This window comes from Sphingobium sp. (assembly GCF_032153725.1).
In the GTDB taxonomy this organism is placed as follows: domain Bacteria; phylum Pseudomonadota; class Alphaproteobacteria; order Sphingomonadales; family Sphingomonadaceae; genus Sphingobium.
The window spans coordinates 1-42,304 of record NZ_JALDYQ010000045.1 but is presented as its reverse complement, the minus strand read 5'-3'; the positions used below and the strand labels follow the sequence as shown (position 1 = coordinate 42,304).

The 42,304-nt window shown below is 64.2% G+C and carries 38 protein-coding genes, 1 tRNA gene and 1 other RNA gene; 30 read left to right on the top strand and 10 right to left on the bottom strand.

Translation table 11 applies throughout. The features are described 5' to 3' along the window. Positions 1–154 precede the first annotated feature (154 nt). A complete protein-coding gene (gene ligA, locus RUH75_RS14975) occupies positions 155–2,290 on the top strand; it encodes an NAD-dependent DNA ligase LigA (protein WP_313807351.1) in 2,136 nt (711 codons plus the stop codon). Between the two features lie 126 nt (positions 2,291–2,416). On the opposite strand, the gene yghU is transcribed toward ligA, so the two are convergent. After that, the gene (yghU, locus tag RUH75_RS14970; RefSeq protein ID WP_313807349.1) at positions 2,417–3,289 is read right to left on the bottom strand and encodes a glutathione-dependent disulfide-bond oxidoreductase; all 873 of its coding nucleotides are present in this window, start codon (positions 3,287–3,289) and stop codon (positions 2,417–2,419) included. Positions 3,290–3,732: 443 nt separating this feature from the next. On the opposite strand from yghU, the gene groES reads away from it, so the two are divergent. From groES to RUH75_RS14955, 3 genes are all read left to right on the top strand, one after another. Next, on the top strand, positions 3,733–4,020 hold the full coding sequence (gene groES / locus RUH75_RS14965) for a co-chaperone GroES (RefSeq protein ID WP_066698138.1): 288 nt from the start codon (positions 3,733–3,735) through the stop codon (positions 4,018–4,020). 114 nt (positions 4,021–4,134) lie between these two features. Continuing rightward, positions 4,135–5,781, top strand: coding sequence for a chaperonin GroEL (groL, locus tag RUH75_RS14960; RefSeq protein ID WP_313807346.1), 1,647 nt, complete (start codon positions 4,135–4,137; stop codon positions 5,779–5,781). A 460-nt stretch (positions 5,782–6,241) separates the two neighbouring features. Next, on the top strand, positions 6,242–6,964 hold the full coding sequence (locus RUH75_RS14955) for a ferredoxin (RefSeq protein WP_313807344.1): 723 nt from the start codon (positions 6,242–6,244) through the stop codon (positions 6,962–6,964). Positions 6,965–7,666: 702 nt separating this feature from the next. On the opposite strand, the gene RUH75_RS14950 is transcribed toward RUH75_RS14955, so the two are convergent. Continuing rightward, entirely contained in the window at positions 7,667–10,330 is a 2,664-nt protein-coding gene (locus RUH75_RS14950; protein ID WP_313807342.1) for a hypothetical protein, read from the bottom strand. Between the two features lie 81 nt (positions 10,331–10,411). Between RUH75_RS14950 and RUH75_RS14945 the strand changes: the two genes are divergently transcribed. From RUH75_RS14945 to RUH75_RS14930, 4 genes are all read left to right on the top strand, one after another. Next, a complete protein-coding gene (locus tag RUH75_RS14945; protein ID WP_313807340.1) occupies positions 10,412–10,714 on the top strand; it encodes an Hpt domain-containing protein in 303 nt (100 codons plus the stop codon). A gap of 78 nt (positions 10,715–10,792) precedes the next feature. Beyond that, positions 10,793–11,959 (top strand): hypothetical protein, encoded by a 1,167-nt coding sequence (locus tag RUH75_RS14940; RefSeq protein WP_313807338.1) that lies wholly within the window; start codon positions 10,793–10,795, stop codon positions 11,957–11,959. 46 nt (positions 11,960–12,005) lie between these two features. Beyond that, positions 12,006–13,088 (top strand): DUF2336 domain-containing protein, encoded by a 1,083-nt coding sequence (locus tag RUH75_RS14935; RefSeq protein ID WP_313807336.1) that lies wholly within the window; start codon positions 12,006–12,008, stop codon positions 13,086–13,088. Continuing rightward, positions 13,088–14,467, top strand: a complete 1,380-nt coding sequence (locus RUH75_RS14930) for a HAMP domain-containing sensor histidine kinase (RefSeq protein ID WP_313807334.1) — start codon at positions 13,088–13,090, stop codon at positions 14,465–14,467. Before RUH75_RS14935 ends, RUH75_RS14930 begins: the two co-directional genes overlap by 1 nt. A gap of 54 nt (positions 14,468–14,521) precedes the next feature. On the opposite strand, the gene RUH75_RS14925 is transcribed toward RUH75_RS14930, so the two are convergent. Both RUH75_RS14925 and gltX read right to left on the bottom strand, forming a co-directional pair. Next, complete coding sequence (locus RUH75_RS14925; RefSeq protein ID WP_313807332.1) at positions 14,522–15,808, bottom strand: citrate synthase; 1,287 nt, start codon at positions 15,806–15,808, stop codon at positions 14,522–14,524. Between the two features lie 18 nt (positions 15,809–15,826). Next, on the bottom strand, positions 15,827–17,281 hold the full coding sequence (gene gltX / locus RUH75_RS14920) for a glutamate--tRNA ligase (protein WP_313807330.1): 1,455 nt from the start codon (positions 17,279–17,281) through the stop codon (positions 15,827–15,829). Positions 17,282–17,329: 48 nt separating this feature from the next. On the opposite strand from gltX, the gene RUH75_RS14915 reads away from it, so the two are divergent. After that, on the top strand, positions 17,330–19,438 hold the full coding sequence (locus RUH75_RS14915; protein WP_313807328.1) for a ComEC/Rec2 family competence protein: 2,109 nt from the start codon (positions 17,330–17,332) through the stop codon (positions 19,436–19,438). Positions 19,439–19,463: 25 nt separating this feature from the next. Here the strand turns inward: RUH75_RS14915 and lexA are convergent, their stop codons facing one another. Further along, positions 19,464–20,147, bottom strand: coding sequence for a transcriptional repressor LexA (gene lexA, locus RUH75_RS14910; protein ID WP_313807326.1), 684 nt, complete (start codon positions 20,145–20,147; stop codon positions 19,464–19,466). A gap of 153 nt (positions 20,148–20,300) precedes the next feature. Here lexA and RUH75_RS14905 point away from each other — a divergent pair, with 153 nt between their 5' ends. Next, a complete protein-coding gene (locus tag RUH75_RS14905; RefSeq protein WP_313807324.1) occupies positions 20,301–20,459 on the top strand; it encodes a hypothetical protein in 159 nt (52 codons plus the stop codon). A gap of 90 nt (positions 20,460–20,549) precedes the next feature. On the opposite strand, the gene RUH75_RS14900 is transcribed toward RUH75_RS14905, so the two are convergent. From RUH75_RS14900 to RUH75_RS14880, 5 genes are all read right to left on the bottom strand, one after another. After that, positions 20,550–21,731, bottom strand: coding sequence for a molybdopterin molybdotransferase MoeA (locus RUH75_RS14900; RefSeq protein ID WP_313807322.1), 1,182 nt, complete (start codon positions 21,729–21,731; stop codon positions 20,550–20,552). Beyond that, a complete protein-coding gene (moaC, locus tag RUH75_RS14895; protein ID WP_313807320.1) occupies positions 21,728–22,198 on the bottom strand; it encodes a cyclic pyranopterin monophosphate synthase MoaC in 471 nt (156 codons plus the stop codon). Before moaC ends, RUH75_RS14900 begins: the two co-directional genes overlap by 4 nt. After that, a complete protein-coding gene (gene trpC, locus RUH75_RS14890; RefSeq protein WP_313807318.1) occupies positions 22,195–22,986 on the bottom strand; it encodes an indole-3-glycerol phosphate synthase TrpC in 792 nt (263 codons plus the stop codon). Before trpC ends, moaC begins: the two co-directional genes overlap by 4 nt. Continuing rightward, on the bottom strand, positions 22,983–23,975 hold the full coding sequence (trpD, locus tag RUH75_RS14885; protein ID WP_313807316.1) for an anthranilate phosphoribosyltransferase: 993 nt from the start codon (positions 23,973–23,975) through the stop codon (positions 22,983–22,985). Before trpD ends, trpC begins: the two co-directional genes overlap by 4 nt. A gap of 195 nt (positions 23,976–24,170) precedes the next feature. Next, a complete protein-coding gene (locus RUH75_RS14880; protein ID WP_313807314.1) occupies positions 24,171–24,761 on the bottom strand; it encodes an aminodeoxychorismate/anthranilate synthase component II in 591 nt (196 codons plus the stop codon). 71 nt (positions 24,762–24,832) lie between these two features. Between RUH75_RS14880 and ssrA the strand changes: the two genes are divergently transcribed. From ssrA to RUH75_RS14780, 20 genes are all read left to right on the top strand, one after another. After that, positions 24,833–25,177, top strand: a transfer-messenger RNA (tmRNA) gene (ssrA, locus tag RUH75_RS14875). A gap of 563 nt (positions 25,178–25,740) precedes the next feature. Beyond that, positions 25,741–27,192 carry a CHAD domain-containing protein gene (locus tag RUH75_RS14870; protein WP_313807312.1) on the top strand — a complete coding sequence of 484 codons (1,452 nt, stop codon included), beginning with the start codon at positions 25,741–25,743 and terminating at the stop codon, positions 27,190–27,192. A 201-nt stretch (positions 27,193–27,393) separates the two neighbouring features. After that, complete coding sequence (locus RUH75_RS14865) at positions 27,394–28,224, top strand: type II secretion system protein N (protein WP_313807310.1); 831 nt, start codon at positions 27,394–27,396, stop codon at positions 28,222–28,224. After that, positions 28,221–30,401, top strand: a complete 2,181-nt coding sequence (gene gspD / locus RUH75_RS14860; RefSeq protein WP_313807308.1) for a type II secretion system secretin GspD — start codon at positions 28,221–28,223, stop codon at positions 30,399–30,401. Before RUH75_RS14865 ends, gspD begins: the two co-directional genes overlap by 4 nt. After that, entirely contained in the window at positions 30,398–31,945 is a 1,548-nt protein-coding gene (gene gspE, locus RUH75_RS14855; protein WP_409592373.1) for a type II secretion system ATPase GspE, read from the top strand. Before gspD ends, gspE begins: the two co-directional genes overlap by 4 nt. Next, the gene (gspF, locus tag RUH75_RS14850) at positions 31,938–33,155 is read left to right on the top strand and encodes a type II secretion system inner membrane protein GspF (RefSeq protein WP_313807306.1); all 1,218 of its coding nucleotides are present in this window, start codon (positions 31,938–31,940) and stop codon (positions 33,153–33,155) included. The genes gspE and gspF overlap by 8 nt, the downstream gene beginning before the upstream one ends. Positions 33,156–33,249: 94 nt before the next feature. Continuing rightward, the gene (gspG, locus tag RUH75_RS14845; RefSeq protein WP_313807304.1) at positions 33,250–33,696 is read left to right on the top strand and encodes a type II secretion system major pseudopilin GspG; all 447 of its coding nucleotides are present in this window, start codon (positions 33,250–33,252) and stop codon (positions 33,694–33,696) included. Next, entirely contained in the window at positions 33,668–34,138 is a 471-nt protein-coding gene (locus RUH75_RS14840; RefSeq protein ID WP_409592372.1) for a GspH/FimT family pseudopilin, read from the top strand. Before gspG ends, RUH75_RS14840 begins: the two co-directional genes overlap by 29 nt. A gap of 13 nt (positions 34,139–34,151) precedes the next feature. Further along, positions 34,152–34,547: a type II secretion system minor pseudopilin GspI gene (gene gspI / locus RUH75_RS14835; protein ID WP_313807302.1), complete on the top strand. Its 396-nt coding sequence runs from the start codon at positions 34,152–34,154 to the stop codon at positions 34,545–34,547. Further along, complete coding sequence (gene gspJ, locus RUH75_RS14830; RefSeq protein WP_313807300.1) at positions 34,544–35,182, top strand: type II secretion system minor pseudopilin GspJ; 639 nt, start codon at positions 34,544–34,546, stop codon at positions 35,180–35,182. Before gspI ends, gspJ begins: the two co-directional genes overlap by 4 nt. Beyond that, positions 35,175–36,164 (top strand): type II secretion system minor pseudopilin GspK, encoded by a 990-nt coding sequence (gene gspK / locus RUH75_RS14825; RefSeq protein WP_313807298.1) that lies wholly within the window; start codon positions 35,175–35,177, stop codon positions 36,162–36,164. The genes gspJ and gspK overlap by 8 nt, the downstream gene beginning before the upstream one ends. A gap of 20 nt (positions 36,165–36,184) precedes the next feature. Beyond that, positions 36,185–37,273 (top strand): type II secretion system protein GspL, encoded by a 1,089-nt coding sequence (gene gspL / locus RUH75_RS14820; protein WP_313807353.1) that lies wholly within the window; start codon positions 36,185–36,187, stop codon positions 37,271–37,273. Continuing rightward, a complete protein-coding gene (locus tag RUH75_RS14815) occupies positions 37,270–37,755 on the top strand; it encodes a type II secretion system protein M (RefSeq protein ID WP_313807296.1) in 486 nt (161 codons plus the stop codon). The genes gspL and RUH75_RS14815 overlap by 4 nt, the downstream gene beginning before the upstream one ends. Further along, positions 37,752–38,474: a type II secretion system protein N gene (gene gspN / locus RUH75_RS14810; protein WP_313807294.1), complete on the top strand. Its 723-nt coding sequence runs from the start codon at positions 37,752–37,754 to the stop codon at positions 38,472–38,474. The genes RUH75_RS14815 and gspN overlap by 4 nt, the downstream gene beginning before the upstream one ends. After that, positions 38,471–39,232: an A24 family peptidase gene (locus tag RUH75_RS14805; protein ID WP_313807292.1), complete on the top strand. Its 762-nt coding sequence runs from the start codon at positions 38,471–38,473 to the stop codon at positions 39,230–39,232. Before gspN ends, RUH75_RS14805 begins: the two co-directional genes overlap by 4 nt. Before the next feature lie 125 nt (positions 39,233–39,357). Beyond that, a tRNA-Met gene (locus tag RUH75_RS14800) sits at positions 39,358–39,434 on the top strand. A gap of 136 nt (positions 39,435–39,570) precedes the next feature. Beyond that, positions 39,571–39,924 (top strand): type II toxin-antitoxin system RelE/ParE family toxin, encoded by a 354-nt coding sequence (locus tag RUH75_RS14795; protein WP_313807290.1) that lies wholly within the window; start codon positions 39,571–39,573, stop codon positions 39,922–39,924. A gap of 12 nt (positions 39,925–39,936) precedes the next feature. Then, a complete protein-coding gene (locus RUH75_RS14790; protein WP_313807288.1) occupies positions 39,937–40,224 on the top strand; it encodes a HigA family addiction module antitoxin in 288 nt (95 codons plus the stop codon). A 96-nt stretch (positions 40,225–40,320) separates the two neighbouring features. Next, positions 40,321–40,968, top strand: a complete 648-nt coding sequence (locus RUH75_RS14785) for a hypothetical protein (RefSeq protein ID WP_313807286.1) — start codon at positions 40,321–40,323, stop codon at positions 40,966–40,968. A gap of 196 nt (positions 40,969–41,164) precedes the next feature. After that, positions 41,165–42,067: a hypothetical protein gene (locus tag RUH75_RS14780; protein ID WP_313807284.1), complete on the top strand. Its 903-nt coding sequence runs from the start codon at positions 41,165–41,167 to the stop codon at positions 42,065–42,067. Positions 42,068–42,304 lie beyond the last annotated feature (237 nt).

The following is a 42,304-nucleotide window of genomic DNA, read 5'->3' as shown; positions in this document are numbered from 1 at the left end:
GCCTTCGCAGGAGCACGGTGCGCTTCAGGGAAGGGTCTGTAAGCGGACCGTCCACCTTCCACCCATAACCACCAAGGCATACGCACTCCCACCAATCACCGTTCCCACGAATTGCCGCTACCCGCCGCCCCAGGCTGACGCTAAAGACTCGGCCATGACCGATCCCATGCAGATGACTGAAGCCGAAGCCGCCAACCGCCTGATGCGCCTCGCACGTGAGATTGTGCGTCACAACCGGCTCTATCATGACCAGGATCAGCCCGAGATCACGGACGCTGCCTACGACGCGCTGATCCGTGAGAATAATGCGCTGGAGGCGGCTTTCCCGCATCTCGTCCGCGGCGATTCTCCGAATGCGCAGGTCGGCGCGGCCCCCACGTCGGCGCTGAAAAAGGTCCAGCATGCCGTCCGCATGATGAGCCTGGACAATGGCTTTTCGGACGAGGACATAGCCGAGTTCGTCGCCCGCGTCCGTCGCTTCCTCGCCTTGCCCGAAGATGCCCCGGTCGCGCTGACGGCAGAGCCGAAGATTGACGGCTTGTCCTGCTCCCTGCGCTATGAAGGCGGCGAACTGGTCCTTGCCGCCACGCGCGGGGACGGCACGACCGGAGAGGATGTCACCGCCAATGTCCGCACCATCGCCGATATTCCGCAGCGCTTCAGCGGTGACAATATCCCCGATTTTTTCGAGGTTCGCGGCGAAGTCTATATGGCGAAGGGCGATTTCGTCGCACTCAACGAACGGTTGATTGCCGAAGCCGATGACCCGGAAAAGGCGCGTCAGTTTGCCAATCCGCGCAACGCCGCCGCCGGATCGCTGCGCCAGAAGGATGCCGCCGTCACCGCCAGCCGCCCGCTGCGTTTTCTCGCCCATGGCTGGGGTGAGGTCAGCGCGCTGCCCGCCGACACCCAGCTTGGGGTGATGCACGCGATTGCCAGCTGGGGCCTGCCGGTGTCGGACCAGCTTACCTGCGTCGATGCGCTCGACGCGCTGATCGCCCATTATCGCGCCATAGAGGCCGCGCGCGCCGACCTGCCCTTCGACATTGACGGCGTCGTCTACAAGGTCGACCGGCTCGACTGGCAGCAGCGTCTCGGCTTCGTCGCCAAGGCGCCGCGTTGGGCCATCGCGCATAAATTCCCCGCCGAACGCGCCCAGACCACGCTGGAAGCGATCGACATCCAGGTCGGCCGCACCGGCAAGCTGACCCCGGTGGGGCGTCTGACCCCTGTTACCGTCGGCGGGGTCGTCGTCTCCAATGTGACGCTGCACAATGCCGATGAGATTGCGCGTCTCGGCGTCCGTCCCGGCGATCGCATCGTCGTCCAGCGCGCGGGCGACGTCATCCCCCAGGTGGTCGACAATCTCACCCGCGGCGACCTGCGCGAACCCTTTATTTTCCCCGACCATTGCCCTGTTTGCCATTCGGAGGCCGTGCGCGAGGAGGGCGAAGTCGACATTCGCTGTACCGGCGGCCTGATCTGCGCCGCGCAACGTTTCGAACGACTGCGCCATTTCGTCAGCCGCGTCGCGCTGGATATCGAGGGGCTGGGCGAAAAGAGCATAGAGGAATTTCTCGACCTCGGCTGGATAGCGGAGCCCGCCGACATCTTCCGCCTGAAGTCCCACCGCCCAAGCCTGATCGGCCGCGAGGGCTGGAAGGAAAAATCGGTCGACAACCTCCTCGCCGCCATAGAGGCCAAGCGCCGGCCCGACGCGGCGCGCCTGCTCTTCGGCCTTGGCATCCGCCATGTCGGCGCGGTGACGGCGCGGGATTTGCTGAAACGCTATACGACATTGGCGGCCATTCACGCGCTTGCCTGCGAGATCATCGCCCTGCGCGATGCCGCCATGCCTGCGGAGGGGGAGGAGGAAGCCCGCTTCCGCAACCGTCTCGACAAGGCGATTGCCGAACATATCGGCGTGGAAAATGTCGGCTCGGCGGTCGGTCATGCGCTGGCCGATTTCTTCCACGAACCGCATAATGTGGAGGCCTGGAACGACCTGCTGAGCGAAGTTTCGCCGCCGGACTATGTGGTCGAAACCACCGCCAGCGCGGTGACGGGCAAGACCGTGGTGTTCACCGGCAAGCTGGAAACCATGAGCCGCGACGAGGCCAAGGCACAGGCCGAACGACTCGGCGCCAAGGCAGCCGGCTCGGTCAGCGCCAAGACCGATCTGGTGGTGGCCGGTCCCGGCGCCGGGTCGAAGCTGAAGCAGGCGGCGGCGCTCGGCATCGACGTGATAGACGAAGCCGCCTGGGCAGAGATCGTCAAGGCGGCGGGGTAGCCTGGGTTAAGCGTTCCGTGGCCGCAATTGGCCTTACCGGTCATTAAGCGATACGTGCTCCTGCGCAGGCAGGAGCACGTATCGCTTCAAGGAACGCGCAGCTAAGCGGCCCGTCCGCTTCCCACTCTAAACCGCCCCTTCCAGCTTGTCCTGCGTCCGCGTTTCGAAATCGCCGGCGTCGTGCCGTTCGTGCAACTGCCCTTCCAGCGGGCCATTCGTCTTGTTGACCATGCGACCGCGCTTCACTGCGGGGCGCGCATCGATCTGCTCCGCCCATCGCAGTACATTGCCATAGCTCCGGGCGTCGAGAAATTCCGCCGCGTCATACGCCCGGCCCAGCACCAGCCCGCCATACCAGGGCCAGATCGCCATGTCCGCGATGGTATATTCATCGCCCGCCACATAGTCATGATCCGCCAGTTGCCGGTCCAGCACGTCCAGCTGCCGCTTCACTTCCATCGCATAGCGATTGATCGGATATTCAAGCTTTTCCGGCGCATAGGCGAAGAAATGTCCAAAGCCGCCGCCCAGCAGCGGCGCGCTGCCCATCTGCCAGAACAGCCAGTTCAGCGTCTCCGTCCGCTTGGCCGGATCGGTGGGAAGGAAGGCGCCGAATTTCTCGGCCAGATAGACCAGGATCGATCCGGACTCGAACACCCGCCGGGGCGGCGAGACGCCATGATCCATCAGAGCCGGAATCTTGCTGTTGGGATTGACCTCGACAAAGCCGCTGCCGAATTGGTCGCCGTCATTGATGCGGATCAGCCAGGCGTCATATTCCGCCTCCTTTCCGGCTGCCAGCAACTCTTCCAGCAGGATCGTCACCTTCTGCCCATTGGGCGTGGCGAGGGAATAAAGTTGCAGGGGATGCTTGCCGACGGGCAGCGTCTTGTCATGGGTCGGTCCGGCGATGGGCCGGTTGATGCTGGCGAAGGCGCCGCCATTATCTTTGTCCCAGGTCCAGACGCGCGGCGGGGTATAGGCTTTCATATCGGTCATGCAGGCGATCCCTTGAAAGGCTGAATAGGGACGGCGGGTGGCAGCGGCGCCCACCGGTCAGGGCTAGGTAGGGATCGTTGCCGCCCCGCAAAAGCCGCCTTATGTCCGTAAAGGCGTATTTCCTGTCGGCATCGAAATATTCATCGTATTTCCTGCACGTAGAAGCATATTTGCAACAGTTTTACTGTCCGTGCCGCGATAGAAAGGCTATAGCCGCGCCGTCTCATCTGAGTGGGCCGGACGCCATGTATCGGGCAGGCGCAAAAAAATCCTGTGGTCGCCCCTTGACCCTCAGCCCGGCCGGTCCATATGAAACGGCGCTGGCACTCTCCGGGAGGGAGTGCTAACAGATACGGGTTCATCGGGAGAGGGGGCCGGAGTCGCCTGTTCAGGCGCTTCATCCCCATCCCATTTCAACGTTGTAAGAGGGAAAGGCACACAACATGGCATTTCGTCCGTTGCATGACCGCGTTCTCGTCCGCCGCGTAGAGGCGGAAGAGAAGACTGCCGGCGGCATCATCATCCCCGACACCGCCAAGGAAAAGCCGCAGGAAGGCGAGATCGTCGCTGTCGGCACCGGTTCCAAGGCCGAAGACGGCAAGGTGACCCCCCTGGACGTGAAGGCGGGTGACCGCGTTCTGTTCGGCAAGTGGTCGGGCACCGAGGTCAAGGTCGACGGTGAAGACCTGCTGATCATGAAGGAATCGGACATTCTGGGCGTCGTCGCCTAAAACCGATCCCTGACGTCATCCCGGCGGAAGCCGGGATTTCAGGCCTTTAAGCGCGGCGCCACGCCGCACCAGATCCCGGCTTTCGCTGGGCAGACGGACAAAGGAATAGAAAACATGGCTGCAAAAGACGTAAAATTCTCCCGCGACGCCCGTGAGCGCATCCTGCGCGGCGTCGACATCCTGGCCGACGCGGTCAAGGTGACCCTGGGTCCCAAGGGCCGCAACGTCGTCATCGACAAGAGCTTCGGCGCGCCCCGCATCACCAAGGACGGTGTTTCGGTCGCCAAGGAAATCGAACTGAAGGACAAGTTCGAGAATATGGGCGCCCAGATGGTCCGCGAAGTCGCTTCGAAGACCAACGACATCGCCGGTGACGGCACCACCACCGCGACCGTCCTTGCCCAGGCGATCGTTCGCGAAGGCATGAAGTCGGTTGCCGCCGGCATGAACCCGATGGATCTGAAGCGCGGCATCGACCTCGCCGTCGCCAAGGTCGTCGAGGACATCAAGGCCCGCTCGAAGCCGGTTGCCGGTTCGAATGAAGTCGCCCAGGTCGGCATCATCTCGGCCAATGGCGACGTCGAAGTCGGCCAGAAGATCGCCGAAGCGATGGAAAAGGTCGGCAAGGAAGGCGTCATCACCGTCGAGGAAGCCAAGGGCCTGGATTTCGAACTGGACGTCGTGGAAGGCATGCAGTTCGACCGCGGCTACCTGTCGCCCTACTTCATCACCAACCCGGAAAAGATGGCTGTCGAGCTGGCTGATCCGTACATCCTGATCCACGAGAAGAAGCTCTCGAACCTCCAGTCGATCCTGCCGATCCTCGAAGCCGTGGTCCAGTCGGGCCGTCCGCTGCTGATCATCGCGGAGGACATTGAAGGCGAAGCGCTGGCGACCCTGGTCGTCAACAAGCTGCGCGGTGGCCTGAAGGTCGCTGCGGTCAAGGCTCCCGGCTTCGGCGACCGCCGCAAGGCCATGCTGGAAGACATCGCCGTCCTGACCAAGGGCGAAGTGATCTCCGAAGACCTCGGCATCAAGCTGGAGAACGTCACCCTCGGCATGCTCGGCACCGCCAAGCGCGTCACGATCGACAAGGACAACACCACCATCGTCGATGGCGCTGGTGATAGCGAAGCGATCAAGGGCCGCACCGAGCAGATCCGCGCGCAGATCGAGACGACCACGTCCGACTACGACCGTGAAAAGCTCCAGGAGCGTCTGGCCAAGCTGGCTGGCGGCGTGGCCGTCATCAAGGTTGGCGGCGCGACCGAAGTGGAAGTCAAGGAGCGCAAGGACCGCGTCGACGACGCGCTGCACGCGACCCGCGCAGCCGTTGAAGAAGGCATCGTCCCTGGTGGCGGCACGGCCCTGCTGTACGCGACCAAGGCTCTGGAAGGCCTGAAGGGCGTGAACGACGACCAGACCCGCGGCATCGACATCATCCGCAAGGCGATCGAAGCGCCGCTGCGCCAGATCGCCCAGAATGCGGGCGTCGACGGTGCAGTCGTCGCCGGCAACCTGCTGCGCGAGAATGACGAGACGAACGGCTTCAACGCCGCGACCGACACCTATGAAAACCTCGTCGCCGCTGGCGTGATCGATCCGACCAAGGTCGTCCGCGCCGCGCTGCAGGACGCCGCTTCGGTGGCTGGCCTGCTGATCACGACCGAGGCGACCATCGCCGAACTGCCCGCCGACGACAAGGCGCCGATGGGCATGCCCGGCGGCGGCATGGGCGGCATGGGCGGCATGGACTTCTAAAATCGATTGCTCAGGGCGGGCCCTGGCTCACCCGGAGCAACGGAAGTCCTTTGCGCAACGCAATAGAAAAGGCCGGCGGGGCAATCCGCCGGCCTTTTTGTTTGATTTGGGTGATGGCGAGCCTGCCGTTCAAAAATTGTTATCCCTGCGCAGGGGGGGCATCTCCCAAGTGTCGCGCATGGTGATATGTCAGGCAATGGATTAGCTTCGCTGAACTACATTTCCCGCCTTCGCGGGAATGACAGATGGAGGTGGAAGTCAGCCGCAATCTATTTCGTCATCCCAGCGAAAGCTGGGATCTCATGAGGCTGGGTCGTGCCCTATCGCCTGAGATCCCAGCTTTCGCTGGGATGACGGAGAAGGGTGGTTTGCGGACTGTCTGATTTCGGAGGGATCGTCCGCAATAGCTGACGAGGCGCGGTACGAACTCAACCGGCATCAATCGACCCTGAACTCGACATTGCTGACGCAGCGCCAACCGAGCCAATGGTGGCGCGAAAGAGACATCGGCTATCGAAAACGTATGAAAGCGCGCCCGCCATCATCGAACGCCGCCGTCCATGATAAGGGCGACTTCTATATCGAACCCGACTGCTGCCTCTTGTGCGGAGTGCCGGAGGACATCGCGCCGGAGATTTTCCACACAGGCGAGGACTACTGCTCGATAATCCGGCAACCCTGTTCGAAGGATGAGATAGACCGATCCATCCGCGCGATGTGGTCGAGCGAAGTCGATTGTATCCGTTATCGCGGTCATGATGCGACCATGCTCGAAAGGCTGGCGCGAGCGGGGTTGGCTGATCAAGCGGATCACCGCGACACATCAGGGTCGTCCATACGCCTGCGAGATCAAGTGAGCTTCGAAATGCTGGAAGGCGCGAGCCTCACCGACGCCAGTCAGATCGCCAAAGCATTTCGGGAAGACATGCGCGCCAAAGGCAAGAAGGTTTTGCCCGCCCTGTTCGGAAGGCGTTCGGTGTGGGTGTCATGGTATCGAAACCGCTTTTACCTCGTGCGCTTCGTTAACGCTGGTCAGGGACGGTTCGTTGCTCGCTTACAATGGACGACGGCAGTTCAAGGTTTGGCATGGCTGGTGGATGATTGGCTTCGCGCGCAATCGGTCGAGAATATTTGGTGGGAGACAACAGGCGATCCGTCATCAGCGAGTACCACACCGATGTAATGCTGCGGCTACCGGTGCAACAGCGCTTGACTGGGGTGGTGAGCGGCCGGGCTGCTCAGAAACGCGAATGCAAGAAAGCAGATGTCAATTCACGCACGCGTTGTCATCTAACGTTAGCGTTATGCCCCTTGCAGAACCATGGACCGTATCGCCACTGCGACAGTGAAGGCGGCTTCTCAGAACCGATTTTGATCCGAAAGCCCCATCTTGACTTCGCGCAGTGACAATCACCTCTTCGGGATTCCATTTGGGGTTTGCGTGCTCCGCAATACTAACGACTACGGCCCAAACCTCGCGCTTTGGTTGCTCGGAGCAGGCCGATATCGCACAGAGCAAAGGAATGATACCAAGTAGCCTCATACGGCAAGGTTCGCATAGACCACGAACGTCCGCAATCCGTTGAAATTTGTGCCCTCTTCTACGTCTTAAAATTGGTCGAAACACGACACCAAGGCGATCTCGCAATCAAATGGAAACGGTGCCGATGCCTGCCCCGCAGAAAATCCTGTCCTACACATCCGGGCTTTGGCTAAACCGGTGATGGCTCTTTGACCTGTAGGAAAACCCCCAAGTAGCGCGCCTTTCCGCGATACTATCGTGTCACCTATGTCACCCAAATCCTACAACAGGAATGGGAAGGGGACCACAACCACTCGCCAGCGCGATGCGTTGCCGCGCCTTCCCTTGGCTCGCAGGCAAGCGTTACTGCCGCAGCCTCTCGATCGCCTGCGCCAGCGCGACATAGAGCTTGCCCATGTCCGACGACAGGATGGCTACGCCCAGCGCATTGCCGTCGCGGGCCGACAGGATGATCCGCAGCATCGATTCGAAATCATGGATGTAGCGGTTCACATGCTCCTGAAATTCAGGATCATTGTCGTAATGCAGGGCGATCTCGCGGGACTCGCCCGCGTCCAGCAGCTTGACGGCGCGCCGCGTGAAGACGCCGCGGTCGCCCTTCAGATAGGCTGACCAGGCGGAATCCGTGACATCGTTGGAGAGAATCTTGGATACATCGATCGCCGTGCTGTTCAGCGATTCGATGATCAGCGCTGAGCGGCGCGCAAAATGGTCGCGGTCGCGGTCTTCGGCGGCGCGCTCGGCTTTCTCGATCCGCTGTTCGACCGTGGCGCTGGTGTCGGCGATGGTCAGAAGCTGGCGCGTCAGGCGATCGGAGGCCTGGTGCGCGGCCTTCACGGCCTCTTCGGCCACCCTGGCGACCATCTCGATCTGCGCCGTGACCTTTTCGCCAAGGGCGCGCTGCATCGCCTCTTCGCTGGCGTCGGCCAGCGCCTCAGCCGCTTCCGGGATCGCGCGGCTCAGCGCCTGGCGAGCGCGTTCAGCGGCCTGATCGGCGGTGTCCTTCACCCGAAGCAGCGCGGTGACGAGCAGCGGCCCCGCGCCTTCGGTGATGCGGGTGGCGTCCTGATGCGCATTGTCGAGCGCGGTACGCAGCTTTTCCACCAGTTCGCGATTGGCATCTACGCCGCTCTGGGTGCTTTCCAGCCATTCGGTCAGACGGCGTCCCTGACCGCGCAGCAATTCTTCCGCTTCCTGGGTGCGGCCGACCAGCGCTTCGGAGATCGCCTCCAGCCGCTCGATTTCGGGCGCAGCGCTGTCGAGCAGGGTGCGGCTGGTTTCGATCCGCCCATTGAATCGCTGGAGCGCGGCCGGAAAGGTTTCATCCAGTTCGCGCACGCTGGAATCGAGCGCCATCATCAGCGTTTCCGCACTGCCGATCAGCTTTTCGGCGGTCAGGCCACCGGCGCCGAGCGCGGCATCGATGCGCTGCGTTTCGGCGGTCAGGCGGCTCAGAGCCTCGGTCAGCCGCTCATTGCGGCCCAGCGCGGATTGTTCCATCGCGGCGAAGCGGGATTGCGCGGAATCGACCGCCTCATCAAGGCTGGCCTGAAGACCGGAGACAAGGGCGCGCTGGCCCTCGACCAGATCGTTGATCTGATGCAGGCGGCTTTCGACCTCGCCCACATGGTCGGCAAGACTGGTGACCGTTTCATCGCCAATCGCCGCAATGCTGCTGCGTGATCGGGCGATGAGGGCCTCCAGCGCTTCGGTCTGGCGGGAGATGCCTTCGTCGGAAAGCGCTATGCCCTGACGGGTCTGCGCAATGGCTGCCTCGACCCGCTGCCGCAGCTCGGCCTCGATGGTTTGCGCGTCGCGCGACAGGGTGGTGAGCGCGGACTGGCTGGTGGCGGCGATCCCGGCCTGCGCGCCTTCGATCAGCGATTTGAGCGACAGGGCATGGTCGGTCAGATTGGCGTCGACCGCCGCCATGGTTTCCTGCGCGCGGCCATGGGTGGTTTCCAGGCGATGCAGCACGTCGATTTCGACGCGGTTCAGTTCCTGCGTCAGAAGAGTGATGACCTGCTGGGTCGTCTCCGCAATCTCTTCCTTCGTGCGCAGCATCAGCCCGTCCAGCGCAACCGATTGCTGTTCGATATCCTGCCAACTGTCCTGCATCGCCTTGCGCGCGCTCTGCGCTGTCGCTTCGATCCGGCCCGAGGCGATGTCTGCCATGCCGGTCACTTCCTGCGTGGCGGATCGGGTGGCTTCCTGAAGCTGGGTCAACTGGCTCGACAGGCTCTTGGTCGCGGACAAGGTGCGGGTGCGGGCGTCGTCCGACAGCTCGCCCAGCGCATGCAGCCGCGCCTCCAGCGTGTCGATCCGTTCCGACAGCGCATGGCCATTGTCGATGATCTGGGCGGACATGCGCGTCGCGCGATCTTCCAGCTCCGGGATAGAGGCGATCAGCGTTTCCATCCGCTGGACAAGCGCCAGCCCCGCGCGTTCGGCCGCTTCGGCATGTTCGGCGGTGCTGCTGGCGCGGCCCGCGATCAGCTCGGCCGACGCTTCCATATTGCTGCTGGCGGCAGCGCCATAGCTGTCGAGCAATTCCGCCTGATCCTGCATGGTCTGGCGCGCCGTTTCCAGCTGGCTGGTGATTCGGCGGAGGCGCAGTTCGAGCAGTTCCGCTTCCGTCCGCAGTGCGCGGGCGGTATCGAGATAACGGCGGGATTCGGTACGGCTGTTCCGCAACAGCAGCAGATAACAGACGCCAACCAGAATGAGCGGCACGAGGATGGTCGCCACCAGGCCCGGCCATGCCGCAGGACCGGCGCGCCATTGCCCGGACGACAGCGTCGCCCAACCGGCAAAACCGACCCAGGCAAGGCCCGTGGCGAGCAACGTCCATTGCGTCCCGCGCTTACCGCCCTCCGCGTGGACGCCTTCGTCCTCCAGATCCAGAACGGCCTGTTTCAAAAGCAGGGCGTCGTCCGCCTGCGCCGTGTCATCGGTCGCTGCGTCCTTGTCCCGCCAGAATTCGACGATTGTGCTGCCCCCATTCATGGCGCCTATCCTAGCAGCTTTTGCGCGCACGAAAATGCCCTGTTACCAAAACTTAACGCAAGCCAGATAGCGTTCACCTCCATGTCCTATGATCCAGGCGCCCTGAACGCGGCTTTGGCCGCTGCTGTCGGTGATGACAGAACATTGATCGAGGACCTGCGCGTTGCCTTCATGGAAAGCGCCGAGCGGCATCTCGATCTGCTTGGGCGGGCGCGCTGCGACGCCAATTGGCAGCTTGCCGCGTGGCGGCTGAAGGGGCTGGCGGCGAGTTTCGGTCTTACCAGCCTGATGGTGATGGCCGATGACGCTGCCGATGCTGCACCGGGCGATCCCCGCATCCTGCGCTTGCTCAAGGCTGCGCTCGACGATCTTGCGCGGGATTGACGTTCAGCCTGGCTTGCGTGATCGCGTCCGCCTTGCAACAAGGTGAACTGAACAACGATCGGGTCGGTTTCATCACGCATGACTTTTGCGGCTATTCTTAGCGCCAGCCGGGCGGGTAGCGATTCGGCCGGATCGCTCCGTGCCAGCCTGCATTTTGCTGGCCAGACCCTGGTGGAATATCAGGCGCGTCAGGCGGTGCGGGCGGGCGCTGACAGGGTCATGATCCTGGTCAGCGTCATTACGCCAGCCTTGTCACAGGCGGTCGACCGGCTGTCGGCGGATGGAATCGCCGTCGCGCTGGTCCGCGACATGGTGTCGATGGTGCGCGATGCGCCCCGCGATGCCGACACGCTGTTGGTCGCAGACGGTGCGATCATCGGGCAGGGCTATTTCGAGGCGATGGCAAACGGCGAGGGTGACGCTCTGCTGGTCACGGACGACAGCCGCGCCAGCGCACCATTCGAGCGGATCGATGCCGGTCAGCGCTGGGCGGGGCTGGCGCGCGTCAGCCCCGACCTGCTGTTCAACACGCTGGACATGATCGGTGACTGGGATCTGGCGCTGACCTTGGTGCGGGCCTCGGTTCAGGCTGGGGCGCGCCGCGTCACCGTGCCGCAGGACGATCTGCTGGAAGGCCGGGTTGCGCTGGTCGAGGCGCAGGAGCAGGCCGACCTGGCGGCGCAGGCGGTGCTTTCCCAAGGACCGCGCCACCGACGCGTCCGGGGAGGGGCGGAACATTATCTGTTGGGCCCGGCGGCGCGGCTGATCAGCCCGGCGCTGATGCGCATGCAGGTCCCCGCCTTACAGGTGCGGATCGCGGCCATGGCACTGGGAGCGATCGCGCTGGTGCCGATCGAGCTGCTCTGGACCGGGGCGGGTTTTTGCCTGTTGCTGCTGTCGTTGCTGATGGCGGAGACTGCCGATCGGCTGGACGAGATGGCGTTGCGGCCGCTACCCATGGGATGGATGGCCTTGATCGCGCCGGTTGTTGCGGTCGCCGGGATTGCGCTGGCGGGGGAGGGAACGACGCCGACCTATCTGGCGCTGCTGCTGGCGATCATCCAGTTGGCCGACCGCTGGCACAGGACGGGTGCGGCGCGGCCGTGGATGATCTTCACCCCCGCGAGCGCCCTGGTTCCGTTGCTGGCGGGGACAGTGGCAGGGCCGTTGGGGCTGATGTTCGAACTGGCGATGCTATGCGCTATCGCCTCTGCCGGGGCGATGATCCTGCTACGGCGCGCTTGAGCGATTTTGCTCGTTACGGTTTAGTGCATTTTAACGACGTGCTTTTATGCTGGCCGATATGAGCGCCTTTTCGTCCCTGATCGGACCGACCCTGGCGGACAGCTGGCCTATGGCGCGAGTCATGGCGGGCATGTCCGCTGTTCCTGTTGGTCATGCCATTGATCTGGCGTTTTTCTTCCCCGATGGCGCGCGCGAGCGGCATGATGCGCTGATGGCCGAAACCCGGCGGCATCTGGGCGGATGTCTGACCGCGATCGAGATCGGACTGCGACTGGCGTTGGAGGGAAGAATTGCCGCTGCGCTCGAGCAATGGCTGGAGCCGGTTTGCTGGCCGACTTTGTGCGCGCAACCGACTTTATTGAGTCCGGCACTGCTCGCCCACATGCAGATGCGGGGTGGGGTCAGCCTGATGCTTCGCGAATTTGGACGACCCAATGGCGGCGAATCGGACGTTGAGCCGCTCTTCCCCATGGACGATTCGACCTTGAGCGAGGCGCGAACCGCATTGATGCTGGCCGAAGGGCGCTGGCTGATGACCGGGGCGGAGGATCAGCCGATGCAACCGGATCTGCCGGCGGGCTTTTTTGCAGAATTGCTCTGGACGGCGGCGGCATGTCTGACCGCCATCGTCCAGCGTAGCGGGCTGATCGAACAGGAGGCCGCCGTGCCTTTGGTCGAGGCGGCGGCGCAGGTGCTGTTGGCGCGGCATGATGAGGCCGCGGGGCCGATCGCCGCAGCGGACAGGCTGGTTCGCCATTTGGGCGAACGGGGTGAGGCGCCGGAATTGCTGGGGGCGGCGCTCGGGCAAAGGCAATTTCTGCTGTTTGCCGCACTTGGCGCGCGCCGGCTGCGCATGGAGAGCGCCCAGGTCGCTGATATATTGGTGATGGGGCCGGTGGGGCAGGTTGCCGCGCTCTGCCGCGCGCTGGGCGGCTCCGATGCGGATTACCGGCAATTGTTGTTGGCGCTGCGACCGGTTCGGCCGTCCCTGTCCGACGCGACGATCATCGAAGAGGCGACGCGCTATCAGAATCTGACCGTGGCGCAAGCCGATGCGGCGGTGAGCGCCCTGCGGGCTCCGGCCGCGCTGCGAGCCAAGCTGGATCACCTGCGGCGGCTCGCTGGCTGATGAACATGCCGACGCATCCTGCCATCATCCGGGCAACGGTTGCTGCGGATGGTCGATTACTGAGTGCGGACGCGCCTCTGCTCGCCTTGCAACAGGAGGCGGGGGGCGAGATTGGGAGCGCGCTGGCGATCCCACAGCTCGCGGCGATGGCGCGACTGGCGGCGCATCTGGGGATCGCCTTGTCCCGGCCCGTGGTTGCAGCGGCGGAGCGCGGTGACATCGACATGTGGGTGCGCGCCAAGCCGGAAGGGGATTTGGTTCAGCTTTCCATCATCGATTGGTATGAGCGGCAGCCCGCCATCGTGCCGGTCGATCTGGCGCGACGCGAAAGCGATATCGCCGCCTTGTCGGATGGGTGGACATGGCAGATCGACACGCATTTGCGTTTCCAGATGGTGCTGGAGGGGCATGGCGGCGAGGGCGCTCTGCCTTCGGCGCCGCCGGTGCCCGGCAGCCGCTTGACCGGCTATTTCGAATTGCGGCCGGATGCGGAAGGCGATCTGGCGATCCTGCGCGGCTTTGCCCAGCGGCGGGCCTTTCGCGATCAGGTCGCGGGGTTGACCAGCGACGGCACGCAACGCTTCATGCTGTCCGGCTTCCCGATGTTCGATCTGACCGGGCAATTGGTGGGCTATCGCGGCAAGGCGTTGCCCTTGGAACGCGCGGTGTCGGCACCTCTTGCCGTGCCGGAGCCGGCGGTGTTCTATCCCGCCGAGTTCGGCAAACGGCTGGATCGGTCGCTGCGTCAGCCGCTGGGTCGGATCATCGCGAATGCGGATTCGATCGCTGCGCAAATTGAAGGGCCATTGCGACCGGATTATGCCGGTTATGCTCATGACATTTCGGCAGCGGGGCGCCATTTGATGGCGTTGGTCGACGATCTGGCCGATTTGCAGGCCATAGATCGACCGGATTTCAGCGTGATAGCCGAAGAGGTTGATCTGGCCGATATCGGCCGGCGTGCCGCCGGGCTGTTTCTGGTGAAGGCGCTGGATCGTGGGATTTGCGTGGTTGCTCCAGTGCCGGAGAAGACGGAACTGGCGATCGGTGAATTTCGACGCGCCTTGCAGATTCTGATGAACCTTGTCGGGAATGCGGTTCGCTATGCGCCGGAAGGGTCGACGGTCCGGATCGAGACGGGGCGGGACGCAGATCAGGCCTGGATCGCCGTGGTGGATCAGGGCGATGGGGTTCCCACCGACAGCCGCGAGCGCATCTTCGACAAGTTCGAGCGATTGGGCCGCAGCGACGCGGGCGGGAGCGGGCTTGGTCTTTATATTTCGCGGCGGCTGGCGCGGGCGATGGCCGGTGACATCCGCATTGACGATGCGCCAGAGGGCGGGGCGCGCTTTACCTTTTTCCTGCCCGCGCTCGGCTGAAGCAAAAACGGCGCCCGATGGGCGCCGCTTCCATTTTTTCGTTGCCGGCGCTGTTCAGCGCTTTTCGACCGGAATGTAGTCACGCTGCGACGGGCCGGTGTAGAGCTGGCGCGGACGGCCGATCTTCTGCGCTGGGTCCGAGATCATCTCGTTCCACTGCGCGACCCAGCCGACGGTGCGGGCAAGGGCGAAGAGTACGGTGAACATCTCGGTCGGGAAGCCGATGGCCGAGAGGATCACGCCCGAATAGAAGTCGACATTCGGGTAGAGCTTCTTCTCGACGAAATAAGGATCGTTAAGCGCGATCTGCTCCAGTTCCTTCGCCACGTCGAAGATCGGATCGTCGACGCCCAGCTTGGCCAGAACGTCCTTCGCAGTCTTCTGCATGACGGTCGCGCGGGGGTCGTAATTCTTGTAGACGCGGTGGCCGAAGCCCATCAGGCGGAACGGATCGTCCTTGTTCTTGGCGCGGGCGATATATTCGGGGATGCGGTCGACGGTGCCAATCTCGCGCAGCATGTTGAGCGCGGCTTCGTTCGCGCCGCCATGCGCGGGACCCCAGAGGCAGGCGATGCCGGCCGCGATGCAGGCGAAGGGGTTGGCGCCCGACGAACCGGCCAGACGCACGGTCGAGGTCGAGGCATTCTGCTCATGATCGGCGTGCAACGTGAAGATCTTGTCCATCGCGTCGACGACGACCGGATCGATGACATATTCTTCCGCCGGGACCGAGAAGGTCATGTTCAGGAAGTTGGCGGTGTAGCTAAGGTCATTGCGCGGATAGACGAAAGGCTGACCCACCGAATATTTATACGCCATGGCCGCGATCGTCGGCATCTTGGCGATCAGGCGGTGGCTGGCGATCTTGCGCTGCTCCGGATCGTTGATGTCGGTCGAGTCGTGATAGAAGGCCGACAGCGCGCCGACCACGCCGCACATGATCGCCATCGGGTGCGCGTCACGGCGGAAACCGCGATAGAAGGTGGTGAGCTGTTCATGCACCATGGTGTGGCGCGTGATCGTGCGGGTGAAATCCTCCAGTTCCTTCCTGGACGGCAGTTCGCCGTTCAGGAGCAGGTAGGATACTTCCATGAAGCTCGACCGTTCGGCGAGCTGGTCGATCGGATAGCCGCGGTGCAGCAGCACGCCGGCATCGCCATCGATATAGGTCAGGCCCGAATCGCAGCTGGCGGTCGAGGTGAAGCCGGGATCGTAGGTGAACATGCCGGTGTTCGCGTAAAGCTTGCGAACGTCGATGACCTGCGGGCCGACCGTGCCATTGAGAATGGCATAGTCATTGGTTGTGCCTCCCACGTTCAAACTGGCATTATTATCCGACATGTTGTTCTCCTAGATACTTCAACCGGCCGATGCGTGCCTCACAGCGGTCAGTCGTTCCAAGCTCTCCGCCTTCCCCAAAAGGAAAAGGACGTCGAAAATTCCCGGCGAAACCGTGCGACCGGTCAGCGCCGCGCGCAAAGGCTGCGCGACCTTCCCCAGCCCAAGGCCGACATCCTCTGCCACGCGGCGTATTGCTTGTTCGATCGCTTCGACCGTCCAGGACGGGACGGGGGCAAGAGCGTCGGCTGTCTGTCCCAGCAGCGCACGCGCGGGTTCGTCTAGCAGAGCAAGGGCCTTCTCGTCAAAATCGAGCGGGCAATTTTTGAACAGGAACTCGGCGCCTTCGGCAATTTCGTTAAGTGTCTTGGCGCGGGGTTTGAGTGACGGCATGGCGTCCGCCAGCAATTTTTCTCCGCCTTCCGGCAGGCTGAAGGCAAGGCGGGCGGCCACGCGCGGCGCGACCAGAGCGGCGAGGCGGGCATCATCCGCTTCGCGCAGATAATGGCCGTTCAGATTTTCCAGCTTCTTGATGTCGAAGCGAGAGGGGGAGCGGCCGACGCCTGCAATATCAAACAGTTCGACGGCGCGATCGCGGGAGATGATCTCCTCATCGCCATAGCCCCAGCCGAGTCGGAGCAGATAGTTGAGCACCGCTTCGGGAAGCATGCCCATTTCATCGCGATAGGCGTCGACGCCCAGTGCGCCATGCCGTTTCGACAGCTTGGCGCCATCCGATCCGTGGATCAGCGGGATATGGGCGTAGACGGGTTCTTCCCAATTCATCGCCCTTATGATGCCTAGCTGACGGAAGGCGTTGTTGAGATGATCGTCGCCGCGAATGACATGCGTCACGCCCATGTCATGATCGTCGACCACGACAGCCAGCATATAGGTAGGCGTACCATCGGACCGGAGCAGGATCATGTCGTCCAGCTCCGCATTCTGGACGACGACGCGGCCCTGCACGGCGTCCTCGATCACCGTTTCGCCTTCGCGCGGGGCCTTCAGGCGGATGACGAAAGGCGCCCCTTTCGGTGCCTCCGACGGATCGCGGTCCCGCCAGCGGCCATCATAGCGCATTGGCTGTTTGGCGGCGCGTTGCTGCTCGCGCAGCTCGGCCAGTTCCTCGGGCGTTGCATAGCAGCGATAGGCATGGCCGCCGGCAAGAAGCTGGTTCGCCACTTCGGCATGGCGGGAGGTGCGTTCGAATTGGAAGACCGCAGGCTCATCGCCGCCCAGGCCGAGCCAATCCAGACCGTCGAAGATCGCGGCCACGGCTTCCTCCGTGGAACGGGCGCGATCGGTATCCTCGACCCGGAGCAGGAACTTGCCGCCATGGTGACGCGCGAACAGCCAGTTGAAGAGCGCGGTGCGCGCTCCGCCGATATGAAGAAAACCGGTAGGCGACGGCGCAAAACGGGTTACTACCTGTTTATTCGAACCCGACGCACTCACCGCTGCATTCCCTGACATTCGCCCCGATATCCATCTGGCCCATCCATGATCGCGACGCCCCCTAGCATGGCTTTCGAGCCACGACAAACCTCCGTTGTCACTTATATCCGGACGATGGCGGAACGGCTTTTTCGTGGGCTGGAACATTGGCTGGAGGATGAGCGCGAACAGTTGTCGCTTTGGGTGCCGGTTGCTCTTGGTGTAGGTATTGCGGCCTGGTTCGCCATTCCTAACAGATTGGGATGGCTGGCTTTTTGCTTCGTCATGCTGGCGGTTGCCTGCGGGGCGCTCCTTTTGCCGAGCGGTGGACGGGTGCGGCGGGCGATCCTTGCGGGCAGTCTTCTGGCCTGCTCGGGCTGCCTTCTGGTCTGGGGCAAAGCCATGATCGGGGGCGCGCCGCCTTTGCCCCGGACGGCTTTCGTCGAACTGACGGGCGAGGTTCGTTCGGTCAACAGCTTCCCCGCGCGGAAGATGAGTCGCATGTTGGTTCGTCCGATCGACATGCCTGCGTTGCCATCCCTGGTCCGCGTCAATCTTGACGACGCGCTGGCGCCGCCGGGCATTGGGAAAGGGGCTATAATACGCTTCCGGACGAGGTTGATGCCGCCCGCGCCGCCCGGTCTACCGGGCGGCTATGACTTTGCGCGCCGGGCCTATTTTGACGGCATCGGCGCGACCGGGCGTGTCCTGCGGCCGATTGTCGTCCTGCGGCCCGCGATACAGGGGGAGTCGCTCAGGGCGCGTTTGTTCGCACATATTCTGAAGCAGGCTCATGGAGAGGGCGCGGGCATCGCCGCCGCGTTGGCCACTGGGGATCAAGGCGCGATTTCCGACGCGGATGCCGCAGCGATGCGCCGGAGCGGACTTGCCCATCTTTTGTCGATCAGCGGGCTGCACGTCACGGCCATGATCACAGCCGTTATTTTTCTCTTGATGCGGGCGATGGCGCTTAGCCGACGGGCAGCGCTCGACTGGCCCTTGATGCTGGTCGCGGCGAGCGGGGGTGCCTTGGCGGGCATTGGCTATACGCTTCTGACGGGTGCGGAAGTGCCCACCGTGCGTTCCTGTGTCGCGGCCTTGCTGGTGTTGGGCGGGCTGGCGATGGGACGGGATGCGATCACGCTCCGGCTGGTTGCGGCCGGAGCGCTGGTGGTCCTGCTCCTTTGGCCCGAAGCCCTGGTGGGGCCGAGTTTCCAGATGAGTTTCGCAGCCGTGATCGCGCTGGTATCGCTGGGCGAGCATCCGCGCTTCCGGTCTTTCCTGTCGGTGCGGGACGAGGAGCCCTGGCGCCGGATCGGACGAAATCTGATTGGAATGCTGGCGACGGGCCTGATCGTCGAACTCGTCCTGGCGCCCATCGCGCTTTTCCATTTTCACAAGGCGGGAATCCTCGGGTCGATCGCCAATCTGGTGGCGATCCCGCTCACCACCTTCGTCGTCATGCCGTTGGAGGCTACGGCCCTGCTGTTCGACCTGTGCGGATGGGGCGCTCCCTTCTGGTGGCTTACTGCGCGCTCGCTGGATCTATTGCTGCTGGTTGCCCATGGGGTGGCATCCAGCCCCTGGGCGGTCTTTCTGGCGCCCGCGCAATCGATAGGAGCGTTCGGCCTGATCATGTCCGGCCTGCTCTGGTGCCTGCTGTGGCGAGGGCGGTGGCGCTGGGCTGGCCTGACACCAACGGCGGCGGGTGTCGTCATGATCGTGACAAGTTCAACGCCCGCCATATTGATAATGGGAGACGGCCGCCATGTCGCCATCCGAACCGCAAATGGCGGCATGGCCATGCTGCGGGAACGGGCGGGTGGCTATGCGCGCGACGCCATGGCTGAAAGCGCAGGTCATGAGGGCGCACTGGAGACGGTGGCGACGCTGCGGCAAGCGCGTTGTTCTTCCGACCTCTGCGCAGTGAGGCTGGTGGGTGGCGGGCGGAACTGGAATCTGCTGCTGACGCGAAGCAGCATGAGGATCGAGAATATCACATTGGCTCGGGATTGTGCGCGTGCCGACATCGTCGTCAGCGATCGGCGCTTGCCGGGTGCCTGCCGACCTCGCTGGTTGAAAGTGGACCGGCGGGTGCTGGCTGCCACGGGTGGCCTTGCCATTGATCTCGACCATGGCCTGGTGCGCAGCGTGAAGGCACTGAATGATGAGCATCCCTGGGTCGCGCCGCCGTGAACTGACCGCGCGAAATATCGGGAAATCAGTTGTAGCGCCTCAGCAATCCGGCCAGCTTGCCCTGAATGCGGACTTGCCGCGGGTCGTAGATTTGCGGTTCATAAGCACTGTTCGCAGGATCGAGCCGCACCTTCTGCCCTTCCCGACGGAAATATTTGAGAGTCGCTTCATTCTCATCGATCAGCGCGACCACGATCTGCCCTTCGCGCGCCACGTCGGTACGCTGTATGAGTGCGAAGTCGCCGTCGAGTATTCCTGCCTCGACCATGGAATCTCCGGCTATCTCCAGCGCGTAATGATCTCCGGTTCCGAGCAGCGCTGCAGGGACGGACAGCATATTCTGCCCTTCCAGTGCCTCGATAGGCACGCCGGCCGCGATGCGTCCGTGCAGGGGAATCTCCAATATGTCATTGGCGGCTGGCGGCATGCTCATGGTCGCGCCGGTTGCTAACAGTGCTTTGGACGGCGCGATGACCTTGGGCGCGCGATGCATGGCTTCGGGAAGCTTGAGTACTTCCAGCGCGCGGGCGCGATTGGCCAGGCGGCGGATGAAGCCGCGTTCCTCCAACGCGTTGATCAGGCGATGGATGCCGGATTTGGACCGCAGGTCCAACGCTTCCTTCATCTCCTCGAACGAAGGGGAGACGCCTCCCTCTTCCAGTCGGGTCTGAATGAAGCTCAGCAATTCCTGTTGCTTGGGTGTCAACATGCCGCCTTGCCCTCCTTGGAACGGATGGAGAACACATAGGAAACGAAAAAGGGGGAGTCAAGCGCTTTAACCGTTGACCGCATTTGCGGGAACGCCGTGGGGGAATGGCCGTTTTGTCACTGCCTTCCGGAAGAAGGTGAATAGGAGAGTAAGATGGCGAACCAGAACAAGCAGGGCGGTGATCAGCGCCGCGATCAACAGGGCGGTGACAGGTCCGGTCAGGGCGGGCGCCAGCAGCAGCAGGAAAATCGGCAAGGCCAGATGGGCAATGAACGCCGTCAGGACAAGGGAACCGACAAGCAGCAGCGCTGAAGGGGCGGCTGTCATTCAGCGCATGATCTGAATGTCGCCACCATCGCATCGGGATTATACTGGAAGGGGTCGTGTCGGCGGCCCCTTTCCTTATGCGAGGGGCAGGATGGTCACGGGATCGCCGGTGGCGGCAGGGGGAGATCCGGAAGGGCGCAGGATCAGGCAGTCGGCTATCGCCATGGCAGCGGTGGCCGCGCTATCCTGCGACGTCAGGGAGACGATGCCCGTTTCCGCGCGGAAGGCGCGGAGATAATCGTCTCGTTCTCCGGTGGCGATCAATGGCGTGGCGAGCGTCGCGGTAGTGGTGCGGGGCAGGGGTGAGGCCGCGCCCATCAGATGGCGGACCAGCGGTAGCAGGAACAGCGTCGCGGTGACGAAGGCCGATACCGGGTTGCCCGGCAGCCCGAGGAAGATGGCCGGGCCAAGCGTGCCGGCCATTAGCGGCTTGCCTGGCCGCATACGGATTTTCCAGAAATCGAGCGAGCCGCCAGCGCGGGCGAAGGCGGGACGGACGATATCGTGATCGCCCACGGAAGCGCCGCCGGTCGAGACGATGATGTCGGCATCGCGGGCATGGGCGAAGGCGTTGGTGATGCTGTCGAGATCGTCGGGCACGATCCCGAGATCGATGACGTCACAGGGCAGGCTGTTGAGCAGGGCGGCCAACATGGGGGCGTTGGAAGACGGCAACTGGCCTTGCAGGGTGGGTGCGCCGGGCGGGACCAGTTCATTGCCGGTGGAGAGCAGGGCGATGCGCGCGCGGCGGGCGACCGGCAAGGTCCCGTGACCACCCAGCACCGCAAGGGCGATCTGGGCGGGGCCGGCCGCCATGCCGGCTCTGAGCAGCAGGCCATCCTTGCAAAAATCCGAAGCGGCGGGGCGCACATTGCGGCCTTGCGCCAGTTCGTTGCCCAATCCGCGCACCATGTCTCCGTCCCGGGCGGCTTCCTCTTGAATCAGGACGCTGTCCGCGCCCTGGGGCAGGGGCGCGCCGGTGAAGATGCGGCAGGATTCGCCGGGGGCGAGGGCGGGGGGCAGGGGGCCGCCGGCCGCGCTTTCCGCCGTGACCTGCCATGGTCCGGGCCATTCGCCGGCGCGGATCGCATAGCCATCCATGGCGGAAAGATCGGCCCAGGGCTGGTCGCGCAGCGCGGCGACGTCCTGGGTCAGCCAGCGTCCCGCGCAGGCGGGAATGGCGAGCCGTTCGGTCGGCAGGGGCGCCGCCAGCGCCATCAGGCGGCTTTGCGCCTCTGCGACCGGGATCAGGTTCATGGCGCGCGCCAGTCACCGGATTTTCCGCCGGTCTTGGCGAGCAGGCGGACGTCGCCGATGATCATGGCTTTGTCGATCGCCTTCGCCATGTCGTAAATGGTCAGCAGCGCGACCGATGCGGCCGTGAGCGCTTCCATTTCGACGCCGGTCTGGCTGGCGGTCTTCGCGGTCGCCGTGACGGTGACGCCGCCGTCATCCAGATGGAAGGCGATGCTGACGGAGCTGAGCGGGATGGGGTGGCAGAGCGGGATCAGATCGGCCGTGCGCTTGGCGGCCATGATCCCGGCAACGCGGGCGACGGCGAGGACATCGCCCTTTTTCACTAGGCCCTGGGCGATGGCCGTCGCGGCTTCCCCGCTCATGTCGATGCGGCCCGTCGCGATCGCCTCGCGGGTCGTCACCGCCTTGGCCGAGACATCGACCATGCGGGCCGAGCCGTCCTCGTCCAGATGGGTGAGCTTGTTCATAGGCCCGTCAGCAGGTTGCGGGTTGCCGTTTCCACATCGGCCTGCCTCATGAGGGTTTCGCCGACCAGGAAGCAGCGGACCCCGTGGTCCGACATGGCGGTGAGGTCGGCATGGCCGGTGATGCCGCTTTCCGCGACGAAGGTACAGCCCTCGGGGGCCTGGCCGACCAGTTCATAGGTACGGGCGAAATCGACGGTGAAGTCGCGCAGGTCGCGATTATTGACGCCGATGAGGCGCGAGCGGAGTTTCATCGCACGCTCCAGTTCCTGCGCGTCATGCACTTCGATCAGGGCGTCCATGCCGAGGCCGAGCGCGGCGTCCTCTATCTCCGCCATCTGATTGTCGTCCAGTGCGGCGACGATGATCAGGATCGCGTCGGCACCGAGCGAGCGGCTTTCCAGCACCTGCCAGGGATCGACCATGAAATCCTTGCGCAGCACCGGCAGGGCGCAGGCGGAGCGGGCGGCCATCAGATAGTCGTCATGGCCCTGAAAATAAGGTTCGTCGGTCAACACCGACAGGCAGGCCGCGCCACCGGCCGCATAGGCCTGGGCATGGGCGGGCGGGTCGAAATCCGGGCGGATCAGGCCCTTGGAGGGGCTGGCCTTCTTGATTTCCGCGATCAGGCCGAAACCGGCGTGGGCAGCATCGTCCAGCGCCTTGCGGAAGCCGCGCGGGGGCGTCTGTTCGGCGGCGCGGGCGTGGAGCGAGGAAACCGTGATCGCGGCCTTGCGGCGGGCGACTTCCCCCCGCTTCACATCGCAGATTTCGATCAGCTTGTTGGTCATTTATAGGCAATCCAGCAATTGAGGAGCGCGTTGGCAAGGCCGCGATCGATGGTTTCGGCAGCTTCCTCCACGCCTTCGCGGAAATCGGATACGGCGTCCGCGACGACAAGGGCAGCGGCGGCGTTCAGCAACACCGCGTCCCGGTAAGGCCCCGCTTCGCCTTGCAGCAGGGCGCGCAGGGCGGCGGCATTATGGGCAGGGTCGCCGCCCTTGATCGCCTCGACCGGATGGGTGGAGAGGCCGAGTTCCGCCGCGGTCAGCCGGTGCATGGCGACCAGATGGTGGCCCCTCACTTCCGCCAGATCATTGCCGCCAGCGAGCGAAAGTTCGTCCAGTCCCTCGTCGCCGGAAATGATCATGGCGCGGTCGACGCCCAGTTCCGCCAGCGCTTCGGCATAAATGGGGACGTAGGCGGGGCGGGCGATGCCGACCAGTTGGCGGCGCACCCCGGCCGGATTGGCGAGCGGACCCATCAGATTGAAGATGGTGCGTTCGCCGATCGCCTTGCGGATCGGGCCGAGGCGTTTCAGCGCGGGGTGGCAGTTCTGCGCGAAGAGGAAGCAGATGCCGAGGTCGGCCAGCGTCGCTTCGGCCGTTGCGGCCGCTCGATCGAGATCGAGGCCGAGGGCTTCCAGCGTATCGGCGGCGCCGGCTTTCGAAGAGGCGGCGCGGTTGCCGTGCTTGGCGACCGGGACGCCGGCGGCCGCGACCACCAGCGACACGGCGGTGGACACGTTGAGCGTGTGGTGGCCGTCGCCGCCCGTGCCGCAGACGTCGACGGCGCCTGTGGGCGCCCGGACCGGGATCATGCGGCTGCGCATCGCGCGGGCGGCGGCGGCGATTTCCGTGGCCGTCTCGCCCCGGCGGGCCATGGTGACGAGGAAGCCCGCAATGTCCGCTTCGGGAAGGTCGGCATCGAACAGCAGGTCGAAGGCCATGGCGGCCTGTTGCGCGTCGAGCGGCGTGGCGGGATCAGGCAGGCTGGTCATCGACGCTGCCTTAATCACGGGACGGGGCCGGAGTCGAGATGCGCAGTCAGGAAAGTCGTTACGGAAACGAAATCCGGAGTGACACAGGTGACACGATCAAAGCGCGGGAAAGCGCCATTTCCTATTTTTCCGACGGGTCAAAGAGCTGTCCTCCACCTAGCGCGGCGGCGATGCTGTAGGACAGGAAAAAGCGCTTCAGGCAGCCGCGCGTTCGTGGACGGGGATGCCCGCGATGCGCATGAAATTGGCCAGCATGTCATGGCCATGTTCGGTGGCGATGCTTTCCGGATGGAACTGGACCGAATGGATCGGCAGGTCCTTGTGGCGGAAGCCCATGACCGATCCGTCCGCGCTGGTGGCGTTGACGATGAGGCTGTCGGGAATGTCCTCGACGATCAGCGAGTGATAGCGGGTCGCGATGAAGGGGGAGGGGAGCCCTTCGAACAGGCCGGTGCCGTCATGGCTGACCGGAGAGGTCTTGCCATGCATCAGGCCGCCGCGCACGACCTTGCCGCCGAAATGCTGGCCGATCGACTGGTGGCCGAGGCATACGCCCAGGAGCGGCGCGCCCGCGTCGGCGCAGGCGGCGACGAGGTCCAGGCTGACGCCCGCTTCATTGGGGGTGCAGGGGCCGGGGGAGAGCAGGAAGGCCTGCGCGCCGGTGGAGAGCGCCTGTCCCGCCGAAATGGCGTCGTTGCGGACGACTTCGACCTGCGCGCCCAGTTCCATGAGATAATGGACCAGGTTCCAGGTGAAGCTGTCGTAATTGTCGATGACGAGGATCATGGGAAGGGCTTTAGCGTGGGATTGGGGGTTGGGGAAGTGGGCGGCGTGATGATACCGGGATGGTCATTGCGCGGCTTGATAAACGCGACGGGCCGCTCCATATAGGCCGGTGCCGGGTTCGCCCGGCTATGGTGATAAATCGTGTCGTGCAATAGGCGCAGCGGACCCGGGGGCAGTACCCGGCGGCTCCACCATCCATCCCGCTTTCGCGGGGTGATTGACGGGGCCGAACTAGGATCGACGTGTGTTGAAAAGCGATGTCTTCACCCGGCCTGAGTATGCCGTAAAAATGTTCAAAACACGTAAGTGCCAACGATAACGAGGCTCTTGCTCTTGCTGCGTAATTGATGGCCTCACGGCCGGACATTACCCAAAAAGAACGCGGTTGAACCCACCGGGCAACAGAAGGGAATTCAGCGGCCGCCGGAGGGGCCGGGCAACAGAACCCTCCGGACCCTTTCCCTGCATGTTCGGTTTTCGCGCGGTGGTTCGGCTGAGGAAGCTTCGCGTCCCTTGTTGCGATTCGAATCGGGCTGGCGGGTAACTCCCTCATTCGATTGCACTTTTATGACGCTATTGCGAAAAATTATAAGAGACTGAAAATAGGCCGATAAAAATCCTTTTTTTGCCTTTCCCGCGCCCTTGTGGTGGTGTCATCAAAGTGAAATACTTGATGCCGGGATAGAGGGTTTTTCTGGAGAAACCGGATGCGGAGAGCGGCGGCGATTTTCGGTTTGGCGCTGGCTGCGCTGGTTCCGGCGGCGTCTTCGCGGGACCGCAAGGCGCTGGGCCGGTTGCAGACGAGTTACGCCATGCGCTGAAACGCGCAAAGGCGAACACCCTGGGTGCAGGGAGCGGGGGCGTCGTCCAGCAATGGGCGGCGCCCCTTGGTTTTGCCGTCTTTGGCGGATCGGCCATTTTCGATTCCGGACGGTTCATGGTAGAGCGCTGATCCGGCAAAATGCGCGGAGGCGGCGCCTTGAATCGGGAAATCGAACTGAAGCTGGAGCTGGCGCCGGACGCTGCCGACGCGTTCGGGCGGTTGGCCTTCCTTCCGGCGGACAGCCATGCGACGGCGTTGCAGGCGATCTATTTCGACACGCCCGATCGGGACCTGGCCGGGCGGGGGATGAGTTTGCGCATCCGGCGTTCGGGGGGCAAGCGGGTTCAGACGGTCAAGGCCGACGGCGACGACAGGATCGGGGGTGGCAGGATCGGGAGCGGTACTGGCCTGTTCGCGCGGGCGGAGTGGGAAATGCCGGTGGCGGACGATGTGCCGGTGCTGGACGCGCGCACGCCGGTGGCGGCTATGCTGGGCGAGGCTGTGCATGCCATGGAGCCGGCCTTTCATGTCGATGTCGAGCGGCGGACCTGGATCGTGGCGGAGGATGCCGCCGAGATCGAGCTGGTGCTTGACCGTGGGCAGGTCAGCGCTGGCGACCGGCAGGCGCCGATTTGCGAGATCGAACTGGAATTGAAATCGGGCGCGCCGGACGCGCTTTTCCGTTTTGCGCGGCGGGTGGATGCGGAACTGGCGGTGCGGCCGGGTGTCATGACCAAGGCCGAGCGGGGATACAGGCTGCGGGATGCGGTTGCGCTTTCCGTCAAGGCGGAACCGGTGGCGCTCGATCCGTCCATGGCCGCGGGGGAAGCTTTTCTGCGGATCGGCGGGAGTTGCCTGCGCCATTATCGTTTGAACGAGGCGCTGCTGCTGGATCATTATGACGACAGGGCGCTGCATCAGGCGCGGGTGGCGGTCCGGCGGCTGCGTTCAGCCTTGTGGTTGTTCAGGCCGATACTGGAAGAAGCGGATGTGGCGCGCTTTCAGGGGGAGTTGAAGTGGCTTGCGGCGGTGCTGGGCGAGGCGCGCGATCTGGATGTGCTGGCGCAGGATGAGGAACTGCGCGAGCGGCTGGAGGCCGCGCGGGCGCAGGCGCATGATCGGGTGCGGCAATGGCTGGAGTCCGCGCGGGTGCGGGCGCTGCTGATCGATCTGGTGGAATGGCTGGCGTTGGGCGCGGGTCAGGGCGAAGGTTCCGGGCTGGCGGTGGATTTCGCCGTTCGGCGGTTGCAGCGGTTGCGCAAGCGGATCGTGAAGCGGGGGGCGCATCTGGCGAAGCTGGATGATGAGGCGCGGCATGAGGTGCGCAAGGATGCGAAGAAGCTGCGCTATGCCTCTGAATTTTTTGCAGGCCTGTTCGATGGAAAGAAGCAGCGGCGGCGGCAGGCGAAGTTCATCGCGGCGCTGGAAGAGGTGCAGACGGGGCTGGGGACATTGAACGATCTGATCGCGGCGCCGGCGCTGTTGGCGGAATATGGGTTGGCGGATGAGGCGCGGGTCCGGCCGAAGAAGAAGCGGAAGCTGCTGGCAGAGGCGGCCGGGGCATATGAGGAACTGGTGGAAGCGCCCCGATTCTGGGAGCGCTCCTGAAAAGGCAGCGGGACCCCCGGCCAGGTCCGGGGAGACGAAGCTGTAATGGCTGGACGCGGGGGGGCGATCGCTGGCCGCGCGAAATGCAAGCACCGTCGCTTCCGTCGTTGCGCTTGTCATAAAAGCGTAACAAGAGTGTCATCCGGCAGTAAAAGCAGTTTCCTAGCAGGCGCCGTTAGCAAAGGGGGATCAACGACGCTCATGCGTGTGCCTTTTGGCGATCATATCCGGAATGCGGGTGGGCGGCTGCGGCCGATCGACTGGCTGTCGCTGGTCGAGAAGCTGTTGCTGGGGTTGCTGGCGCTGCAATGCGCGGGACTGGTCTGGGCCGTGCTGACCCCGGCAGGCAGTTTCGGGCCCTGGGAAGGGCGGCAGGCGCGCATCCTCTCCACGGCGGAGCGGCAGGCGCTGTTTACCGGCTTCGATCCTTTCTATCGTGGCGGGCCGGGCCAGGCGAACGGCGGAGTGGTCACTTCGCTGGCGCTGACGGTTTACGGGATAAGGTTGAATGAAGGCTCCGGCCAGGGGTCGGCGATCGTCGCCGGGCCGGATGGGGTGCAGAACAGCTTTGCCGTGGGCGAGGAGATCATGCCCGGCGTGGTGCTGAAGGCCGTGGCGTTCGACCATATCAGCATCGATCGCGGCGGGGCGGAGGAGCAGGTTTTCCTCGATCAGTCGCAGCCCGCGCCCATGGTTGCGCCCGGCGGCGGGGTGCCTGCCGGTTCGCCTCCCCGGCCGATGGTGGGGATGGACAATCCGAGCGCCGACATGCTGAAGCGCGATGTCGGTTTTACGCCGCGCATGCAGAATGGGCGGGTGAGCGGGCTTATCCTCCAGCCCAGGGGGCCGGGGTTCCAGCAGGCCGGTTTCCAGCCCGGCGATATCGTCACCCAGATTGACGGCCAGCCGGTCGGTTCAGTGGGTGATCTTCAGGCGTTGCAGGGCAAGATCATGCCCGGCGCGCGCATTTCCCTGACCGTCGAGCGTGGTGCTGCCGTGTCCTCGGTCAATCTGACTCTGCAAGGCCAATGACCAGAAAATTGCTTCTTTCCGCCGCCATGGCGCTTGCGCTCGCCGCGCCGATCGCTTCGCCTGTCATGGCGCAGCAGACGCTGAACGTGCGGGATGCCGATATCCGGGCCTTCATCCAGGATGCGGCGCGGGTGACGGGGCGGACCTTCATCATCGACAATCGCGTGGCTGGAAAGGTGTCGGTCGTGACGGACAGGCCCCTGTCGCGGTCGGAATATTTCGAGATTTTCCTGTCGACTTTGCGGGCCAACGGGCTGGTGGCGGTGCCGGCGCCGGGCGGGGCCTATCGGATACAGCCGGCGGACGGGGCGGCGGGGCAGCCCAGCACCGTGGGCCGGGCGGCCAATCGCAACCAGTTCGTGACGGAGGTTTTCCGGCTGCGATCGATCGATGCGGCGAGTGCTCTGGAAACGCTGCGCCCCTTGGTGAGCAAGGACGGCTCCGTGACCGCGAACCGGGCCGGGAACAGCGTGGTGGTGGCGGACTATGCCGATAATATCGGGCGCATCCGGCAGGTGATTGCGCGGATCGACCGGGATACGGCTTCGACAACGACCGTCGTGCTGAGAAATGCAGGCGCGCGGGAGATTGCGACATCCTTGCAGGCTCTGGTGACGACGGGCGGGGATGGGGCGGCCAAGCCCGCGACCATCGTGCCGATCGACAGCAGCAATGCCGTGGCCATCCGGGGCGATGCGGGGACCGTGGCGCGGCTGGCGCAGATGGCGCGCGATCTTGACCGGCAGGCGGCGAGCGGGACGGAGATCCGCGTTTACTGGCTGGAGCATGCCGATGCCGAGAAGCTGTTGCCGGTGTTGCAGCAACTGATCGGCCAGTCTACCGGCTCGGCGGTGACGGCTTCGACCCCGGCGGCGGGCGGGGCGCCTTCGGCCATGCCGGCTGCGGCGTCTTCGGTGGTGGCGAGCGCGGGCGGGTCCGGCAGCGGCGGCATTTCGACGCGGGGACCGGCGATCGTCACGCGCTATGAGGGCGCCAATGCGATCATCGTGGCCGCCAATAGCGACGTGCAGCGGATGCTGGGCGAGACGATCCGCCAGATCGACACGCGGCGCGAGCAGGTGCTGGTGGAGGCGATCATTGTCGAGATCAGCGATGCCGCCGCGAAGAAGCTGGGCGTGCAGTTCCTGATCGGCAGCACCAAGACGGGTTTTGCGGCAACCAACTATTCCAATGCTTCGCCCAGCCTGTTGACGTTGGCGGGCGCTTATGGCTCGACCCAGCTCGGCACGACCAAGACCACGGTGGAGGCGGCGGACGGCACCACCACCACGACCGAAACGCAGACGAACAGCGACCTTGCCAGTTCGCTGCAACAGGCCGCGGTCGACAGTCTGTCGAGCGCGACCGGCATTATCGGCGGGCTGGGCACCCAGATCGGGAAAAATGGCATTTTCGGTGCGATCATCAATGCGGTGAAGTCCGACACCGACAGCAATGTCCTGTCGACGCCGTCGATCATGACGCTGGACAATCAGAAGGCGTCCATTCTTGTCGGGCAGCAGGTGCCGGTGACGACCGGCGAGGCGCTCAGCCAGAATTTCGACAACCAGTTCCGCACCGTCCAGCGGCAGGATGTCGGCATCAAGCTGGAAGTGAAGCCCCAGATCAATACCGGCGGCGCGATCAAGCTGTTCCTGAAGCAGGAAGTGTCGAGCGTCTCGGGGCCGGTTTCCAGCAGCAACAGCGACCTCATCATCAACAAGCGCGAGATCGAGACGACCGTGACGGTCGATGATGGCGAGATATTGGCGCTGGGCGGCCTGCTGGACGATAATGAGCGCAAGACGATCGAGCGCATTCCGCTGCTGTCCGACATTCCGGGCATTGGCGAACTGTTCAAGTCGCGCAGCAAGAACCGGACCAAGACGAACCTGATGGTCTTCATCCGGCCGACCATATTGCGGTCGAAGGAAGATGCGCAGAAGCTGACGCAGCAGCGCTATGGCTATATTCGCGGCATGCAGTTGCAGCGCAATCCCGATGCCGAACCCAGCATCGATGAACTGGTGCGCGACTATATGGGCGCGACGCCGCCTGCCGCCGTGCCGCAGCCGGGCGACAGCGTGGTGCAGCCGCCCGCCGAAATCATCGAACCGACCGCCCGCCAGTCGAGCGGCGTCGTGCGTCCTGTCCCGACAAGCGGAGAGAAGCGGTGAGTGAAGCAGCCGCGGTCCAGCCCGATCCCATTCCCCCGCATGTGGCGCCGCGCGCGGTCGACATCCCCTATGTCTTTGCGCGCAAGCATGGCGTCGTCATGCTGCCTCTGGACGGGGAGCGGCTGACCATCGCCGTGCGCGAGGGGAGCGATCCGCGCATATTGCTCGAAGTGCGGCGGCATCTGGCGCGCAGTTTCGATGTCCGTTTCGTCGACGGGCCGCAGTTCGACAGGCACCTGTCCGACCATTATGCGATGGAGGGCAGCGCGGCCGCGATGGCCGGGTCCATCGATGTCGGGGCGGATGAGCTGGATATGCTGGCCGCCGATATCCCGACGGCGGACGATCTGCTCGACAGCGCGGACGATGCGCCGGCGATCCGCCTGATCAACGGCATCATCGCCGAGGCGGCGCGGCAGGGCGTGTCGGATATTCATATCGAGCCATATGAAACGGGCCTGATCGTGCGGATGCGCGTCGATGGCGTGCTGCGCGAGACATTGCGCATGCCGCCGCATGTCGCGCCGGTGATCGTCAGCCGCATCAAGGTGATGGCGCGGCTCGACATTGCCGAGCGGCGCGTGCCGCAGGATGGGCGGATCGGCCTGACCTTGGGTGGGAAGCTGCTCGACGTGCGCGTGTCGACCCTGCCGAGCCGGGCGGGGGAGCGGGTGGTGCTGCGTATTCTCGACAAGGAGAATGCGGGGATGAACCTTGACCTGCTGGGCATGGCGGGGGCGGCGGACCGGATTTTCCGGGAGGGCTTGCGCGAGCCGAACGGGATCATCCTCGTCACCGGGCCTACGGGGTCGGGCAAGACGACGACGCTTTATGCCGGGTTGCGGACGCTTAACGACGGGACGCGCAATATCCTGACCGTCGAGGACCCGGTCGAATATGCGATCGAGGGCGTCGGGCAGACGCAGGTGAATGCGAAGGTCGGGCTGACCTTCGCGGCGGGGCTGCGAGCGATTTTGCGGCAGGACCCCGATGTGGTGATGGTGGGCGAAATTCGCGACCGGGAGACGGCGGAGATTGCCGTTCAAGCCTCGCTGACGGGGCATCTGGTGCTGTCGACCGTGCATACCAATGATGCCGTGGGCGCGATCACGCGGATGCGCGACATGCGGGTGGAGCCGTTTCTGCTGGCGTCGACCCTGCGCGCCGTCATTGCGCAGCGGCTGGTGCGGCGGCTCTGCCAGCATTGCCGGGAGCCGGTGCAGGCGGACAAGTCGGCCAGTGCGCTGTTGGGCTTCGATCCGGGGACGATCATCTATCGGGCGCGCGGGTGCGAGGAGTGCAATGGTTCCGGTTACAAGGGCCGGATCGGTGTGTTCGAGGCGATCCGGGTGGATGATACCATCCGTCGCCTGATCAATGACGGCGGCGATGAATCGCTGATCGCGCGCCATGCTTTCCTGAACGCGCCCAATCTGGGGTCGGCGGCGCGGGCGCTGGTGCGCGACGGGCAGACGACCGCCGAAGAGGCGATCCGCGTTTCGCGGCGCGATGCGGGCGAGGTGGAAACCATCGCCGATGGCTGAGTTCGACTATATCGCGATCGACCCTGCGGGGAAGGAGCGCTTGGGGCGGGTCAAGGCCGATACGATGGACGATGCCCGCGCCCGGCTGGACGCGCGCAGGCTGTTCATCGTGCGGATCGAGCCGGGAGCGGTGGAAAAGGCGCGCAAAAGGGCAGGATTGTCGCTGCGGGCGCCGCGCCTGTCGGCCAAGGAACTGACGCTGTTCACGCGGCAATTGTCGACGCTGATCGAGGTCAGTCCGCTGGAGGAGGCGCTGCGTACCATCGGGCGGCAGAGCGAGCAGCCGCATGTCCAGGCGATCGTCGGCAAGGTGCATTCGGGTGTGCTGGAAGGGCGGCGGCTGGCCGAAGCGCTGTCTGCGGAGCCGAGGAGCTTTCCGGCGCTCTATCGCGCGATGATCTCTGCCGGTGAAAGTTCGGGCAGCCTGCCGACGATCATGGAGCGGTTGTCCGAATTGATGGAGCGGCAGGCGGTGATGCGGTCCAAGGTGCTGACCGCGATCGCCTATCCGAGCGTGCTGGCGGCCTTTGCCGTGTGCGTGGTCGCGGCGCTGATGATCTTCGTCGTGCCCAAGGTGGTGGAGCAGTTCGATACGGTCGGCCAGCAATTGCCGCTGCTGACGCGGATGGTGATGGGGGTTTCGGCCTTTCTGGCGGGCTATTGGTGGTTGCTGCTGATCCTGATCGGGCTGGCAGGTTTCGGCTTCTGGCGGGCGCTGAAGGTCGAGGCTTTTCGCTATCGGTTTGATTCCATGCTGCTGCGTCTGCCACTTTTGGGGCGGTTGATCCGGGACCTGCATGCGGCGCGGATGGCGCGGACCTTGTCGACCATGGTGGCCAGCCGGTTGCCGTTGATGGAGGGATTGTCGCTTACTACCCAGACCGTCCACAACCGGGTGCTGCGGCAGGCTTCGGAGGAGATCGTCGAGGCCATTCGCGGCGGCGGCAGCCTGTCGGCGGCCCTGCGGCGGGCGGGGGTGTTTCCGCCGCTGCTGGTCTATCTGGCGGCAAGCGGGGAGAGCGCGGGGCGGCTGGATACCATGCTGGAGCGGGCGGCGGATTATCTGGAGCGGGAGTTCGACAGCTTCACCTCCGCCGCGCTCGCCATGCTGGAGCCGGTGATCATCATTCTGATGGGCGGCATTGTCGCCGTCATCATCCTGTCCATCCTGCTGCCCATCCTGCAATTGCAGAGCCTTACCGGGGCCTGAAGGAGTGTTTATGCGTTTATTCTCTTGGACCCGTCATCCCCGCGGAAGCGGGGACCCATCCCCTGACCTCACCAGCAGCGGCGGCGTGCGGGAGATGGGTCCCCGCCTTCGCGGGGATGACGATGGAGAGAGTGGGTTTACGTTGGTCGAGCTGATGGTCGTCATCGTTATCATCGGACTGCTGGCGACGATCGTGGCGATCAACGTCATCCCTGCGACCGACACGGCGCGGGTCGAGAAGGCGAAGGCGGACATTTCCACCATCGAGCAGGCGCTGGAGCAATATCGGCTCGACAACTTCACCTATCCTTCGGCCACGGACGGGTTGCAGGCGCTGATCAATCCGCCCGCTTCGCTCACCCAGCCGCAGCGTTACCGGCGGGGGGGCTATATCAAGAAGCTGCCGAACGACCCCTGGGGCCGCCCCTATGGTTACGTCGTGCCGGGGCGGAAGGGCGCGTTCGACATCAGTTCGCTGGGCGCGGACGGCCAGCCGGGTGGCGAGAATGAGAATGCCGACATCATTTCCAGCGAGCTGTGAGCGCTCGCAGGCCGGCTTTACCCTTATCGAGCTGATGGTCGTGCTGACGATCATCGGTTTCATTTCGGCTGTGGTCGTGATCGCCATTCCCAATCCGCGCGGGCGCGTGATCGAGGATGCCGACCGCTTCGCCGCGCGCGTTGCCGCCGCGCGCGACGAAGCCGTCGTCACCGCGCGGCCCATGGGGGTCTGGGTTTCGGCCTCTGGCTATGGTTTCCAGCGCCGCGACGGGGGGCAATGGGTGGAGCTGGAGGACAAGCCCTTCGTCACCGCCAACTGGAAAGCGGGCACGCGGGCGCTGGTCGGCAAGGACGGGCGGCAACAGGTCGGCTTCGACGGCACGGGGTTGCCGACCGATCCGATGACGGTGACGCTGGCGCGAGAGGGCGAGCGCGTGTCGGTGACGGTTGATATGGCCGGGAAGGTGGTCGTGGGTGGTTGAATGTGTCCACCGTATGACGCCGCGTGTTGCTGCCTGCGCAGGAACACGAAGTGCCAGGGAAGGTGGCTTCACTCTCCTGGAAATGCTGGTTGCATTGGCGGTGTTCAGTCTGGCGGCGCTGGCGCTCGTGCGTTTGCAGGGCGTCACCCTGCACACGGCGGCCGATCTCGACAGCAAGGCGATGGGGCAGATCGTCGCCCGCAACCTGATGGTGGAGGTGCAGACCGATCCCGCGCCGCCTTCGCTTGGGAATGAGGAAGGCGATGTCGATAATGGCGGCCGCCGCTGGCACTGGACGCGGGAGGTCAGGGCCACTGACGACAAAAGGGTGTTGCAGGTCGATCTGACCGTGGATGGCCAGGCTGGCGCATCGCCGGTGGTGCTGAGTTTCGTGCGGGTGGTGCAATGAGAAAGGCGCCATCGACCCAATCCGGCTTCACCCTGATCGAGTTGCTGGTGGCGCTGATGATCTTCGCCATGCTGGCGGCGGCGGGGGTGCTGTTGCTGGGCAATAGCGTGTCGGCGCAGGCGCAGATCAAGCTGCGGCTGGACGATATGGCGGCGGTGCAGCGGGCGGGTGGTGCTCTGGCCGCCGATCTCGGGCAGGCGGTGCCGCGCATCAGTCGCACGGAAGCCGGGACGCTGGCGCCCGCATTCTGGGCGCATCGGGAGGGGGAGGCTTTGCCTGTCCTTCAGTTCGTGCGCGGCGGTTGGGACAATCTGGGCGATCTGCCGCGTCCTTCGCTCCAGAAGGTCGAATATTGGGTGCGGCAGAGGCGGCTGGAGCGGCGGACCTACCGCCAGGTCGACGGCGCGGCGGGGGATGAACCGGCGGCTTTGCTCGATCATGTGGAGGATGTCGCGTTGCGCTTTCGCGATGCGAAGGGGGACTGGCGGGACGAATGGGTGCCGACCCAGCCCGACCTGATGCCGCGCGCGGTCGAGATGACGGTGACGCGGACGGGCGAGCCTGCCGTGACCTTGCGCTTTCTGGTGGGGCCGGGGCCGGTGGAGAAGCCGGAGGAGGCAGCGGCCAATGGCTGATCCCCGGAACCGGAATGAGCGCGGCGCGGCGCTGTTGACGGTGTTGCTGCTGGTGGCGGTGATGGCGGTGGTCGCATCGACCGCGCTGGAACGGCTGGCGCTGGCGACGCGGATGACCGGCAATGGCGGGGCGGTCGATCAGGCGCGGGCCTTTGCCGATGCCGGGACGGAGATTGCGCGGCTGCGGATCGGGGATCTGCTGGCGGCCAATCCGGGCAGGACGACGCTCGCCGGGAACTGGATGGGCACGCCGCAGGCGATTGCGGTGCCCGGCGGGATAGCGACGGCGCGGGTGACGGACGGGGGGAATTGCTTCAACCTCAACAGCGTTGTGGCGGGCGAGAATGAGGCGAATCTGAAGGTCCGGCCGGTGGGCGTGTCGCAATTCCAGGCGCTGTTGCAGGCGCTGGGCGTCGAAGCGCGGCAGGCGCAGGTGGCGGCGGCTTCGCTGGCGGACTGGATCGACACCGATGGCGTGCCGCAGCCGGGCGGGGCGGAGGATGAGACTTATGCGCGGGCGGCGGCGCCTTATCGCGCGGCCAATCGTTTCATGGTCGATCCAAGCGAACTGCGCGCCGTGAACGGGGTGACGCCCGCCATCTACGCGCTGGCGCGGCCATGGGTCTGTGCCCTGCCGACGGCGGACCTGTCGCCGATCAACATCAATACGCTGCTGCCTGATCAGGCGCCGCTCTTTGCCATGCTGATGCAGGGGCAACTCAGCGTCGCGCAGGCGCGGCAATTGCTGGCGCAACGGCCGGCGGACGGCTACGGCAGCACGGTGGCGTTCTGGGCGGTGCCGGCGCTGGCGGGGCTCAACCCGCTGGAGGAAGTGGCTAATCAGGTCAAATTGACGACGGGATTTTTCGCAGTGGAAGTGTCGGTGGATGTCGGGGGAGCGCAGGTGGTCGAACGGGCGCTGATCGACGCGCGGCAAAGCCCGGCCATGCTGATACGCCGCAATTGGGGGACCGGCGCGTGAGCGAAGGGTTGATCGTCGCGATGGCCGAGGAGCCGGGCGCGGAGCCGCTGTGGATGCGGGTGGCGAATGGCGCCGTGGCGCAGACGGGCGCGGGCGCGAACTGGCTTACGGCTTGCGGGCTGGCGGCCTTGCCCGAGGATATGGTGGTGATGCTGGTGCCTCCGGCGGCTTTGGTGACGCTGCATGAGGGGGCCTATCCCGACCTGCCTGCACGGCAGGGGCGGGCGGCGGCGCGGCTGGCCGCTCTGGCGGGCGGGATCGTGCCGGCGGACCAGCTGTTCGCGGCGACGGACGGGAATGACGATCCTGCGCGACCGCATCAGGTGGCGGTCGCGGCGCGGGCGGATATGCAGCATTGGCTGCTCTGGGCGCAGCATCATGGGCTGGACCCGGATATCATGGTGCCCGCGCCTCTGCTGTTGCCCGAGGCGCAGGAGGGTTTTCATCGTGGCATGATCGGCGGCGCGGCGGTGTTGCGAGGCGTGGAGATCGCGCTGGCGGGTGATCTGGCGCTGCCGGAGTTGATCGGCGATGCGGTGGTGCGGGATGTTGCGCCTGCGCTGATCGATGCGCGGGCGATTGCCGCGCTGGACAGGCCGCCGCTGGATTTGCGACAGGGCGATTTCGCCAAAAGGGTGCGGCGGTCTTTCGACAGGCGGACGCTGGGACGGATCATGGCGTGGAGCGGAGCCATCCTGTTGGTCAGCCTGTTGATCGCGCTCGTCGGATTGACGAAGCAGCATTTCGCGGCGAGCAGGCTGGATGCCGACAGCCTCGCCCAAGCGCGGCAGGTTGTGCCGGGGGCGAGCGATCTCATCCAGGCGGAGGCGGAGATGGACCGGCAGCTCGCGCTGCGCGGGGCGGGCGGCCATGCCTTTACCGCGCCGGTGGCGGGGTTGCTGAATGCGATGCAGGACGTGCCGGGCGTGTCGCTGACCGCCCTGTCGCGCGACCCGGACGGCATGATCCGCGCGACGCTGGCCGCGGCAAGGGGAGAGGATATCAACAATGTGCTGCTGGCGTTGCAGGCGGCGGGCTTCACGATCACGGCCACGCCTTCGCAGGACCCCGGCGGGCGGATGCTGGCGGATATCACGGTGCGATCATGATGGAACGGTTGCAAGGCCTGTGGGGCGAACGAAGCCCGCGTGAACAGTGGATGCTGGGCGTGATGTTCGCCCTGCTGGCGGTGGTGATGGCGTGGCTGGGGGTTTTGCGGCCGCTCGATATGGCGCGGCGTTCGGCGCATGACGCGCTGCTTGAGGCGACGGATCGCAATGCGGCGATCCGGGCCAAGGCGAAGCTGCTCAAATCCCTGCCGCGGGCCGCGGGAACGGTCGATGCGGGCGTGCCGCTGGAACAGTTCATCGGGCAGAGCGCGGGGGAGGCCGGGCTGACGCTGGAGCGGGCGCAGGCTCAGGGGGCGGACCGGCTGGACATGGCGATCGCTTCGGTGCGGCCGGTGGCGCTGTTTTCCTGGCTGGCGGCGCTGGAGGCGCAGGGTGTGCGGGTCGAGACGATGAGCGCGCGGCCTTCCCCGACGGCGGGCAGCGTGTCGGTGCAGGCGGTGCTGGTGCGGGGCGGGCAATGATGGGGCTGACGCTTTCGCGGCCGATGCGCATGGGCCTGATCGTTCTGTTTGCATTGGGTTTCCTGATCTTCCTGCCGATGCGGATGGCATTGGGCATGGCGGGGCTGGAGCGGCTGGGCGTTGCGGCGCGGGAGGTGCGGGGGACTGTCTGGAGCGGTGGAATCGATCAGCTGATGCTGGGGACCACGTCGCTTGGGTCCGTGAATGCGGGCCTGTCGCCGGTTTCGCTGCTGGTGGGGCGGGCGCGGTTTAATGTCTGGCGGCGCAATGGCGCGGCCGATGATCTGAGCGGGGCGCTGACCGTCGGGGCCGGGCGGATCGGGATCGACGATGTGACGGGGGCGGTGCCGCTGGGGCGGACCTTTGCGCCTCTGCCGGTCAGCAGCTTCGTCATGCAGGATGTGTCGGCCTGGTTTTCCGGCGATCGCTGCGGCCATGCGGAAGGGCGGGTGCGGGCGCGGATGGCGGGACAGTTTCCGGGGCTTAACCTCGCCCAGGGGCTTTCGGGCGTCGCGAGCTGTGATGGCGAGGCGTTGCTGCTGCCGCTGGTGAGCCAGTCGGGACTGGAGAAGGTCAATCTGCGCATCTGGCGGTCGGGTCGCTACGTGGCGGAGATGCGGGTGGAGACGGCGGACGCGACGCTGGGCGAGGCGCTGGCCAGGGCGGGCTTTGCCGATGCCGGGGGGGCGCGCGTGCTGAAGGTTGAAGGGACGCTGTGATCCATCCGCTGGCCGCGATGCTGGGCGGGGTCGCGGGCGCCATTGCCGGGAGTTTCCTCGCCACGCTGATATTACGCTGGCCGCAGGGGCGGGGCGTCGCTCGCGGCCGGTCGGTCTGTGACGGGTGCGGGCGGGTTCTGGGCGTGGTCGATCTGATCCCGATGCTGAGCGCGCTGGCGCAGCGGGGGCGTTGCCGGACCTGCGACGCGCCGATCGATCGGCTGCACGGGCGGGTGGAAGCGGGGTGCGCGATCATCGGGGCTTTGGCCTTTGGCTTCGCGCCTGATCCGGGCGGGGTCGGATGGGCCCTGTTCGGCTGGTTGCTGCTGACGCTGGCGGTGTTGGACAGGCGGCATTTCTGGTTGCCGGACGCGCTGACCCTGCCGCTGGCCTTTCTGGGTTTCACGATCGGGCTCTGGACGACAGACGTGCTGATGATGGATCGGGTGATCGGTGCGCTGGCGGGCTATCTGGGGCTGCTGGGCGTGGCGCTGGGCTATCGGCGGGTGCGGGGACGCGAAGGGCTGGGGCTGGGTGATGCCAAGCTGCTGGGCGCGCTGGGCGCATGGTTCGGGTGGCAGGCCTTGCCCTTCATCCTGTTGCTGGCGGCAAGCCTTGGATTATTGGCGATTCTGGCGGCAATGGCGGTCGGGCGGTCGGTCGACGGCGGGACGCGGGTGCCGCTGGGCACTTTTCTGGCGATAGCCGCGGTGCCGGGATGGGCCTTGGCTGCATTGGCGCTGGGGGCGGGAGCATGATCGCGGCGGAGAATCTTCATGAAGCTCTTGAAACCCCGTTGACCCATTCGTCCGTGCTGCTTATAGCGCCGCCTCACCGCAGGGCACGCCTTACAATAGGGCACTGGCCGGCGGGATGCCCATGGGGCGGAGTAGCTCAGCTGGTTAGAGCAGCGGAATCATAATCCGCGTGTCGGGGGTTCAAGTCCCTCCTCCGCTACCATCGAAAAGCCCGGAAATCCTTGGTTTTGCCTTCGGGCCGGTCGTAAACGCGGCCCTTTTCTGATATTCGCGGCGTCCCACGAAATCCGCGGATTTGCGCCAAATTCGCGGGCTTACGGCGTCTCCATGCAACATGGATGCAACATGGAAGGCGCCTGCAGGTTGACTGGGGCTTGTCATCTGTATCGCACAATGATACGTATCAATCCATGATACACGGCACCAAAGGGAAACTGATCGAACAGGTGCTGGCCGGTAAGGCGGGTAAGGGTTTTCCGTCTGATCTGTTCCGGGTTGCCGTGCGCAAGGTCGCCATGCTGGAGGCCGCTGCGAAGCTGGATGATCTTCGCGTTCCTCCCGCCAATCGGCTTGAAGCGCTGTCCGGCGACCGGGCCGGGCAGCATTCGATTCGGATCAACGGCCAATGGCGCATCTGTTTCATCTGGACCGACAATGGCCCAGACGAAGTTGAAATTGTGGACTATCACTGAAAGGACAACGCTATGACCATGCTGCAAGTGCCGGTCCATCCCGGCGAAATCCTGAAGCATGAATTTCTCGATGAAATGGGAATTAGCGCGGGGAAGCTGGCCAAGCATATCCATGTGCCGCGCACGCGGATCGAGCGGCTATGTTCGGAAGATACGTCGATGACGGTGGACACAGCCGTGCGTCTGTCGCGGGCGCTCGGCACCACGCCTGAGTTTTGGCTGAACCTCCAGGCGCATTACGATCTGCTGACGGTAAAGGCTGAAGGTGTGGATGATATAGAGCCGCTACTGGCTGCCTGAACTGCCAACGCCAGCCTGATACCCTTTCCGCCGAAACCCGCCTTGCGTCTCTGCGTTTGCAGCCCTAAGACGCGGAAAGGGAACAAGGTAGAATTGATGCAGCTCGATCTTCGCCAACCAACGATTGTGATTGCTGGCGCGTTCAACCCTGCGATCTTCAGCCTTTCTTGGATCGCAAACATCCTATTCGACGTGCCGGAAGGACAAGATGTCGAAGGGGTGATGGTGCAGGATATGGGCCAAGCCAACCCTCGGTCATATATCGGCAAGGTGGGTGTCTCGGCAGACGCTAATCGACTATCCGTTTTCATTGACGACCTGTCGTCCGAAACGCTTGCTACGGCAGAGCGAGTCGCAGTGAATGCGGCTCGCAACCTACCTCACACGCCCGTCGGTGGATATGGAATTAATTTCCAGTTTCTGGAACCTGACATCGACGCTCAGGTTGCGGATATGTTCGCCCTGGCAGACCATCCCGAGCGGATCGGTCAAGTTCTTCAGACTACGGTAGCATCAGCAATCCAGTTCGAAGATGCCGTTGTGCTCAATCTCAGCCGGGGCCTAAACGGCGGTGATCTGATAGCTACTTTCAATTTTCATGCGGAACTGGCTAATTTCGCGGCGATGGCCGACGCTTTGGGTGGCATTCTCGCAAAGCGGTTGGACAGCGCAAAGACGATCCTAAAGACACTATATGAATTCGATGTGGACGATCTTGAAATCCGATCTGCATTGAATAAATGAGAGGGCGGGACAATGGTTGCACATCCAGAAATAGTGAAATCCGGCCATCGCATGACTGGCGAGGTAAGCACAAAATCGAGCGCCGCTCCCGTCCGTCTGGCCTCTAATGGCAGATTCCTGGTGTCTGCCACGAGCCAGCACAACACGGCCAAAATCTTAACCGCGTCAACCGCCACCAAGGGATGACCGCTTCGGCGTGCCGAAGAATTTTGAGTTTATGTCTTGCCGGACAAGCGAGTTTTCGGCAGCCGAACTGCGGCAAGGTGACATCCTTCGGCGGACAGAGGAGCTATCAGAGCGTCTCGCAGAAGCGCATGGCTATTACGCCACCGCGCCCGGCTATGACTATTTCATGGTGCTCACCCCCACCTGTGAAATGGTGCTCCGAGATGGACGATGCTCAACGCGCTACCTGACGATTGCGGCGGTCCGACCGCTTGAGATTCTAATTGACCGCCAATTGGGAAATTACACCAAATCGATGAAAGCGCCGGGGACGTTTTGCCGTTCCGACCGACGCCAGGTGGCAGAGCAGTTCCTGATGAGGATATTGCACAATACCGAGCCGGGTTATTTCTTCCTTCCAGGCGAACTTTTCCCAGGGGGCGAACAGCCGGATCGAGCGGCATTCCTACGACTATCGGTCGCGCTCCGCGCGACGCATTATGACGCCTGCGCCAATGCGAAGGTTCTGCAACTGGCTGACAGCTTTTCTGCAAAGGTCGGATCGTTGGCGGCCAACCTCTACGGCCAAGTCGCGACGCCGGCCATTGAGGAGCAAGTTGACGTCAATTTCAAAGAGATCATCGGACAATTCATCGAGAAATCGCTAGACCGACCGTCGATCCATTGGCTCAGTGCCCCTGGGCTCAAGCATGTGAACACCGCTATAAAAGAGGCGAAGCAGCGGCTGGATGTGGCAGAATTGACATTGGAGCAGACTCAGGAGGTCGTGAAAGCCACACCGAACGACCAAGCGCTTTTGGCAAATCGTATCCAATCGCTGCTGTCGACCAAAGGTGTTGAGGCGGCCAAGGTCGAGGAATTGCGTAACCTCATCGCCAGCGACAGCATTGTCGCTCAATTTCTTAAGCGATAACAACCGTGCCAGGTGTCCCCGGCTAAGCAGCCGACACGGGTGATCCGTTTCGCCTTAGGCTCTGAAGGTGATGAAGCCCACTCCTTCCCCCCTCCACCACCTGGAACCGCGGTGTAGGCGACGCCTGTAATGCGCTCTCGCGATAAATGCGGAGTTGCTGCCGACCAGCATGTAGGCGCTGGCCTAGGGTCAGGACCCATTGATGTGATCGACGCGATGTGATTCAGGCTTCCTGAG

Excerpts from the sequence above, each read along its gene's own strand:
- ligA (WP_313807351.1), top strand. The coding sequence starts at position 155 with ATGACCGATCCCATGCAGATGACTGAAGCCGAAGCCGCCAACCGCCTG.
- yghU (WP_313807349.1), bottom strand. The coding sequence starts at position 3,289 with ATGACCGATATGAAAGCCTATACCCCGCCGCGCGTCTGGACCTGGGAC.
- groES (WP_066698138.1), top strand. The coding sequence starts at position 3,733 with ATGGCATTTCGTCCGTTGCATGACCGCGTTCTCGTCCGCCGCGTAGAG.
- groL (WP_313807346.1), top strand. The coding sequence starts at position 4,135 with ATGGCTGCAAAAGACGTAAAATTCTCCCGCGACGCCCGTGAGCGCATC.
- RUH75_RS14950 (WP_313807342.1), bottom strand. The coding sequence starts at position 10,330 with ATGAATGGGGGCAGCACAATCGTCGAATTCTGGCGGGACAAGGACGCA.
- RUH75_RS14945 (WP_313807340.1), top strand. The coding sequence starts at position 10,412 with ATGTCCTATGATCCAGGCGCCCTGAACGCGGCTTTGGCCGCTGCTGTC.
- RUH75_RS14940 (WP_313807338.1), top strand. The coding sequence starts at position 10,793 with ATGACTTTTGCGGCTATTCTTAGCGCCAGCCGGGCGGGTAGCGATTCG.
- RUH75_RS14935 (WP_313807336.1), top strand. The coding sequence starts at position 12,006 with ATGCTGGCCGATATGAGCGCCTTTTCGTCCCTGATCGGACCGACCCTG.
- RUH75_RS14930 (WP_313807334.1), top strand. The coding sequence starts at position 13,088 with ATGAACATGCCGACGCATCCTGCCATCATCCGGGCAACGGTTGCTGCG.
- RUH75_RS14925 (WP_313807332.1), bottom strand. The coding sequence starts at position 15,808 with ATGTCGGATAATAATGCCAGTTTGAACGTGGGAGGCACAACCAATGAC.
- gltX (WP_313807330.1), bottom strand. The coding sequence starts at position 17,281 with ATGTCAGGGAATGCAGCGGTGAGTGCGTCGGGTTCGAATAAACAGGTA.
- RUH75_RS14915 (WP_313807328.1), top strand. The coding sequence starts at position 17,330 with ATGGCTTTCGAGCCACGACAAACCTCCGTTGTCACTTATATCCGGACG.
- lexA (WP_313807326.1), bottom strand. The coding sequence starts at position 20,147 with ATGTTGACACCCAAGCAACAGGAATTGCTGAGCTTCATTCAGACCCGA.
- RUH75_RS14905 (WP_313807324.1), top strand. The coding sequence starts at position 20,301 with ATGGCGAACCAGAACAAGCAGGGCGGTGATCAGCGCCGCGATCAACAG.
- RUH75_RS14900 (WP_313807322.1), bottom strand. The coding sequence starts at position 21,731 with ATGAACCTGATCCCGGTCGCAGAGGCGCAAAGCCGCCTGATGGCGCTG.
- moaC (WP_313807320.1), bottom strand. The coding sequence starts at position 22,198 with ATGAACAAGCTCACCCATCTGGACGAGGACGGCTCGGCCCGCATGGTC.
- trpC (WP_313807318.1), bottom strand. The coding sequence starts at position 22,986 with ATGACCAACAAGCTGATCGAAATCTGCGATGTGAAGCGGGGGGAAGTC.
- trpD (WP_313807316.1), bottom strand. The coding sequence starts at position 23,975 with ATGACCAGCCTGCCTGATCCCGCCACGCCGCTCGACGCGCAACAGGCC.
- RUH75_RS14880 (WP_313807314.1), bottom strand. The coding sequence starts at position 24,761 with ATGATCCTCGTCATCGACAATTACGACAGCTTCACCTGGAACCTGGTC.
- RUH75_RS14865 (WP_313807310.1), top strand. The coding sequence starts at position 27,394 with ATGCGTGTGCCTTTTGGCGATCATATCCGGAATGCGGGTGGGCGGCTG.
- gspD (WP_313807308.1), top strand. The coding sequence starts at position 28,221 with ATGACCAGAAAATTGCTTCTTTCCGCCGCCATGGCGCTTGCGCTCGCC.
- gspF (WP_313807306.1), top strand. The coding sequence starts at position 31,938 with ATGGCTGAGTTCGACTATATCGCGATCGACCCTGCGGGGAAGGAGCGC.
- gspG (WP_313807304.1), top strand. The coding sequence starts at position 33,250 with ATGGGTCCCCGCCTTCGCGGGGATGACGATGGAGAGAGTGGGTTTACG.
- RUH75_RS14840 (WP_409592372.1), top strand. The coding sequence starts at position 33,668 with ATGCCGACATCATTTCCAGCGAGCTGTGAGCGCTCGCAGGCCGGCTTT.
- gspI (WP_313807302.1), top strand. The coding sequence starts at position 34,152 with ATGACGCCGCGTGTTGCTGCCTGCGCAGGAACACGAAGTGCCAGGGAA.
- gspJ (WP_313807300.1), top strand. The coding sequence starts at position 34,544 with ATGAGAAAGGCGCCATCGACCCAATCCGGCTTCACCCTGATCGAGTTG.
- gspK (WP_313807298.1), top strand. The coding sequence starts at position 35,175 with ATGGCTGATCCCCGGAACCGGAATGAGCGCGGCGCGGCGCTGTTGACG.
- gspL (WP_313807353.1), top strand. The coding sequence starts at position 36,185 with ATGGCCGAGGAGCCGGGCGCGGAGCCGCTGTGGATGCGGGTGGCGAAT.
- RUH75_RS14815 (WP_313807296.1), top strand. The coding sequence starts at position 37,270 with ATGATGGAACGGTTGCAAGGCCTGTGGGGCGAACGAAGCCCGCGTGAA.
- gspN (WP_313807294.1), top strand. The coding sequence starts at position 37,752 with ATGATGGGGCTGACGCTTTCGCGGCCGATGCGCATGGGCCTGATCGTT.
- RUH75_RS14795 (WP_313807290.1), top strand. The coding sequence starts at position 39,571 with ATGCAACATGGAAGGCGCCTGCAGGTTGACTGGGGCTTGTCATCTGTA.
- RUH75_RS14790 (WP_313807288.1), top strand. The coding sequence starts at position 39,937 with ATGACCATGCTGCAAGTGCCGGTCCATCCCGGCGAAATCCTGAAGCAT.
- RUH75_RS14785 (WP_313807286.1), top strand. The coding sequence starts at position 40,321 with ATGCAGCTCGATCTTCGCCAACCAACGATTGTGATTGCTGGCGCGTTC.